The following is a 57,671-nucleotide window of genomic DNA, read 5'->3' on the forward strand; positions in this document are numbered from 1 at the left end:
TGGTCGCGAGCGTCGTGGTCATGCGCCGTCCCTCTTCTCCGTGTTCCCGGACTTCTCCGTGTTCGCGGACTTCTCCGCTTTCCTGGACTTCTCCGCGTTGCCGAACCGCTCCCCGAAGAGCGCGTCCACCACGTCGGCCGCGGCCCGCCCCTGGTCGTACGCGCCGAACCGCGCGGCGAACGCCTGCCGGGCCCGGGCCCATGCCCCGTCGGCCTGCTTCAGCGTGGCGAGCACGCGCAGCAGTTCCTCCTCCGTCTCGACGACGGGTCCGCCCGCGTCGTCCCGCAGCGCGAAGTAGCTGCCCCGCTCGGCCGCGTACGCGTCGAGGTCAGGGGCGAAGTGCACCAACGGCCGGTCCAGGAGCGCGAAGTCGAACATGATCGACGAGTAGTCGGTCACCAGGACGTCGGCGAGGCAGAGCAGTTCGCTCACGTCGTGGTGGGCCGACACGTCGACGACGGTGCCGGGCGGGCACACCGGGAGGCTCGCCGCCTCCATGTAGTGGGCGCGCACGAGGAGGACGTGGGTGTCCCCGAAGCGGTCCGCGAACTTCCGTACGTCAAGGGGCAGTCGGACCGCCTTGTTGTTCTTGGGCAGACCGCGGAACGTCGGCGCGTAGAGCACCACCGTCTTGTGGTCGGGGATGCCGAGGTCCGCGGCCACGGCCGGTCGCGGGAAGCGGCCCGACGCCTCGTCCCTGGCGCGCGCGGCGACCAGGCGGTCGTTGCGCGGGTAGCCGCAGCGCAGCAGCCGCTCATCGGGGATGTTGTAGGCGCGGGCCAGGGTGTCCACGTCGTGCTCGGAGCGGACCAGGAAGTGGTCGAAGCGGTCGACGGCCCGCTGGAGCCACTCGCGCTGCGGGGCGTTCTGCGTCTTCAGGCGCGCCTCGTCGAAGCCCATGCGCTTGTACGCGGAGCCGTGCCAGGTCTGCAGATACGTGGTGTGGCGGGGCTTGGGCAGTGCGTGCGGGAAGCCCTGGTTGTCGATCCAGAACTCGGCGCGGCCGAGCGCCCACAGATAGCGCCAGGACCAACGGCGCACCAGGCGGGCCGAGTTGGGGAATCCGTCGGGCGAGGCGGCGTACGACCAGGTGCAGCGCAGCCGAAGGCCACGGTCGACGATCTCCTGGTGGACGGCGCGCGGGCTGTCGCCGTAGCACCTGCCCATGTGGCTCTCGAAGACCACCGAGCCCTTGCTGACGGGCAGCCGCCGCAGCACGCGGCGGTAGACGCGCAGCTTGTACGGCTGGGCGCTGAGCCTGTCCCACCTCTTGCGCAGGGCCCGCAGCCGGAGCCTCAGCTTGCGTGCGGGGCGGAAGTGCGTGGCGTAGTGCAGGGCCGCGCGCAGGGTGCCCGCGACGCGGTGGCGGGGCGCGAGGCGCAGCTCCAGTCTGTTCGCGCCGGTGACGGTGAAGCCTTGGCTCGTCCCCACGGTCTCCGGCTCGGCGACCAGCTCCGTGGTCAACTTCTGGTCGCCCGCGGTGAGTTCGAGCCGTGGCTCCCAGGTGCGGTCGCGGATGCCGAGATCCCGCAGCCCGGCGGTGAGGCCCACCGTGGCCCGCCAGACGACCGCGCCGCCGTCGTAGTGCGCCTCCTCCACGGGTACGCGGAAGCCGCGCCGCCCCGTGCCGCGCGCCCGCACGTCGAGCCAGGCGGTGAGCGGCGGCCGGTCGGGCACCAGCCCGCCGGGGAGCACGACCCGCCCTTCGAGGACCGCCCTGCCGCCGTCGACGGCGCACTTGGTGAGGCGATTGAGGAGCCGTACGTCACTCAACTGCCGGTGCTGATGGCCGAGTTCGCTGACGTCGAGCACTTCTCGTACGCGCGGGTCGTCGAGCCCGTCCGCGCGCCAGTAGACCGTGCCCTCCCGCTCGGTCAGCTCCGAGACGACGGTCCCCGGCCGCCCCAGCGCGTACGCGGCGGCGAGGACGCCGTCCGTGTCGCCCTCCGCGAGCAGCCGCACGCACACCCGCTCCACGGGTTCGAGCGCGTCCAGGGCGCGCGCGTCCACGCGGCCCGCCAGGTGCGGGGCGAGCCCGGCCGTGGCCCGGCGCCGTTCCTCGGCGGTGAGCTGCGGGAACGTACGGGCGCAGGGCAGCACGTGGTCCGTGAGGAAGGCACGCTCGCGCCGGTCGCACAGGTCGAGGCGGCCCAGGCTCACGAGGAGCCCGGCGACGCGGTCGTTGGCCTCGGCGAGGGCGGGGCTCTCGCGGGCGGGGGCGGGCGCCGCGCGGCGGGTGGTGATCAGGTTCGGCACGAGGGCGATGCCGCGGACCCCGAGGGCCGCTTCGACGCCGAAGAGGACCTCGCTGTGGTCGAGGTCCTCCGCGTACCGCAGACGTACGCCGTCGAGGACCTCGCGGCGGACGCAGAACCCGGTGACCAGGGAGTCCCTGGCGGCGAGTTCGGGGGCGTCGGAGAGGTTCTCGACTTGCCTTGTCCGCGCGTGCAGTTGAGCCTGCCAGCCCGGGCCCCGCTCCTTCCTTCCGCTGCCCGTGAGCCGCGTCCAGCGCCCCGCCACCAGGTCGGCCCCGGAGGTGCGCGCGGCGTCGAAGAGGTTCCGGCAGGCGTGCCGCTCCAGGAGTTCGCCCTCGCCGAGCACGATGACGTACCGGCCGCGCGCCGCGTCGAGCCCGAGGTTCCGCGACGCGGCCACGGACAGCGTGCTCCCGGCCCGGACCAGGCGCACCCGGTGCGGCTGGTCGGCGGCGAGCTCCCGCGCGGCGTCGCGGGCGGGGCCGTCCTCCCCGGGGTCGACGACGACCGCCTCCACGTTGGCCATCGTCTGGTCGAGCACGGACCGCACCGACTGCCGCAGAGCCTCGGCGTCCGTGCCCGCGACCACGACACAGCTGACGTCGTGCAAGTCCGGCGTGCTCATGCGCGGCCCCCTTCGAGCATGGCGTCCGCGACACCGGCGGCCGCGTTCCCGTCGTCCAGGTCGCAGAAGACCTCGCGGAATCTGTCGTACGCGTCGGCGTACGCGGCGGTGGCGGCCGCCGGGTCGCGCAGCGCCTCGATGACCTCGTCGCCGGTGGCAAGGAGCGGGCCGGGCGCCTGGGCCTCGAAGTCGAAGTAGAAGCCGCGCAGGGTGTCGCGGTAGTGGTCGAGGTCGTAGGTGTGGAAGAGCATCGGGCGCCCGGTCTGCGCGAAGTCGAACATCAGGGACGAGTAGTCCGTGACCAGGACGTCGCTGATCAGGAGCAGTTCGCTGACGTCGGGGTGGCGTGTGACGTCGCGGACGAAGTCCGAGCTGGGGACGGTGCCGCCGACGAGGTAGTGCCTGCGGACCAGGAGCACCTGGTCGTCGCCGATGGCGCGCCGCGCGGCGTCGAGGTCCAGCTGGAGGTCGAGGCCGTAGCGGCCGCCCTGCTTGGGCTGGTTCTCGCGCCAGGTGGGCGCGTACAGGACGACACGCTTGCCCTCGGGGATGCCGAGCCGCTCGCGCACGGATGCGGCGACCTTCGCCCGGTCGGCGGCGTGCAGCAGGTCGTTGCGCGGATAGCCGCGCTCCAGGACTTCGCCGGTGTAGCCGAAGGCGCCGCGCAGCAGGGGCGTCGAGAAGCGGTTCGGGGAGACCAGGACGCTCCACTGGTCGGCGCGTCCCGGCAGCGTCGCCATGTAGGCGCGGTCTCCGGACGCGTGGCCCGCGAGGTCGCGGCCGATGCGCTTGAGCGGGGTGCCGTGCCAGGTCTGGACGACGTACTGTCCTTCGGCGCGCTCGAACCACGCGGGCAGCTGGGTGTTGGTGACGACGTAGCGGCAGCGGGCCAGGGCCTCGTACCACTCGGCGCTCCACAGGGCGAGGGGCGTGGCGCTCTCGGGCAGCGCCACCTGCTGGTCGCGCACCACCCACAGATGCTCCAACTCGACGCCTCTGCCGACCAGTTCCTCGTGCACGGCGCGCGGCGAGTCCGAGTACTGCCGTCCGTCGAAGCTGCAGTACAGGACGGCGTCGCGCAGGGGCTCGCCGCGCCGCGCCGCGTACACCTCGCGCAGCCGGCGCTGGCGCGGGCCGCCCCGGTCGGTCATGGGCACCGCGGAGCCCGAGCGCAGGTGGAGGCCGTCGTGGGCATGGCGCTTGAGGCTGATGTCACGGCCGGATCTGGTGCGTACGAGCGGGAGTCCGCGGTCCTTGCCCGGCGCCACGCACACGGGGGTGTACTGCTCGGGGTCGCTCTGGCCGGGCTCGCGCAGGAAGAGGTTCCAGCGCCCTTCGGCGAGCGGCAGGGTGCCGCCGGGGCCCGGCAGGGCCTCGGGGCGCAGCTCGGCGGCGAACCGTCCGTCCTCGATCCGTACCGGCACCACGGCCTCGTCGCCGTGGCCCGCGTGCACGAGGACCAGCTCCCCGGCGCGGGCTGCGGCGTCGGGGTGGCTGCCCTCGATGCGCAGCTCGTCGTCCCAGGTCACGCTGGAGACGAGCGGCCGCACGGTCTGGTCGCGCAGCTCCAGGTTCCCCGACGCGTTGGCGAGGACGAGGAGTTCACGCCCCGGCAGCAGTCCGTACCGCCCCGGCGGCACATCGGGGCAGGCGGCCAGCGGTGTGCGGTCGCCGCCCTCGCGGACCAGGGCGACGCCCCACGGGTCGGCCTTGCGCGGTGCGCCGGTGCGCTCGTCCTCTCCGGCATGGAAGAAGGCCAGCGGCACATCGGCGCTGAAGTCGCGGCCGTTGACCAGGGCGGGGACGTAGTGCGCCTCCTTGGTGTGCCAGTTCTCGACCCGCAGGGCGTCGACGGCCTGCGACTCGCCCGGCGCCAGCCTGCCGTGCAGCCGGACGACGCCACCGCACCCCTCGTGCGCGACGAGCCGCCCCGCCACCCGCTCCGTGCGCAGCCGCAGCCGCCCCTTGCTGAGCGTGACGGCCACCCGCAGGAACTCCTCCAGATACCGCACGGGAAGCCGCGGCGCGCCGGTCATCCGCACCGGCCCGGTGCGCGGCAGGAGCCCGCTGACCACGCCCATCTCGACGTTCCAGGTGGTGCTGCGCCGCTTGGTGACGGTCCTGCGGGGGTCGATGACCGTCTCGAACCCCGACCGGTCGTAGCTGTGCAGGCCCTGCTTGGAGCGGTACGTCGCCTCGCGTGCCCGCACGGTGCGCAGCTTCAGCGGAAGGACCCGCCGCCGCCCGGCCCGCAGCCAGGCGACCCTGGCGCGCGCCCCGAGCCGCCCGGCGGGCAGGTTGGGGATGTAGGCGTAGCCCTTGAGCCGGAGCCTGCCCTGCTCGTCCCAGGCGGCGTGGGTGAGCTGCGCGGTCAGCGGCAGGTCGGAACGTTTCAGGGCGACGGTCTCGCGCGGCAGGCCGCCGATCCCGGGGAAGTCGGCCCGGCGCCTGCGCAGGCCGCGGACCCGGAAGGCCTCGGGGTGGGACTTCTCGTACGCCATGAAGGCGATCAGGTCGGTGACACGGCGCTGGCGGACGAGCTGCCAGCGCACACGGAGCGCGAGCGGCAGTGCGGCGACGACCGCGGGGTCGACGGTGTCGAGGAAGGTGTTGGCCTGCTCCATGAAGACGTCGTGGTACGCGGCGTCGCCGTGCGGCAGGGCCTCCATGAACAGCCACAGGTCCCCGGAGAACACCGTCGTGTCATAGCGCCGCTTGGCATCGGCGAAGACCTCGGCCTGCGGTGTGCCCGCCGCCCTTTCCGCCTGCTCGGCGAGGAACCCGCTGGCCGAGAGGACGGCGGCCGTGCGGTCGCGCACGGCGCGGGGCTTGGCGCGGCGGCTGGTGATGGAGCCGTCGCGGTCGCGCCAGAGGTAGACGGGATCCTTCAGTACGTCGACGGACGCGGCCAGGAAGTGGGCGGGGATCGTGACGGGGGTGTCCTCGAAGAGCACGCCCTCCGGGAAGGCGAAGGCGTGCCGGTCCCAGAAGTCCCTGCGGAAGACCTTGTTGCAGGCGATGCGGTCGCCGAGCAGCTCCCAGTCGCGCGTGACGTGCGTGGCGCTGCGGTTCTTCTCCATCATCTTGCGGAACATCGGCGACTGTTCGCTCCTGCCGGCGGAGCGCAGCCGGTGGACGTTGCCGGTGACGAAGTCGGAGCCGGACTCCTCGAGGGCCGCGAGCATCCGCTCGTACGCGTCACGCGGGACGACGTCGTCGCTGTCGACGAACGTCAGGTACGTCCCCCGTGCCTGACGCACTCCCGCGTTGCGGGCCGCCCCGAGCCCCGCGTTCTCCTGCTCGACCAGCCGGAATCTCGCGTCATCGGCGGCGAACTCGCGGGCGATGCGCGGGCTCCCGTCGGTGGAACCGTCGTTCACCATGACGACTTCGAGGTCCGGCATGGTCTGCTCGGCCAGTGACCGGAGGCAAGGGCCGAGAAACTCCTCGACGTTGTAGACGGGGACGACGACGGCAAGTCGGGGTGTCATGCGCTGCGCACATTCCTTCCGGAGAACTGACGGGCACGGCTGCGCGTCCTGCTGGGGGCCACTTGGTTAACAACCGCCGCCCTTCCGGGTCACCCGCGCAGAGCCATTCGAGTGATCACGCGGGCGGGCCCTGTGTCCGGCGGCTCGAAGCCGCCGGACACAGGGCCCGCTCACCTGCCCGCTGTCTTCAGTTGGTTGGCTCGGCTGCCCGCCGAGCGGTCAGGGCTTGACCGCGATGCGGCCCTCGTCCATGCGCAGGAGCAGCAGGCGCTCGCCGGTCTTCTCCAGGAACTCGTCGACCGCCTGGCGCGATCCCTGCCAGTAGCCGTAGTCGTCGATGAGCAGGACGCCGCCGCCGACCAACCGCGAGTAGAGCTCCTGGAGTTCGTGCTTGGTCGAGGCGTACCAGTCGGTGTCGAGGCGCAGGATGGAGATCTGCTCGGGCGCCTCGCGCGGGACGGTCTCCTCGACCATTCCCTGGACGTAGTGCACGCGCTCCTTGGGGTAGGGCACCTTCTCGAAGCCCGACTTGACGTCGTCGAGGGAGGCGACCGCCCAGATCGGACGGTCCTTGCCCTGCAGCTTGAGCAGCTCCTCGGCGGACTTGCCGTCCCGGCGCAGGTCCTCTTCGGTGGGCGGGGTCATGCCCTCGTAGGTGTCGAAGAGGTACAGGTCGCGCTCGGTGTCACCGGCGGAGATCAGCGCCTTGGCGCAGGCCTGCATCGAACCGCCGCGCCACACGCCGCACTCGACGATGTCGCCGGGGATGCCGTGCCGTACGACGTGCCGGGTCGCCAGGATGAAGGCGTTCAGCCGTTCGGGAGAGGTCATCGTGTACGGCTTCACCGCACGGATGATCTCCTTTGCCTCGTCGTCGTAGTCGGCGGGGAGGTTCAGGGCCTTCGGCTTGGGCTTCGGCTTCGATGCCGGGGCGGGCTTCGGCGCGGGGGCCGCCGCCGCGCGCTGGGCCGGCAGCGGTTTGCGCGTCAGCTGATATCCGGTCAGTTGCTTCAATGCGCCATTCACAGCGCGTCGCCATGCCATGGAAGCGGACAGTACGCGCAACTCATCCGTGATGTCACATTTCGTCAACATAGGTTCATTTGGCGTCACTTGGTGCCTCGACGGGCCGCTCGTCCACCGAGCGCGGCGCCACCACCTTCGGCCTGCCGCACAGCGCGCGGCCCTCGACGGGCTCGGGCAGCGGGACGCCGTCGACCCCGCCGACCTTGTTCGCCCACCACGTGGTCGTGGAGCGCACCAGGGCCATGGTGAGACGCGGGTAGTTCTCGGGCCGCTGGAACACCCCGACGGAGTCGCCCCAGTAGGCGTGCTTGGCGTCGATCTGGCCATACGCGTGGCGGATGCCCTTCATGGGCGGGAAGTCCGTGTAGGCCTCGCGGAGTTCGAGCCGGGTGTAGGCGGCCAGGGCGCGGAACCCGTCGGGGTAGTAGCGCCAGCAGTCCTGCGCGTCGTGCACGTGGCCGCGCGAGGGCGCCGTCACGAAGGCGATGCCCTGCGGCTTCAGGACGCGGGCGATCTCCAGCATCGTCGCCCAGAAGAACGGGATGTGCTCGAAGGCCTGGCCGGAGATGACGAAGTCGGCGCTGCGGGACTTCACGGGGATGCGGTAGGGCTTCTTCATCACCGCGTCGACGTTGCGTCCGTCGAGCACGTCGACGCCCACGTACTCCGTGTCGCGCCCTTCGAGCAGGGCCTTGTGGGTGCGGGTCTGCCCGTCGGAGACCCGGGCGCCGAGATCGACCACCCGGTGGCGCCTACCCGTGGGCATGTACTGCTCGACGCAGAGTTCCATCTGTTCGTACGCGGACTGGTGCACGATCTCCTCCAAAACATCCAGCACAGGCTCTTCTACGCGTTGCTCGCGTTCAACGTGTATCGACACAAAGGGTCACGCGCTCAACTCGCCTCCGAGGACGCGCTTTTACCGCTCCACCTGCGCGGAGTGCGCCGCGCGCACCACTTCCTCGCCGGTTCCTCGACGTACGTGAACAGCGCCCAGGACAGGACGACCACGGTGACCGCGACGCCCAGGAGCGTGAACACCGCGGAGTTGCCGGGCTGCGGGCGGCCCCAGGTGTCGAGGATCAGCCGGTTGAGGGTCTGGTGCAGCAGATAGAAGGCGTACGACCAGAGCCCGAGCAGCACCATCGGGCGCGAGCAGAGCCAGCCCCGGTGTCCGGTCAGCTCGCGCTGGACGTAGGCGACGATGAACAGGACGGAGAAGAGGGCGGCGAACGGCCGCAGGGTCCAGGCGAGTTGGTCGGCGATGTACGGGCCGAACCAGGCGGTGCGGTGGAAGTAGAGGACGGCGTACGCGGCGAGGCAGGCAAGGACCGCCGCCGGACCGATGCGGAAGCGGTGGCCCCGGCGCAGGGCGAGCGCGCAGACCATCCCGACGCCGAACTCGGGGAGCCGGCTCACCGGGTTGCGCATGATCCACTCGGTGGCGAAGGGCGAGAGGTGGGTGGCCGTCCACCACTTGAGCAGCCACATGGCGACGAGTCCGGCGGCGGCGAGCAGGGCCAGGGTGCGGGTGCGCAGACGCAGGGCGCCACGGATGGCGAACGGGAAGAGGAGATAGAAGAAGGCCTCGACGCTGAGCGTCCAGGCGACGCCGTTGCCGGGGAACATCGGGACGACACCGGGGAACCACGTCTGCACGAGCAGCAGCGAGGCGACGAAGCTGAAGGCGTCCGTCGGCACACCGGCCCAGAGGTAGAAGACCCAGATGCAGGGCAGGGTCGCGACCAGGTGGGCGGGCCAGATGCGGCCGAACCTGCGCCAGTAGAAGAGGCGGGCGAGCGTGCCGGGGCGGTGCCCCCAGGTGAGCAGGAACCCGGAGAGCACGAAGAAGAACCCCACGCCGTTCGCGCCGAGCGTCGAGTACGGGAAGAGCAGCGGCGCGTGGGCGACGCCGCCCTGCGCGCTGAGACCGGTGAAGTGGTGCACGAACACCGCGAAGGCGGCGAGGAAGCGCATCCCGGTGAGGGAGTCGACGCGGGGCGCGGTGTCGGCGGCGGTGGGGAGCTCGGGGCGGGTGCGCGTCTGGCGCGGCAGAGCCGTCGTCATGCCGGGGACCCCTCTCCCGCGCGCAGCGCGGGGCCGCAGCCCGCCGGGCGCATCTCGGCGACCATGACGTCCAGGACCGGTCGCACCCGCTCGCGCAGTGCGGTGATCCGGGCCGGGTTGCGTACGGCGTCGGCCCGGACGAAGTCGCCGCCTTCGCCCTCGCGGTAGAGCGGGACGTAACCGGCGGCTGCCAGGCGGGGGACGGTCAGGCCCGTCTTGCGCGTCCAGGCGGCGTGCACGTGGAGCAGTTCGGGGCGCACGTCGTTCAGTACGTAGTCGCGCAGCCTTGCCGTGTCGGCGGCCGCGTACGCCTCGGCCACGCGGCGGTCGGTCAGACCCGCGACGTCCACGACGCGCAGCCGCGAGGTGAGCAGGGTGCCACCCAGGTCGGGCAGGGCGACGGTGGCGTCGCGCAGACCCAGATATGCGGCGTACGCGTTGAAGGTGTGGCCGTAGCGCTCGGCCACGAAGCACATGGACAGGGTCGGGCGCTGGACGAACCTGCCGTTCTGCGCGGCCTGTCCGGTGACCGAGAGCAGCAGGGCGCCCGCGAGGGCGCAGCCGATGAGCACGCGTGCGCGGAGGCGTTCGGCCTGCCAGACGGTGACGGCGGCCAGGGCGAGTGCCGTCGCGGCGAGCACCCACACCGGGGTGGCGAAGCGGTACAGGGCCATCCAGTCCCGGCCGAGCACGCCGTACGCGAACAGGGTCAGGGCGAGGGGGACGAGCAGCGCCGCCAGGGCTCTGCGGGCCGGTCCCGGGCGGGCGAGTCCGGGGCGGGCCAGCGCGATGCCGACGCAGGCCGCGCCGATCAGGGCGAGCGCCCAGCCTCCGTAGCTCAACAGCTCGCCCGCCGAGGACAGTTGGGCGAGGCCCGGTGGCTTCTGGGCCTTGGCCACCGCGGTGTTCGGGACCCAGAGCCCGAAGGTCGCCCTGCGCCACAGCAGGAACGCCGCGTACGGCAGCGCGAACGTGCCGCAGCTCAGCGCCGCCGCCCGCGCTGCCCGCGCGAGGCCGTCCCGGCGCAGGAAGAGCAGCGCGGTCACCGGGTAGGCCGCCGCGAGGACCGCGCCGTCCGGCCGGGTCAGCGCGGCGAGCAGGGCGACGGCTCCCGCGCTCGCGGCGACGGCGGGCCGCAGCAGGGCGCCGCGCACGGCTCCCCGGACGAGCAGCGCTCCGGTCGCGGCGGCGGTCAGCGCGTACAGCGGGTTCTCCAGGCCCGAGAAGGACCACGCCACGTACGACAGGTTTCCGGCGAGGACGACGCCGGTCAGCAGGGTCACCGCCCAGGCCCGCCCCGGCAGCACGGCGCGGGCCGCCGCGGCCACGCAGGCGAGCACGCCCGCCGTGCAGAGCAGCGCGAGGGCCTTGGGGTAGAGCACCAGGTCGCTGACGCCGAGGAGTGCGCCGTGGTCGAAGAGGCCGAGCCTGCGGCCGATGAGGAGCAGGGCGAGCCAGGAGGGGTTGGAGTATCCCTCGACGGGGTCGGCGCCCGGCTGCTGCACGGGGCCGAGGCCCTCGTCGATGCTGCGGGCGTAGGCGAAGGTGATGGCGGCGTCGTCGACGATCCACTGGCCCAGCGTGCTCGCGCGCCAGGCGATCAGGACGGTCGCGAGGGCCACGGCCGCCGGGTCGGCCCAGCGGCGGCACAGGGCCGCGACGCCCGGGGTAGGGGCCGAAGAGGGGGCTTCGGCCGGTGGTGCGGATGATTCCTTACGGCGCTGGAACTGCGCGAGAGAAATGATCATTAAGGGGGCTAACCGCCCCATACCGCCCGAGGTCACGCTCCCGTCCGCCAGGCGGGTGACCCGTGCGCGGCCACACCCCCCGGCGGAGCGAACAACAGGCCGCGCGGGAACGAACAACAGGCAAAGTGGCCCAATGCACCACATTGGGTTCACGCCATGACCCCGGCCCTGCCGCCCGCCGCCCGGCGGCTCATCGCCACCGTCAGGTCCACCCGCTTCCGCGCGGAACGCGCCGCCGCGGGCCGGGTCGGCGGCGGGGCGCAGACGCTCCTGGCGCCCGTGCATCTGTCGATCCGGGACAGCCGGACACTCAACGTCGCATGCGCCGTCATCGCCGACGAGCAGGTCGAGCGGGCCCACCTGCTCGTCTCGCGCGGGCACCGCCGGTTCCGGATCCCGCTCGCCTTCGAGCAGCACGCCCACGGCGGCCTGCTCCTGTCCGGGACCGCCACCTTGCGCGACGCGCGCGATGTGCCCGACGTACGCGACGAGCCGGACACCCCTGGCCATCCGCGCCTCGGCGAAGGCGTCTGGCGGCTCACGGTCGTCACCGCCGACGCCCGCGGACGCGTCCTGCGGCGCGGCATCGGCATCGAGGCGGACACCGAACCGCCGCCCACGCCCACCCTCCACCACGCCCCCGACCCCCGCACCGGCACGCTCATCCGCGTCGTCCGGTGCCGCAGCGGGCGCGCGGTGCTCCAGGTGACGCGGTCCCGGCCCCGCGCCGAGCTCACCCGGTTCGTGCCCGGCGGCGACGGCATCACCGTGCACGGGCGGCTCGTCATGACGGGTGCGCGGCGGCGGTGGCGGGCCAAGGCCGTGCGGCGGCGTGACGGGGTCACCGTGCCCGTCGGGGCGGTGTGGGAGGGCCCCGAGTTCAGCTTCCGGCTGCCCCTCGGCGAGATGGCGGGAGCGAGCCCCGGCCAGTGGGTGTGGGACTTCCACGTGGAGTCGGACAGCCGTGCCGCCACACTCCCCCTGGGCCGCTGGCTCTCCGACGTGCGCGACCCCTCGGCCGCCTACCCCACCCCCTTCCGCGTCTTCGCCCTGCCGAGCGGCGCCCTGGTCCGGGCCCACGCCCACTTCACCAAGTCCGGTGGCTTCGCGCTGACGTGCTGGGACATCTCGAAGGAGACCTCATGAAGATCACGTACCTCCTCGGCTGGGGCGACGAGATGGGCGGCACCGAGCTGGCCACCTACACCCAGGCGCAGCACCTCGCGGACCGGCACGACGTCGAGGTCATCTCCGTCTTCCGGACCCGGCCCGAACCCTTCTTCCCCGAGGCCCGCAGCCTCCCCGTCCGCTATCTCGTCGACCGCACCGCCTCGCCCGAGCGTCCGGTGCGCGCCTCGCGCCTGGACGAGGCCGCCTGCCGCACCCTCGCCGCCCTGCCCAGCGAACTGATCAAGCCCGCCTGGGAGTCCGCCTTCGACCGGCTCTCCGACGTCGAGATGGCCGCCGCCCTGACCACCCTGGACACCGACGTCCTGGTCACCACGACGCCCGCCCTGATGGCCGCCGCCGTCGGGCTCGTCCCGGCCAGGGTCGTCACCGTGCACCAGGAGCACCGCCCCACGCAGCGCCGCGGCCCCTCCGGCGAGCCCCTGCTCCTGCACGCGCCGCGCCTGGACGCCCTGGTCACCCTCACCGAGCGCACCCGCGACTGGATCGCGGAGTCCCTCGGCGCCACCGCCCCCGAGCTCGCGGTCATCCCGAACGCCGTGCCCGACGGCTTCCGGCCGCGCGCCGACGGCGAGAGCAAGGTCATCGTCATGGCCGCGCGCCTCACCGGCGAGAAGCGCGTCGACCACGCAGTGCGGGCCTTCGCCGAGGTCGCCGACGCCTATCCCGACTGGACCCTGCGCGTCTTCGGCGGCGGTCACCGCGAGCAGCATCTGCGCCGTCTGGTCGACGGCTTCGGGCTCCAGGACCGCGTCGAACTCCTCGGCCCCTGCCAGGACATGGCCGCCGAGTGGGCCAAGGCGGGGCTCACCCTGATGACCGCGGGGCACAACGAGGCGTTCCCGCTCGTGCTGCTCGAAGCGCTCGCCGCGGGTGTGCCCGTCGTCGCGTACGACGTCCTGACCGGGCCCGCCGAGATCGTCAGGCACCGCGTCGACGGACTGCTCGTACCGCCCGGCGAGATCCACGAACTGGCCGCCGCCATGAGCGAGTTGATGGGCGACCCCGAGACGCGGCGCGGCTACGCGCACGCCGCCCGCGAAGGCGTCTACGCCCGCTTCTCCTCCACCGACGTCACCGCCCGCTGGCAGGAGCTGTACTCCCGTCTCCTGGCCCGGCGCGACGCCCCCGAACGGCTCGACGGCCGCGCGGACCGGGTGGCGCTCGGCGTCGCGTCCGGCGGCAGCGGCTTCCGCCCGACCACGCCGTACACGCTGAACGCCGAGCCCGCCGCCGATGAGCGCGCCCGCGAGGACGAGATCGCCGCCGCCGACACCAGCGGCCTCGTCATCCGCTCGGTGGGCCGGCTCGCCGAGCGCCGTGACGACGTCCTCGCGCCCGACATGACCGACTGGAACCTCGAACTCACCGCCACCGCACTGGAGTCGGAGGACATCCCCTACGTCCTGGTCCGCACGTCCGGCACCACGCACACCCTCGCCGTGGCCGACGACGAGCGCGACGGTGCACTCAAGGCGCTCGCCGAGTCCCTGCACGGGCAGCCCGTCTACGCGGAGCTGATCAACCCGCGGGACGCCGCCCCCGGGGTCGTGCTCGCCGAGCGGCTCGACGGCATCGGCGAGGTCGCGGGCGTCAAGGTCTTCAAGCCGGTGACCACGACGACGCTCTCCCTGCGGCACGGCGTCGGACAGTCCTGCACGGTGGCGTTCTGGCCGCGGACCGCAGACGACGGGGCCGGCGGGAGCGACGCCCGGCGCGCGCCCTTCGGCACCACCCTCGCCGGATCCGAGCTGCCCTCCCTCTCCCCCACGGCGACCCTCCGCATCGCCGACCGCACGTACCCGACACTCGACGTCTTCGCCCAACTCCTCGTCGGCGACGTGGACTTCCCCGTCGACGCGGTCTACACCTGGGTCGACGACGCCGACCCCGAGTGGCGCGCCCGCCGCGCGGCGGCCCTCGGCGGCCCCGACGACGACACGTCGCCCGACCACGGCGCCGTCCGCTTCCGCAACCGCGACGAGCTGCGCTACTCGATGCGCTCGCTCGCGATGTACGCGCCCTGGATCCGGCACATCTACCTCGTCACGGCGGGCCAGACCCCCTCCTGGCTCAACGCCGCCCACCCCGACGTCACGGTGATCGACCACCGCGATCTCTTCGCCGACCCGGACTCCGCGCTCCCGACCTTCAACTCCCACTCCATCGAGAGCCAACTGCACCGCATCGAGGGCCTGTCGGAGCACTTCCTCTACCTCAACGACGACATGTTCCTCGGCCGCCCCACCACCCCGGACACGTTCTTCCACAGCTCGGGCATCTCGCGCTTCTTCTGGTCGTCGGCGTCCGTGCCCGCGCTGCCCGTCTCACCGGACGACGAGGGCTATCTGGCCGCGGCGAAGAACAACCGGGCCCTGCTGGAGCGGGAGTTCGGCAGGACCACGACGCACAGCTTCTTCCACGCGCCCTACGCCCTGCACCGCAGCGTCCTCGCGGAGCTCACCGAGCGGTTCCCCGAAGAGCTCGAGGCCACCGCCCGCAGCCGCTTCCGCTCGAACAGCGACCTCGCCCTGGTGTCGTCCCTGCACCACCACTACGCGTACCTCACGGGGCGTGCCGTGCCGGCGGGCATCGCGTACGACTTCGTGGACATCGGAAGGCGCGAGGACCACGCGCGCCTGGGCCAGCTGCTCCAGGGCCGCAACAAGACGGCGTTCTGCATCGGCGAGTCCCCCGACAGCGATCTCGCCGACGAGGAGATGGCCCTGGCCATCCGCTCGTTCCTGGCGGCGTACTTCCCGGTCCGCTCCCCCTACGAGCGGGGCTGACCGGCTACGACCGGGACTGACCGTCCAGGAAGAGCCGCCGCACCACCCGCTCGGCGGCGCCCCCGTCGTCGTACGGACAGAACCGCGCCCGGAAGGCCTTGCGTAGATCCGCCGCTTCGGGCGCGTCCCACTCCCCGCAGCGGAAGAGCCCGGCGAGCTCGTCCTCGGTGGTGGCCACGGCCCCCGGCGTCTCACCCGGGCGCCCGGAGAGCAGGTCGAAGTAGGTGCCGCGCGCCATGCGGTAGGCCTGCCAGTCGGGGGCGTACGTCACGATCGGGCGGTCCAGGCAGGCGTAGTCGAACATCAGCGACGAGTAGTCCGTGACGAGGGCGTCGGCGGCCAGGCAGAGGTCCTCCACGCGCGCGTGGCCGGTGACGTCGACGAGCTGCGGGTGGGCGCGCAGGCCCGCGTCGGCGCCGTAGAAGTAGTGGGCGCGCACGAGCACGACGTACGAAGGGCCCAGTGCGCTCACGAAGCGCTCCAGGTCCACGCGGGGCAGGAAACCCTTCTGGTAGTCGCGGTGGGTGGGCGCGTAGAGCAGGACCGTCCGGCCGTCCGCGACGCCCAACTCCTCGCGGATCCTGCGGACTTCGGCTTGGCTCGCCGTGAAATAGACGTCGTTGCGCGGGTAGCCCGCCTCCAGGGCCTGGTAGGCCGTCGAGGGGTAGACCCGCTCCCAGACCTCCGTGGAGTGCGGGTTCGCGGAGAGGCTGAGGTCCCACTGGTCGGTGTGGTCGAGGACCTTCTGGAAGCTGATGCCGTGCGTGCCCGCGGGGTAGCGGCGCTGGTCGAGGCCCATCTTCTTGAGCGGGGTCCCGTGGTGGGTCTGGAGGTAGACCTGGCCGGGGCGCTTGGTGAAGCCGCCGGGGAAGCTGGAGTTGTTGATCAGGTACGTCGCCCTGGCCATCGCCTGCCAGTAGCGCCGCGAGCCCTCGACGACGTACTCGACTCCGGCCGGTACGCGGTGCTTGTGCCGGGAGGAGACCACCCACACGCCCCGGATGTGCGGGGCGAGTTCGCGGGCCTTGGCGTGGATGGCGGCCGGGTTGCAGGAGATCCCGCGGTTCCAGTAGGCGCCGTAGACCGCGAGGTGGGGGTCGAGGGGGCGGCGCAGGTCGGCGCGGTAGGCGACGCGCATGGCGCGGGCGCGCAGCTTCTTCTTCTGCTCCTTGAGCCTGCGGGTGACGCCCGTTCTGCGAGTCCGGCTCTTGCGCTGCGCCTCATAGGAGGCGTACGAGGCGGTGGCGAGGGCCTTCGCCCCGGGAGTGGGCGCCGGGCCCGCCGGTCCGTAGGTCCGGTAGAGGCGTGCCGCCCCGCGGAAGAAGTCGCGCCGGTCGCGCGGCGCGATGCGCCCGGCGTCGTCGAGCACCGCGAGCAGATGTGCGGCCGCGTGCGGGACGAGCCGGGCGCGGTCGGCCGGGTCCGCGCCGGCGAGCAGCTCCTCGTACCGCCCGATGACCGCGAAGTGCTCCCGGCCCGGCGACGTGGCGAAGCTGCCGCCGCGCCGCTCGCGCCAGCGGACGCAGGCCTTGTCGAGGACGGCGGTGCGCGCGCCGGGCGTCAGGGTCGCGCGCCGCACCGGCACCACGTCCTCGTAGGGGCCGTCGCTGAACGCGAGGCGGCGCTCCTGCCAGAAGCCGCGCCTGAAGACGCGGTTCCAGGCGGCGACGGTGACGGCCAGCTGGTCCCCCGCCAGGTCGTCGCCGCCCGCGCGCACGCTCTCCCACCAGTCGACGCGGTCGTGGCCGAAGACGAGGACGTCCGGGTCGTCCGCCGCGTCGAGGGCCTGCGCGATCGACTCCAGGGCGCCCGGCAGGAGCAGGTCGTCGCCGTCGAGGAAGAGGAGGTAGGTCCCGGTGGCGCGGTCCGCGCCGATGTTGCGGGCGGGACCCGCACCCGAGTGCGCGGGGACGCGGACGAGTTGCACGCGCGGGTCGCGCTCCGCACACTCCGCGGCGATCGCGGCGGACGCGTCCGGTGACGCGTCGTCCACGACGATCAGCTCCAGATCGGCGCGGCTCTGGTCGAGCACGGAGTCCAGGCATTCCCTCAGGTAGCCCTGGACGCGATGGGCGGGGACGACAACCGAGAAGCGCGACATGAACACCGACCGTAGCCAGCCGGGCACGCCCTGTCGAAGACCGCGCCTCACTCATTGGGATGAAGCGAGGCAAAGAAATTGACCGGAAGGGGCAAAAGGGATGAATAAGCCCGTACTCCCATGATTCTCCCCACTCCCATGACTGGGAGCGTATGAAAGGCCGGTCGCCGTGCAGCCCCGTCTCAGCGTCGTCGTGCCCATCTACAACGTCGAAGAGTTTCTGGAGGAGTGCCTGGAGTCGATCGCCGGGCAGACCATGGCCGACCTGGAGGCCGTGCTCGTCGACGACGGCTCGACGGACGGCAGCCCGCGGATCGCACGTGAGTTCGCGGCGAAGGATCCGAGGTTCGTCTATGTGCGCCAGCCGAACGCGGGGCTCAGCGCGGCCCGCAACACCGGGGTCCGGCACGCGACCCCGACCGCCGAGTACCTGACCTTCGTCGACAGCGACGACGTCGTGCCGCACGACGCGTACGCGCGGATGACCGCGAGCCTCGACTCGACCGGATCCGACTTCGCGAGCGGCAACGTCTGGCGCCTGAACGAGCGCGGACGCCAGCAGGCCTGGCAGTACAAGTGGCTCACCGAGCCGCGCTCGCGCACTCACATCAGCCGCGACCTGGAGCTGCTCGCCGACCGCGTCGCCTGGAACAAGGTCTTCCGGCGCGCCTTCTGGGACCGGCACGGCTTCACCTTCCCCGAGGGCAAGCTCTACGAGGACACGCCCGTCATGATCCCGGCGCACTTCCTCGCGGGCTCCGTGGACGTGCTCAGCGACCACGTCTACTACTGGCGGGTGCGCGAGGGCTCGATCACCCGGCGCCGCACCGACGTGAAGGGCGTGCGCGACCGGATCTCGGCGTGCGCGCACGTCAGCGCGTTCCTCGCCGAGCACGCGCCCGAGATGCGGGGGACGTACGACACGTCCTGCCTGCGCGACGACTTCGTGTACTTCCTGGAGGGCCTGCCGATGGGCGGGCCCGAGTACCGCGCGACCTTCATGAAGGGCGCCGCCGCGTTCCTGCGGCGCGCGGATCCGGGGGTCGTCGCCGGGCTTCCGGTGTCCCTGCGCGTGAAATGGCATCTCGTGCGCGAGGGGCGCACCGCCGACCTGATCGACCTGCTCACCTTCGAGCAGCGCAACAAGAACGCCTTCCACGTCCGCGGGGTGGTGCGGCGCAGTGCCACCTACCCGCGGAGCTCGGGCGGTCACATCCGCGTCCCGCAGGAGCTGGCGCGGCTCGGGCGGGGCGAGCTGCCCGTCATCTCCCGTGTGCGGGAGGCCAGTTGGGGCGCGGACGGGCTGCTGCGGATCAGCGGATACGCGTACGTGCGCAACCTGGAGGCGACGCGGCCCGGCCACTCCATCAAGGCGGCCATCCTCAAGTCCGCCCACAGCCGGGCCCAGTTGAGGAAGATCCCCACCCGGACCGTCGCCGCGCCGCAGGCCACCGAGAACTCCCAGCAGCAGCTGCACTGTTACGACCTCTCCGGGTTCGAGCTGACCATCGACCCCGAGCAGCTGAAGACCGGCGGCCGGTGGCGGCCGGGCAACTGGCTGCTCGGCGTGGTCGTCGCGGGCCACGGTTCGGTGCGGCGGGCCGCGGTCCGCCCCCTGGACGGATCGTCCACCCAGTCCGTCGTACGCGAACTGGGCGACGGGCTCCGCCTGGTCCTCGGCTACAGCAAGGGCCGCCTGGTGCTGAAGATCCAGGACTACGTGGCGCGGGTCGACGCCCATCACCGGGACGGCGACGAGATGGTCCTCGGCGGCCATCTGCCGAGCCACCTGCGCCCGACCGCCCTGCGTCTGACGCACAAGCACTCGTCGGCGGAGTTCGACTACCCCGTGGCGCTGCCCGGCGACGACCGCTTCGACGTGCGCGTGCGCCTCGCGGACCTGGAGGGCATCGCGCCGACACCGCACCTGGCCCCCAAGGAGGTCGAGCCCCCGCACGGCGACCGCTGGCAGGCCAACCTGGTCCTGCCGGACGGCAAGCTGAAGTCCCTCGCGGCGGTCCTCGACCTGCCGCCGGGCCGCTACGCATCGCGCGAGGGCGGCCGCGAGCTGTGCGCGTCGGCGAACGACCAGGGCCAGCTCGTCATCGAACTGACCCGGCAGCCGATCGCCGACCGGGTGGCGTGGAGCGCGGACGGCACGCTGACGATCGAGGGCACGGTGTCCGACGCGAGCTGGGACGCGGCGGAACTGGTGCTCCGGCACAGCGGCAGGGACGAGGAACTGACGGTGCCGGTGGAGCGCACCGCAGGGCGCTTCCGGGGGGTGGTGGCGCCCGGGGGCGGGGTGCTGCGGGAGGGCCGGTGGTACGCGTTCCTGCGGGAGACCGGGGACGCGGGGCACGGCGAGTCACGCGCGGGTACGGCGCCGGGGCGAGGCGGGACGGTCCGCGGGGACGCGGGCGCGGACAAGAGCACTGCGGGGCAGGCCACCGCGGCAGCCGAAGTCCCGACGGACGGACACACCGCCCCAGCGCACGAGAGCCCGAGCGGGACCGCGACCGCACAGAGCCGTGCGACACCGCACAGAGAGACGGCCGCAGGCGCGGACAAGAGCACTGCGGGGCAGATCACCGCGACAGCCGAAGGCACGCAGAGCCATGCGGCACCGCGCGGGGACGTGGCCGGGGACGTGGCCGTGCGGGGCAGGACTCGGCAGCCGGACGCGGGCGTCGGCGCGGCGACTCCCGGTGGTCCGCGAGGCGGGGGCGGCTCCCATGCCGCCTATGCCGCCCACGGCGAGGACGGCATGCCCGTGCGGCTGCTCGCCTCCGTCTCCGCCGCCTTTCCGCTCCACCGGACCGTGGAGGGGCGGGAGTTCACCGTCGACCGGCGGTTCGGGGACCGGCTGCTGCTCGAAGCGGGGTCCGTGCTCGCCCGCGGTGAGCGAGGGGCCTACCGGCGGCACCGGCTGCGCACCGCGCACTATCCGAGCCGGCGCACGCAGCCGCTTCGCGACGCGGTGCTCTACTTCGACGGGGACTCGCCGCGCGCGGTCCACGAGGAGCTGGTGCGGCGCGGCGCGGACGTCGAGCACCTGTGGGTGACGCAGGACCAGCAGACGAAGGTGCCCGACGGGGCGAAGGGCGTGGAGGAGCACAGCGCCGCCTGGTACGAGGCGCTAGCCCGCTGCCGGCGCATCGTCACCGCGGGCCATCTGCCCGACTTCTTCGAGCGGCGGGACGGGCAGACCGTCGTACAGACCTGGAACGGGGCACCCCTCAAGCGCATCGGCACCGACCTCACCGACACCCTCTACGCCGACCACGGCCACCTCGACGTCCTGCCCAAGCTCTCCCGCCAGTGGGACGTGCTCGTGTCGCCGAACCGTTTCTCGACGCCTCACCTGGGGCGCGCCCTCGCCTACGAGGGTGAGGTGATGGAAGCGGGCTCGCCCCGCAACGACGTCCTCTTCTCCGAGGACCGCGGCAAGGTCGCCGAACGCGTCCGCCGCGAGCTGGGCATCGACCCCGGCAAGCGGGTCATCCTGTACGCGCCGACCTACCGGGACCACCTCGCCTACTCCCCCGGCCGCTTCCGCTACGAACCCGCGCTCGACCTCGCCGCGGCGCGGGACGTCCTCGGCGACGACCACGTCCTGCTCGTGCGCAAGCATCCGCTGACGGCGGGCCGCCTGCCCGGGGCCGGCGCGCCGTTCGTACGCGATGTGTCGTCCCACCCCCGCACGGCCGAACTCCTGCTGATCTCGGACGTGTTGGTGACGGATTACTCCTCCCTGATGTTCGACTTCGCGCACACGGGGCGTCCGATGCTCTTCCACGCCTACGACCTGGAGCACTACCGCGACACGGTCCGCGGCTTCTACCTCGACTTCGAGACCAGCGCGCCGGGCCCGCTGCTCGCCTCCACCGGCGAGGTCGTCGAGGCGCTGCGCGACCTGGACTCCATCACGGCCCGGCACGCGGAGGCGTACGCGGCGTTCCGCGAGGCCTACTGCGACCTGGACGACGGGCGGGCGTCGGCCCGCGTCGCGGAGAGGCTCATGCGATGAGCATGGCGACGCGGGGAGCGGGCCTCCTCACGCGCCGCCGGGTCCACGGCGCGACGGCCCTGCACAGGCGCAGGCGGTGGCGGCCGAGCCCGTACGTCGTGTTCGGCGGTCTGTTCTGGATCGTCATGTCGCTCGCCTTCTGGCGGGTGCCGATGTGCTGCGACTTCGGGCAGCACGCGGCGGTCGTGGAGCGGCTCAAGGACAACCTGCTGCACCCGCGCCACCCGATGGCGGACCTGCCGGGCGCGGGCAGCCCGTACTACTCGCCGTACGCGGTGGCGCAGGGCGTCTTCGCGCGGGCGTCGGGCCTCGCGGGCTGGGAGGTCGTGAAGCTGGCGGGGCCGCTGAACCTGCTCGTGCTGCTCACGGGCCTCGGCCGGTTCGTGAAGGTCCTGACGCCCCGTCAATGGGCGCCGGTCCTCGCCCTGTTCGCGATGGTGGTGCTCTGGGGCACGCGGATGGCGTGGTGGAGCGGCTACCTCGGTCTGATGTCGATGACGGGGAACCTCGCCTACCCGTCGACGTTCGCGATCGGCCTGGCGTTCTGGGCGTGGGCCTGGGCGGGTTCGCTCGCGCGGTCGCCTCGCGGCGCCGGGGCGTACGCGGGTCTCGGCGTGCTGTGCGGGGTGATCCTGCTCGTCCATCCCATCTCGTCCGTGGCGGCGGTGATCGGAGTGGTGGCGTTCGCGGCCTCGGCCGAGCGCCCCTTGCCCGCGCTGTGGAAGTGGGCGGTGACCGCCGTGACGGCGGCGGTGATCGCGGCGAGCTGGCCCTACTACTCGGTCTTCTCCCTCGTCGGCGACGAGAGCGTCGACTGGATCCACCGGCAGCTCTACACCGAGATGCCGCAGAGGTTCTGGCTCGCGCTGCTCGGCCTGCCCGCCCTCGCACTGAGGTTCCGCGGGAACCGCCGCGATCCGCTGGTCCTGATGTTCGCCCTGGACTGCGCGGTCGTGGCCTACGGCTGGCTCAGCGGCCACTACACGTACGGCCGCATCCTGGGCCTGACCCTCGTCCCCCTCCAGTTCGCCCTCGCGATCGAGCTCGCGGCGCCCCGCCCCTGGCGCCGGTGGCGCATGGCTCTTGGGGGCGTGGCGGCCACCGGAGCGGCCATCGGCTTCTTCACGCTCCAGGCGGGCGCGGTCGTGCCGCGCGCCCTTGACCCGGTGGGCTTCGACCAGCCGCCGCGCTGGCCCGGCTACGGCTGGGCGGTGAGCCAGATGCGCAAGGGCGACGTCGTCCTGACCAACGGCTACTACCCCACCCGGTCCGTCCCCGCGTACGGCGCCAACCTCGTCGCCCCCGCCTGGCCGGACGCCTCCCTGGCCGAGGACACGCGCAACCGCCGCCTCCAGGAGGTGCGCGACTACCTCTCCCCCGATTCGACCCGCGCCGAACGCACGCGGATCGTGCGCCGCCACCACGTGCGCTGGCTGCTGCTCTCGCCCAACCAGAAGGTGCCGAAGGAGGCGGTCGTGGTGGCGTGGGGACCGCGGACGGGCGAGGTGCTCGCGCGGGTGAGCGGCGGGAATGCGAAGGCGAGCGGCGGGCACACGAACCGACGGGAGACCGGGAACACGAACCAGTAAAAGACCCCCTAATCGGATAATTACTGGCAACCTCTAAAATTTCCCCCGTGGACCTCTCTCTGCCTCTCTCGCCCCCGCCGCCTCAGGTCTGTGTCGTCGTGATCGGCTACAACGACGCGGCGCACGTCGCGGACGCGGTGCGCTCGGCGCTCGCCCAGGGCCCCGCAGTCCGCGAGGTGATCGCCGTCGACGACGGCTCGACGGACGGCAGCGGTGAGCTGCTCGCCGCGCTCGCGCAGGAGGACCCGCGGGTCAAACCCATCCGCCGCGCCGCCAACAGCGGCGGCTGCGGCACTCCCCGCAACGACGGGATCGAGGCCACGACCTCCGCGTACGTGATGTTCCTCGACAGCGACGACGTGCTGCCGCCCGGCGCGGTGGACGCCCTCCTCAAGGCGGCCGCGCGGCACGACGCCGAGGTGGTCACGGGCCTGTGCGTACGCCGCGAGCTGCCCTCCGGACGCGAGACCCCCTGGCAGCCCATGCTCTACAAGAAGCCCCGCCTCATCGCCCGCCCCGAGCTGCGCACCCGCCTGGTCCACGACACCCTCTGCGTCAACAAGCTCTACCGCACCGACTTCCTGCGCCGGCACGCCCTGCGCTTCCCCGAGGGCCGCTTCACGTACGAGGACTTCGTCTTCACGGCCCGCGTCCTGGCGGCGGGCCCGCGCATCGCGCTGATCACGGACCCCGTCTACGTGTGGAACGTGCGCCGCACGGCGGCCAAGCTGTCGATCTCCCTGGACCGCTCGGGCATCGCCAACTGGCAGGCCCGCATGGAGGCCCACCGCCAGTCGGTCGAGATCCTCCGTGCGGCGCCGAGCGCGAGCGGGACGGCGGGCAAGCGGCTCGCACGCGCGGCGCGGGCCAAGTTCATCGACCACAGCCTGCGGATGTACGCACGTGAGCTCACCACGCGGAGCCCGGAGTACCGGCAGGAGTGGTGGACGGCCACGCGCGCGTACCTCGCGACCTTCGACACGGCCGACCTGGACGCGGCGCCCGCGCCGGGCCGGGTCATCGCCCGCGTGATCCAGGCGTCCCCCGAGCCGCGCGACCTGCCCCGCCTCCAGGAGGTCGCGGCCCGCCCCGCGCGCCTCTCGCCTCCCTACCCGCTGTCGCCGGACGGCGTCACACCCGTCTGGTCCCCGGACCTCCCCCAGGTGACCCTGGAACACCTCCTCGTACGCCCCATCCGCCTCCTCCCGCTCGCGGTGGACGCCGAGCTGCGCCCCCGCGCGCACCGCAGCCGCCTGACACTGCGCCTGCACGAGCTGTACGGACGGGTGGCGGACGCGGGCCCGACGACGGTCGACGTGGAACTCGCGCCGAGGGGCGGCGAGGGTCCGTCGCTGCGCCGCACGGCGGCGTTCAAGCCTGCGGACACCGAGGGCGGTGCCACCTGGCTGACCGAGGTCGTCCTCGACCTGGGCTCGCTCGGCGGCGGCGTATGGGACCTGCGGCTGCGCCTCCACTTCGACGACGGGACGGCGCGCGAGACGACGGCGCGTGCGGTCGCGGGCCCGGGACTGCTGCGGCGTACGGCACTGCCGTCGCGCCGGGGGCTGCTGCTCGCCCAGCCGTACGCGACGCAGGCGGGGAACCTGGCGGTGCGGCTCGCGCCGGGGATGCGGGGCGTGGCGGGGGTGGCGCGCAGGCGGCTCGCGCGGTGGGTGGGCGGCGGCGGGCGCTGACGCCGCCCGTACGTGCGGCTCTGCGACACTTCACGTCCGAACGCCGACGACGCGCGCGGCGCCGGACGACACGACAGACGTCTCGACACGACACGACACGTCTCGACACGACACGGAAGGCTCACTGACGATGACCTGGCTGATCACCGGCGGCGCCGGCTACATCGGGGCTCACGTGGTCCGCGCCATGACGGAGGCGGGCGAGCGGGCTGTCGTCTACGACGACCTGTCCACGGGCATCGCCGAGCGCGTCCCCGACGGCGTGCCACTGGTGACCGGCTCGACGCTGGACGCGGACCTGCTGTCCAGCACGCTGACGGAGCACGCCGTCACGGGGGTCGTGCACCTGGCGGCGAAGAAGCAGGTGGGCGAGTCGGTCGAGCAGCCGCTGCGGTACTACCACGAGAACGTGGAGGGCCTTCGGGTCCTGCTCTCGGCGGTGACGGATGCGGGGGTCGGTGCCTTCGTCCTCTCGTCGTCGGCGGCGGTGTACGGCATGCCCGACGTGGACCTGGTGACGGAGGAGACCCCCTGCCTCCCGATGAGTCCGTACGGCGAGACGAAACTGGCGGGCGAGTGGCTGGTCCGCGCGACGGGCCGGGCGCACGGCCTGTCGACGGCGTCGCTGCGGTACTTCAACGTGGCGGGCGCGGCGAGCCCCGAGCTGGCCGACACGGGCGTCTACAACCTGGTCCCGATGGTCTTCGAGAAGCTCACGGAAGGGCAGGCCCCGCGCGTCTTCGGCGCGGACTACCCGACCCCGGACGGCACGTGCGTACGCGACTACATCCACGTGACCGATCTCGCGGAGGCCCATGTGGCGACGGCCCGCAGGCTGGCCACGGCGCCGCGCGGCACCGACCTGACGCTCAACATCGGCCGCGGCGAGGGTGTTTCGGTCCTGGAGATGGCCCACCTGATCAACGAGGTCACGGGGTACGACCTGCCGCCCACGGTGGCCCCGCGCCGCCCCGGCGACCCGGCCCGGGTGGTGGCCTCGGCGGACCGCGTCGCCGCCGAGCTCGGCTGGTCGGCCAAGCGGGACGTGCGCGAGATGGTGGCTTCGGCGTGGGCCGGGTGGGTGCGGCTGCATCCGGAGGCGGGGCGGAAGTAGAGCGCGGGCAAGGCCTCGGGCGAAGGGCCCGGCGCGGTCAACGGCCGGAAGCCGCCGCGGGGTTGAGCCCGAGCGAGCGGATCAGTTGGGCGATCTCCTCGCGGTAGAGCTTGCCCGGGGAGACCGTCTGGCTGAGCAGATGGCCGTAGATCTCCAGCGAGACCAGGCCGTGCAGATGCCCCCAGATGCGCAGCGCGACGGCCACGGCGGCGGGCGGGAGGCCCGGGAACTCCTCGCGCACCTCGCCCGCCAGCTTCGGGTCGAAGTCGGACCACTGGAAGTCACCGCCCGCGTGCAGCGGTTCGGCCTCCGTCCAGGCGTCGGCGGCCAGGCGCGTGAGCCCGGCGCAGACCCGGTGCTCGGCATCCGGCGCGGCACCCTCCGCGGGCGGACGGTAGCCGGACACCGGAGCCCCGTAAATGAGCCTGAAACCACCGGAGTCGGCGAGCGCCCAGTCCCGGAAGGCGCAGGCCCAGGCGAGGATGCGACCGGCCGGATCCTCGCCCGGCACGGCGCCCCACGCGGAATCCACCGCGTCGGCGAGTGAGGCGTACACGTCGCCGATGAGCGCGGTGATGAGGTCGTCCCGGGTGGCGAAGTACCCGTAGATGGCGTTGGCCGTCATGCCCATCTCGCGGGCGATGGCGCGCAGGGCGATGGCGTCGGGCCCGCCGGACGCCATGAGCCCGAGGGCGACTTCTTTGATCTCGGCGGTGGTCTCGGCCCGAAGGCGCGCCCGACGCCCGCGCGTACCGGTTCCGCCGCCGCTCTCCACTGCCTCGCCTGCCGTCACGCCCTCGCCTGCTGTCACGCGACGACTCTACAGCGTCACGTCACTGCTTGCCGTATCAAAACTTCACACCGTATAGTCACGCCTCGTTCGCGGAATTCAACGCGCGACAGAACACGTGGCAGGACAAGGGGAGAGTCATGCACATAGGGGTAGTAGGAGCCACTGGAAATATCGGTCGGCGCGTGGTCGCCGAGGCGCTGGCCCGCGACCACAAGGTCACGGCGTTCACCCGCGACGCGTCCCTCATCAGCGAAAAGAGGGAGGGCATCACCTGGCGGACGCTCGACGCCCTGGACGCCGGGAGCGTGGCGAACGCGGTGGCGGTCCGGGGCCTCGACGTAATGATCAGTGCTTTCCAGCCGGGAAATGCGGCGAAGGATTTCAACGACACGGTACGCCGCTCGATCGCCGACCCCACGGTTTACGTAACCGTGGCCAAGGCCCTCCTGAAGGCGCTGGAGAGCCGCCCCAGGGTCCGGCTCATCGTGGTCGGCGGCGCGGGCAGCCTGGAGACCGAGCCGGGGCGCGTCCGCGCCGACTCGGACGAGGACCTGCACGGGACGCTCGACTCACTGGGCCTGCCGAGGGAGTACGCAGCGGCGGTACGCGGCCACCGCGAAGCCCTCGACACCCTGCGCACGTCCAACCGCCTGTGGACCTACTTCAGCCCCGCCGAGGACATCGCCCCGGGCGAACGCACGGGCCGCTTCCGGGTGGGCGGCGACCAGCCGGTCCTGGACGCGACGGGCCGCAGCCGCATCTCGATGGAGGACGCGGCGGTGGCACTGCTGGACGAGGCGGAGCTCCCGCGGTTCGTGCAGCGGCGGTTCACCGTGGGGTACTGACAGCGGGTCCTGAGCCGCTGAGGCCTTGGTGGAGCCAGCTACACCCCCGCTCCGGGACCGCGCTCTCTCGTTCCCGTCGGCCCCGCTGCCTAGCGTTTTTGGTGGCAGCGGCGGTCGGGCGAAAGGGAGCACTCAGCGATGTTCAGGCGGCAAGGTTCCGCGGCGGGAACCCTGGAGGGCGGTCCGTCGGGCGGGGCCGACGCGCTCTCCCTCGACGGGGTGACCCGGACCTATCGGCGCGGCGGCCCCGCCGCGCTCGAACCCCTCCGACTCACGCTCCCCCGCGGCCGGTTCCTCGCCGTGATGGGCCCCTCCGGGTCCGGCAAGTCCACCCTGCTGCAATGCGCCGCCGGACTCGACCGGCCCAGCGCGGGGACCGTACGCATCGGGGGCGTGGACCTCGGCTCCCTCAAGGAAGCCGCCCTCACCCGGCTGCGACGTGAACGCGTCGGGTTCGTGTTCCAGGCGCACAACCTCGTGCCCTCGCTCAGCGTCGCCGAGAACGTCGCCCTGCCGCTGCTCCTCGGTGGCGAGCCCGACGAAGGACGCGTCTCGCTCGGCCTCGCCGAGGTCGGGCTCGGCGGTCGGGGCGACGACCGCCCCACCGAACTCTCCGGCGGGCAGCAGCAACGCGTGGCCATCGCCCGCGCCCTCGTCACCCGCCCGGAAGTCGTCTTCGCCGACGAGCCCACCGGCGCCCTGGACCCCGTCACCGCGCACGGCGTGCTCGCGCTGCTGCGTCAGGCCGTCGACCAGGACGGTCACACCGTGGTGATGGTGACCCACGACCCGGCGGCCGCCGCCTGGGCCGACGAAGCGCTCTTCCTGGCCGACGGCCACGTCGTCACCCGGCTCCTCCAGCCGGACAGCGCCCAAGTGCACGCCATCATGCGGAACTTGGGACGGCCGACAGCATGAGCACGCACCCGATGAGCACACACCGGACGAATACGCACCGGACGAATACGCCCCCGAACGTCACCCGGCTCCTCGCCTCGCGCGCCGCCCGCATGCACCGCAAGGCCTGGGCCGCGGTCTTCGCCGCGCTCGCCCTCACCTCGCTCCTCCTCGGCGCCTTCGGCCTGGCGCTCGCGTCGGCCGGACTCGGGCACGCGCGCGTGGAGCGCTACGCCGGGGCCGACCTCGTCGTCGCCGGCGACCAGAGCACCCGCTTCACGGCCAAGCCGTGGGGCAGCGACCCCGAGACGGCGACGGCAGGACTCACCGAACGCGTGCGGGTCCCGCGGGCGGCGCTGAAGGCCGTGCGCGAGGTCCCCGGGGTCCGCGCGGCGATCGCCGACGAGGTCTTCCAGGTGGGCGTGCGGGGAGATGCGGCCACCGGGCGGCCTTGGAACGCCGCCCAGTTGGCGCCTCACGCCCTACGGGACGGGGGCGCCCCGCGACACGGACGCGAGGTCGTCGTGGGCGAGGGAACGGCCCGCGTCGGCGACCGGATCACGGTCCGGGCGTCCGGCATCGACGCGACGTACACGGTCGCCGGGATCGCCGAAGGCCCAGGTGCCGCCGTCTACTTCACCTCCCCCGAGGCCCGCCGTCTGGCCGGTCACCCCGGATCGGTGGCGGCCATCGGCGTCACGGCCGATCCCGGCACGAGCACGTCGGCCCTCCACGCGCGCGTGCGGCACGCCCTGGACACGGCGGGCCTCAAGAGCGTCGGACACCGGGCGGACGGGGACGGCGCCGGGCTCCGCGTCCTGACCGGGGACGGGCGCGGCGGCGCCGAGTTCCTCCACGTCGCTCCCGCCCGCGCGGGCATGCTCGCGCTGCTCGGCTCCGTGGCCGGCACCGTCGTACTGATCGCGCTGCTCGTCGTGTCGTCGACGATCGTGCAGGCGCTCCAGCAACGCTCCCGCGAGCTGGCCCTGTTGCGGGCGGTCGGCGCGACGCCGCGGCAGCTGCGGGGCGCGGTGGGCCGGGAGGTCGGCCGGGTCGCGACGGTGGCGGCGCTGGCCGGAGCGGTCGCGGCGATCCCCGCCTTCTTCGGACTCCGCGCCCTGCTCGACGCGCGCGACGCCCTGCCGCCAGGCCTTGAACTCCCCTTCCCTCCCTGGCTTTTGCCGACCCCTCTCCTCACCGCGGGCCTGACGCTGCTCGCCGCCCGCCTGGCAGCGCTGATCGCGTGCGCGAGGACGGCGAAGGTGCGCCCCGCCGAGGCGTTGCGCGAGGCGGCGCCGGGCAGGGGGCGCCAGATCACCGGCCTCGTGCTGCTGTTCCTGGGCGTGAGTTCGGCGGGCACCGCCACGCTCCAGCACGGGGAGGCCGCGGCGGCGGCTGCCGGTGCGGCGGCGGTGGTCCTGGTCATCGGCTGCGCGCTGCTCGGCCCGTGGATCGCCGAGGGCGCGATGCGGGTGCTCGCGCCGCCGATGCGGCGCTTCGGCGGCGCGGCGGGTCACCTCGCGGCGGCCAACTGCACTGCTTCGGCACGCCGATTGGGAGCGGCCATCACACCGATCATCCTGGTGACGGCGTTCGTCCTGGTCCAGCTCTCCGCGGGCGCGACGATGACGCATGCCGCGGGGGCGCAGTCGCGGGGTGCGGCGCGGGCCGACTTCGCGGTGACGGCGGAGGGCGGCCTGCCCGAGGGCACGCTGGAACGCATCCGGAAGGTGCCCGGCGTGCGGTCCGTGACCGCCATCACACAGAGCACGGTGGTCCTGGCCCGCCGGGAGACGGGCTCGCCCCGCCTGGACCGCCTCCCGGTACTCGGCGTCACCTCCGGCGGCCTCGCGCGGACCCTGGACCCCGGCGTGCGGCAGGGCGACATCGGCGAACTGCGCCCCGGCACGGTGGCGGTGGGCCGGGACCAGGCCCGCTCCCTGGACGCGCGTCCCGGTTCGGCGGTGACGGTGCGGTTCGGGGACGGGGTGGAGTCACGCTTGACGGTGGTGGCGACGTACGACCGCGAACTGGCGCTCGGCGCCTTCCTCTTCTCCCGGGAACAACTGCTCCGTCACACGTCGTCGCCGGGGGCGGACCGGATCCTGGTCGCCGCGACCGGCACCGCCGCGGGCGCCCTGCGGGCGGCTGCCCCTGGGGCGAAGGTGATTGCGGACCCCGCGCCCGAGCGGCTCGAACCGGAGGACCGGGCGCTGGGTGAGGTGGTGACCGTGGCGGCGGTCGGCGCGATCGGTGGCTTCACCGTCATCGCGGTCCTGAGCACGCTGTGCCTCATCACCGTCGGACGGCGCCCCGAGCTGTCCCTGCTCCGCCTCGCCGGGGCGGGCCGGGGCCAACTGCGCCGCATGCTGCGACTGGAGGCGGCGGCTACCGCGCTGACCGGGCTCGCGGTCGGCACGGCGGTGGCCGCGGTCCCGCTGCTCGCCTTCGGGGCGGCGATGACGCGTTCCTTGCCGTACGTTGCGGCTGCGCAGGTGGCGTCGATCGCTCTGGTGGTCGCCGCGACGACGGCCGCGGGGACGCTGCCGCCGGCCTGGCGGGCACTGCGGGGCCGCTACCCCTCGCAGGGGCGCTGACCGCACCGCGGCGCGGCGGCCTGCATCCGCCCCTGCACGAACAAGCCTTTTGCCGCCCACCCGCCCGTGACCCCGCAGTCGGGAGCGCTCGCGAGGGGACGGGCCGGTATGTCCGCCCGGAGCACGGTTCGCGGCGCTCCGGCACCGAAGCAACAACACGGCCACCGGACGATAGCGAGGACGGACATACCGGCCCGGCCCCGCCCCCAAGACGGACCAACCCCGCACCCCCGCCCAAGCCCCCGCAGGGATCCCTCACACTTGACCCCATGAAGATCATGCTCTGGCTCGTGCTCGCCGTCGCCCTCGTCGTCAACATCTCGTCCAGCTTCGTCATCGACGACAACACAAGGCAGGCCATGGTCAGTGTGGCCACCGGCGTCATAGCCCTAGCCTGCGGCGTGACCCTCTTCGTCAAGCGGGAGAAGCGGACCTGAACCGAAGGCCTTCAGCCCCTGTTCAGATAAGCCAGCACAGCAAGCACCCGCCGATGCCCACTGTCACTCGGCGGCAGCCCCAGCTTCAGGAACACGTTCCCGATGTGCTTGCTCACCGCCCGGTCCGACACCACAAGCGCCGACGCGATCGTCCCGTTGTCCCGCCCCTCCGCCATCAGCTGGAGCACCTCCCGCTCCCGAGGCGTCAGCGAGTCCAGCGGGTCGTCGCGCCGCCGGGTCAGCAGCTCCGTGACCACCTCCGGGTCCAGTGCTGTCCCGCCCCCCGCCACCCGCTCCAGCGCGTCCAGGAACTCGTCGACCCGCCCCACCCGGTCCTTCAAGAGGTACCCGACGCCGCTCGCACCCCCGCCCAGCAGCTCGGCGGCGTACGTCTCCTCGACGTACTGCGAGAGCACGAGCACCGGAAGCCCGGGAATCTCCACCCGCGCCGCGAGCGCGGCCCGCAGCCCCTCGTCCCGGAACCCCGGCGGCATCCGCACGTCCAGGACGGCGACGTCCGGCCGGTGTTCCAGAAGCGCCGGAAGCACCTCCGGCCCACTCGCGGCCACCGCCACCACCTCATGCCCGGCGGAGGACAGCAACAGCACCATCCCCTCCCGCAGCAAGGCATTGTCCTCGGCGATCACCACGCGCACGGCAGCTCCACTTCGATCACGGTCGGCCCCCCGACGGGGCTCGCCACTTCCACGGTGCCGTCGAGCGCGGCGACCCGGCGCCGCATCCCCAGCAGCCCACTGCCCCCGCTGCCGCCCGCGTCATCGGCCCCGCCCCGCCCCTCGTCACGCACCGAGATCCTCAACACCCCGCCCACCCGCGAAAGTTCCACGGAGGCCCGCTCCGCCCCGCTGTGCTTGGCGGCGTTCGTCAGCGCCTCAGCCACGACGAAGTACGCGGCGGCCTCCACCGCGGCCGGGGCCCGCACCGCATCCCCCGACAGATCCTCGACACCCTCCGCACGCACCGCCACATCGAGCCCGCTGCTCGCGGCAAGCGCCCGCACCGCCCCCACCAGGCCCCGGTCCGTCAGGATCGGCGGATGGATGCCGCGCACGACGTGCCGCAGCTCGCTCAGCGCCTCCTCCGCCTGGTCCTGCGCATCGGCGAGCAGCTTCCGCGCCGCTTCGGGATCCTTGTCGAAGGCACGCCTCGCGAGCCCCACCCGCATCGACATCGAGACGAGCCGCGCCTGCGTCCCGTCGTGCAGGTCCCGTTCGATGCGCCGCAGTTCGGCGCCGTGCGCGGCGACCGCTCCGGCCCGCGTGACGGTCAGCTCCTCGACCCGCTCGGTGAGCCGCGCGGCCCGCTCCGCCTCCGGCGACGCCTTGAGCAGCGCCCCCGACCAGGCGGCCTCCAGATCGGCGATGCGCGCCACCAGCGGCAGCACCACGGCACGGCGGCCGAGCAGCCCGCACCACACACCGTCGACCAGCATTCCGACGATGAACACCGGAAGGGCGATGTACAGCAACAGCCATCCGTAGAAGAAGTGCAGGCCCAGCCACCGCAGATCGCGGTACGTCGCCGGATCCGTCACCCCCGCGCGCACCCGCCGGCTGAGCGTGCCGGTCAGCGGCACGTACGCCTCGGGGATCTCCTTGCCCGTCCACACGGCGACGCGCCGCCGCTTGAAGCCCGCCATCCGGCGCAGCATCAGAACCGTCTCGGGCAGGATGCCCGCGCCCACGACGATGAGCGTGGTGACGAGGGTGAGCAGGATGACCCCGATGAAGAGGTACGACGCCAGGGAGAGCAGCGCCGCGGCGCCCAGCTGCTCCAGGGCCCGCTCCGTACGCCGCAGTGTCTCCCGCATGGTCAGAGGCTATGCGACCCCACTCGCACACGCGGGCGAGACCGCTCCCCTGCGCACGGTGTAGCGCGCTACACCCCCGGTCCGGGAGAGCACACCATCGTCACGCAGCCTCTGCCCCGGCAGAGTTGATCTCGCAGCGGGACAGACCCCGCCGCCCCGCTCCCCGCATCCGACGTGAAAGGCCCCGCCATGAAGGCCCTGCTCTGGCTCGTCCTCGCGATCGCCCTGGTCGCCAACGTCTCCACCAGCTTCGCCTTCGACGGGGTGCAGCAGGTCCTGATCAGCGTCTGCACCGGCGTCGCCACGCTCGGTTCGGGCGTGGCCCTGTTCCTGATGCGGGAGAAGCACGCCTAGCCCGACCCCCAGCCGACCCCGGCCGCACTCACAACGCCCGAAGCGCCGCCGCAGTAGCCGTCGCGAGGCTGCCCAGATACCCCTTGGGCAGCTCGGCCCGCACCACCACGGACCGCCAGTAGAGCGGCCCCGACACCAGGTCGAGGGCGAGGTCCTCGTCGATCCCCTCCCGCACCTCGCCCCGCGCCACGGCGGCCCGCACGATGCCGTTCGCCACCCCGTGCTGCCCCTCCCGCAAGGCCTTCTGCATGGCCTCAGCGATCTCCGGGTTGCGTGCCGCCTCCGCCTGCAGATCGGGGATCACCTGCGAGGCCACAGGGTGCCGCAGGGCGCGCGACGTCACCTCGTACAGCAGCCGCAGATCGCCCTCCAGGGAGCCGCTGTCCGGCATCGGCAGACCCTGGACCGCTATCGCCGACACCAGGTCGAGCACCAGATGCAGCTTGGAGCGCCAGCGGCGGTACACGGCGGTCTTGCCGACGCCCGCGCGGCGCGCGATGCCCTCGATGGACATGCGCGCGTACCCGACCGCCGCGAGCTCCTCGAAGACGGCGGCCCTGATCGCCTCGGTCACATCCTCACGGAGCACCGCGGCCCCCGCGGGCGCCCTGCGGCGCGGCTGTTCATCTCCTGGCCTGCTCGTCGTCATGCGGACAGCATAGAACGTGACGACGATACGGTTGCGTTCCGACGTCGCATCGTCCTACTCTCGACGTTGCGACGATACGGGTCCGTCCCGACGTACGCGCCCCATGGCTCCCGAGTGAAAGCAGCGGACGTGAGTCAGGTCCTCGACGCTCCATCCCGCCCCGCGGACGCGGTCGGTGCACCCGGCCCCGCCGTCGACGCCGCCGAGCTCGCCGCCCGGCACGGCCTGACCGTCAGCGGCGCCCGCCCCACACTCCCCGCGTACGTCCGCCAGCTCTGGCAGCGGCGCCACTTCATCACCGCCTTCGCGACCGCCAAGCTCACCGCCCAGTACAGCCAGGCGAAGCTGGGCCAGGTCTGGCAGGTGATGACGCCGCTCCTGAACGCGGCGGTGTACTACTTCATCTTCGGCGTGCTGATGAACACCAAGCACGCCGTCCCGGACTACGTCCCGTTCCTGGTCACCGGCGTCTTCATCTTCACGTTCACGCAGAGCTCGGTGATGGCGGGCACCCGCGCCATCGCCGGCAACCTCGGCCTGGTGCGCGCCCTGCACTTCCCGCGGGCCGCGCTGCCGGTCTCCTTCAGCCTCCAGCAGCTCCAGCAGCTCCTGTTCTCCATGGGCGCGCTGGTCGTGATCCTGCTCTGCTTCGGCGTCCCGCCGAGCCTGTCCTGGTTCCTGGTGATCCCGGTCCTGGTCCTGCAGTTCACGTTCAACACGGGCCTGGCCCTGGTGATGGCCCGCCTGGGCAGCAAGACGCCGGACATCGCCCAGCTGATGCCGTTCGTGCTGCGCACGTGGATGTACGTGTCCGGCGTGATGTGGAGCATCGACGCGGTCCTCAAGGACCAGCACCTGCCGCACGCGCTCCAGGTCCTCCTGGAGTGCAATCCGGCCGCCATCTACATCGACCTGATGCGGTTCGCGCTCATCGACAGCTTCCACGCGGACCAGCTCCCGCACCACGTCTGGGCGTGGGCCGTCGGCTGGGCACTGCTCGCCGGGGTCGGCGGGTTCATCTACTTCTGGAAGGCAGAGGAGACGTACGGCCGTGGCTGAGAAGACAGCAACCCCCACAACGACAGATCTCCCCACCGACACCCGCACCCCCGCACCGACTCCCGCACCCGCCCCGGCCCCGGCCCCGGCCCCGGCCCCCACAGTCATCGTCGACCAGGTCGACATCGTCTACCGGGTGCACGGCGCCGGATCCCCCTCCGGCCGGGGCAGCGCGACCGCCGCCCTGGGCCGCATCCTCAAGCGGGGCAAGGGCCGCGAGGAGTCCGGCGTACGCAAGGTGCACGCCGTCAGAGGTGTCTCCTTCACCGCCCGCAAGGGCGAGGCCATCGGCCTGATCGGCACAAACGGCTCGGGCAAGTCGACCCTCCTGAAGGCGGTCGCGGGGCTCCTGCCCGTCGAGAACGGCCGCATCTTCACCGACGGCCAGCCCTCGCTGCTCGGCGTGAACGCGGCCCTGATGAACGACCTCACCGGCGAGCGCAACGTCCGCCTCGGCGGCCTGGCGATGGGCATGACCCGCGAGCAGATCCAGGAGCGCTACCAGGACATCGTCGACTTCTCGGGGATCAACGAAAAGGGCGACTTCATCACGCTCCCCATGCGGACGTACTCCTCCGGCATGGCGGCCCGCCTGCGCTTCTCCATCGGCTCCGCCAAGGACCACGACGTCCTGCTCATCGACGAGGCCCTGGCGACCGGCGACCGCTCCTTCCAGAAGCGCTCGGAGGCCCGCATCCGCGAGCTGCGCAAGCGCGCGGGCACGGTCTTCCTGGTCAGCCACAACAACAAGTCGATCCGCGACACCTGCGAGCGCGTGCTCTGGCTGGAGCACGGCGAACTGCGCCTGGACGGCCCGACAGAGGACGTCCTGAAGGAGTACGAGCGGTTCACGGGCGGCAAGAAGTAGCCCCCGGGAGGGTCGTCCCGGGGGCCGCCCCGGGTCCTACCGCTCCAGGAACAGGAACAACTCCTCCCAGCGCCGCACGACTTCATCCGTCGTGTAGCGCTGGATGTTCACCCTGGCCAGCTCCCCCATCCGGTCCCGCAGCTCCTTGTCGGACATCAACGTGTCCAGCCTGCGCGCCAGTTCACCCGTGTTCCCGAGCCGCGCGAGCAGCCCGTCCACACCGTCCTGCACGATCTCGTGCACGCCCGGCGCACAGTCGAAGGCCGCGCACGGAACAGCCGTGGCCATCGCCTCCATCAGCGCGAGCGGGAAGCCCTCGCCGCGCGACGACTGCACGAACACCGACCCGCCCCGCAGCGCGCCCGGCACATCGCTCGTCCGCCCCATCCACTCCACGGAGCCGTCGAGGCCCAGGGACGTGCACTGCTTCTTGAGGATCTCCTCGTCCTCGCCGGAGCCGTAGATCCGCAGCGTCCAGTCCGGGTGCAGCGGCGCGACCTCCGCCCAGGTGTCGAGGAGCATGTCGATGCCCTTCTGGTCGTGCAGCCTGCCGATGCTGGTGACGACCTTCTCCGTGCGCTGTGAGGGCACATCGGGCATGAAGGGCAGCGGGTTCGGCATGAAGGACGCGTTGTCCAGGCCCTGCCTGATCCACAGGTCGGCGTCCTCGCGGGTGAGCGCGAGCATCCGGTCGACGTCCTTGTAGTGCTTGCGCACACGGTTGCCGCGTGAGGACGCCCGCGAGTAGGCGTACGACTCATGGCTCATGCCGATGACCGTCATGCCGCTGGTGTCGGCGAGTTCGACCCACTCCATCGCCCACACCTGCGTGACGATGACGACGGCTCCGGGCCCGGCCTGCGCGAAGAGCGCGGTCATCTTGGCGGCCTGCTCGTGCATGCCCGCCTCGCGCCGCGCGCGCAGCCGGTGCTCGGCCACGTTGAGCCGCCCCTTGATGCCGCGCACCGGGCCGACGCGCGGCGGATGCTCGTCGTACAGCGTCGTGGTGGGGTACGGCAGGTCCGTGCCGACGTCCTGCGGTACGCCGGGTTCGGTGATGCCGATGACGTGCACGCGGTGGCCGCGCTCGACGAAGAGGCGGGCCATCTGATGGGACCAACTGGTGATCCCGCCCAGCTCGTTGACGCTGTTGGAGACGTAGAATATGTCCCGGTTCACTTGCCGCTCCAGTGCGAGAAGAACTGATCGACGACGCTCTTGGCGGCATCGCCCCGGTCGTACTCACCGAACTCGGCCACGAACCGCGCCCGCGCGTCCCCGTACTCAAGTGCCTGCTCGTCGAGCGCCTTCAGCGCCCCGAACAGCTCGTCCTCGGTGTCGACCACCGGTCCGGGAGCCCGTTCCCTCAGGTCGAAGTAGGTGCCTCGCCCTTCGTGCACGTACTCCTCGTAGTCGTACGTGAAGAACAGCATCGGCCGGTCGAGAAGGGCGTAGTCGAACATCACGGACGAGTAGTCGGTGATCATCGCGTCGGCGAGCTGATAGAGCGGTGTGACGTCGTGGTGTGCGGACACGTCGATGACGCGGCCCCGCACGGACGGCGGAAGCACCACGTGGTTGAGGTAGTGCGAGCGCACAAGCAGGACGTACCGGTCGCCGAGCTCCTCGGCGAACCGCTCCACGTCGAAGGGCAGTTCAAAGCGCCCGTGCCGTCCGCCGTGCCGCCGGAAGGTCGGCGCGTAGAGCAGCACCTGCTTGTCCTCGGGGATGCCCAACTCCACTGCCAGCGGCCCGCGTTCGCGCACGCCGCTCGCGTCCTCGAGCTTCTTCGACCGCACCAGCGCGTCGTTGCGCGGATAGCCGACCCGCAGCAGCACCTTCTCCTTCAGGCGCAGGGCCTTGGCGAGGGTCCGCACGTCGTGCTCGGAGCGGATCAGGAAGCGGTCGAAGCGGTCGAGCACCCGCTGCTGCTCGTCCTGCCGCGGCTTGCTGCGCAGCTTCCACGCGGGCTCGTCGAAGCCCATGCGCTTGAGCGCGGAGCCGTGCCAGGTCTGGATGTACGTCGTCCCGGGACGCTTGGTGAGCTTGAGCGGGTAGCTCTGGTTGTCGACCCAGAACTCGGCCTGCGCCAGGGCCCGCAGGTACGGCAGCGACCAGCGCCGCACCAGCGTCGCGTCCTCGGGGAAGCCCTTCGGGTTCCCGGTGTAGGACCACACGGCGTCGAAGTCGAGCCCCTGGCGCCGCATCTCCTCGTAGATCGCCCGGGGGCTGTCGCTGTACTGCTTGCCGAGGTGGCTCTCGAAGACGACCGTGCCCTTCTTCACCGGAAGGCGGCTGAACACCTCGTCGTACACGCGCAGTTTGCTCTGCCCGGACGTGAGGTCCCCCCGCAGCTTCTTCGCCCTGCGGAAGCCGGACTTGGCGAGCCGCCCCGGGACGCCCTGCGTGCCGCGCGCCACCAGGTCCTGGATCCGGCCGCCCGCCGCGTCCCGCGTGACAAGGCGGAAGGCGAGGTGCCCGCGCTGCGAGACCTCCGGCTCCAGGTGGTCGGCGACCAGGCGGGTCAGCCTCGGCCGCACCGGGAGCATCCCCTCGGCGAGCCCCGGGTCGCCCGCGGTGAGCCGCGTCCTGGTGCGCACGCCGTCGGCGGTGAGGTGCAGGCGCACGTCCCACACCGCGTCGACGACGCCGAGCGGACGAAGCCGCTTCGCGAGGTCGGCCGAGGCCTCCCAGGTGATGACCTCGCCCTCGTACCGCACGGCGGAGACCGGGAAGCGGAAGGACTGCAGGCTGCGGCGGCGCGCGCTGAACTCAAGCTCCGCGGTGAGCGCGGCGCCTGGAGCGACGGTGCCGAGCGGGTTGGTGATGCGGCCCGCCATGCGCACCGTCCCCGCCGACTCCTCGTACCGCGTCAGGACGTTGCGCAGGAACATCTGGTCGAAGCGCTTGCTGTGATAGCCGAGCGCGGTGACGTCGAGGACCTGGCGGCCGAACGGGTCGTCGAGATGCTCGGCGCACCAGTACACGTGGCCGTCCCGCTCGGCCAGCGGCGAGGAGATCTTGTCGCGGTTGGTGAGGGTGTCGACGGCGGGCAGCAGGTTCTCCCAGTCGCCCTGCTCCAGGAGGTAGCCGCAGATGGCCTGAATGGGCTGCACCTCGGCGTACGCGGCGCGGTCGAGCCCGGCGAGATAGCCGCGGGCGAGGCCTGCGAACTCCTGCCGGTAGGAGTCGTCACGGAAGGGCAGGTCGCGCAGGTGGAGCACCAGGTCGTGCTTGAGGAACTTGATGTCCTTGGCAAGACGCAGCTCGTCGAGGCCGCGCTCCGCGAGCAGCGCGTCGATCCGGCGGTGGATCTCCAGGCGGTGCTCGAAGTTGGTCATCTCGTGGCGCCGGTTGGTCACGGACTTCGCCTCGGCGCGCTCGTGGACGTGCCAGAAGTAGACCTGGTTCGGTATGAGGGTGATGCGCTCGGCGGCGAGGTAGGCCTCGGCGATGAACATCAGGTCCTCGTAGAACATCCCCTTGGGGAAGCGGAGGGCGTTCTCGACGAGGAAGTCGCGGCGGTAGAGCTTGTTCGTGGAGAGCGTGTCCCAGACGAACAGGTCGGGCAGCTCGGTGACGGACTCCAGGGTGCGGGTCGTGGCGTAGAGCCAGGGGTACCACTGGTCGCGCTTCTTGTTGCGGGTGTCCATGGACAGCCGTACGCAGAGCCCGGAGACGATGTCGGAGCCGTCGCGCTCTGCGGCTTCGAGGAGGTTGCGGCAGGCGTTGCGCTCCAGGACGTCGTCGCTGTCGAGGAACATCACGTGGCGGCCGACGGTGTGGCCGATTCCGACGTTGCGGGGCTCACCGCCCGCGCCGCTGTTCTCCGGGAGCCGGTAGGCCCGCACCCGCTCGGGGTGCTCGGCGGCCAGCTCCTGCGCCGTCTCGTACGAGCCGTCCGTGCTGCAGTCGTCGACGATGACGACCTCGACGCCGCGCAGCGTCTGGTCGAGCACCGACTGGACGGCGGTCGGCAGCCGCTCGGCGTCGTTGTAGACGATCACCACTACGGACACATCGGGTCGCGCCTCCGGCGTCCCCCGCTCACCTGTCGCTCCCATGCGTCCCTCCAGTCAAATACCGGCTCATCCTACTAATTATCGCTAATGCCCGATTAGCGCCCTTCAGGGGGGTGTGAATGGCTCAAGGAAGCACCGCGATAGCGTCGCGCGCGAGCCACCGCGCAAACCACAAAGAGGGGGCGCCCCGAGCCATCAGGCTCGGGGCGCCCCCTCTTCTTGCTCTGGGCCAGGGGCCTACGAGTGCGTGCGCAGCAGCGTCCTCATGGTCCGCATGGCGACCGACAGGTTCGCCAGGTCGAACGCGTCCGAGCTCTGGATCTCGTCCAGCGTCGTCCGCGACCGGCTCAGGATCGCCGCGTTCTTCTCCTCCCAGGCCTTGAAGCGCTGCTCGGGAGTGTCCTCGCCGTTCCCGGCGGCGAGCACGTCGGCCGTCAGGGCGGCGTGCGCCGCGTACAGGTCCTCGCGGATCGACGCACGCGCCATCGACTGCCAGCGGTCGGCCCGCGGCAGCTCGATGATGCGGTCCATGAGCTGGGTGATCCGCAGCCGGTCCGCGAGGTCGTAGTAGACCTCGGCGACGGCCATCGGCTCCTTGCCCATGCGGTCGGCGATCGCCACGATGTCCAGCGACGGGAAGGCCGACGAGAACCCGGCGACGCGCTGGGCGAGTTCGTCGGGGACGCCCGCGCCCGTCAGCTCGTCCCGGATGCTCTGGTACCACTCCTGGTCGGAGCCGCGCAGCAGCTTGGGCAGCTCGGTCCAGACCTCGGCGACTCCCTCGCTGAAGAAGTCGATGGTCTCGGCGAGCTGGAGCGGCTGCGGCCGGTTGTTGAGCAGCCAGCGCGTGCCGCGCTCGACCAGACGGCGCGAGTGCAGCCGGATCCGCGTCTGGACGTCGGCCGCCACCACGTTGTCGAGCGCCTCGACCGCGTCCCAGACCTTGCTCAGACCGAAGATCTCGCGGGCCGCGAGCTGCGCCCGCACGATCTCCTCGAGCGAGGCGCCCGTCTCCTCGCGGAGGCGGTGCAGGAAGGTCGAACCACCGGTGTTCACCGTGTCGTTGACCAGGACCGTGGTGATGATCTCGCGGCGCAGCGCGTGCTCGTCGATCTGCTCGGGGAACTTCTCCTGCAGCGCCTGGGGGAAGTACGCGTGCAGCAGACGGCGCAGGTAGTCGTCGTCCGGGAGCGTGGTCTGGATCAGCTCGTCGGCCGCCGTGATCTTCGTGTACGCGAGGAGCACGGCGAGCTCGGGCTGGCTGAGCCCGCGGCCGGAGTTCAGGAGCTCACGGATCTGCCGGTCGGTCGGCAGGAACTCCAGGCCCCGGTCCAGGTGACCGTCACGGCCCAGGCGGCGCATGAAGCGCTGGTGGGCGTGGAGGAGGGACGGGGACTGGGCGACCGCGTTCGACAGGGCGGTGTTCTGCGCGTAGTTGTTGCGCAGGACCAGGGTCCCGACCTCGTCCGTCATCGCGGCGAGGAACTTGTTGCGCTGCTTGACGGTCATGTCGCCGTTCGCGACGACCGCGTTCAGCAGGATCTTGATGTTCACCTCGTGGTCGGAGGTGTCCACGCCCGCGCTGTTGTCGATGGCGTCGGTGTTGATGTGCCCGCCGGCGCGCGCGAACTCGATGCGGCCCAGCTGGGTCAGACCGAGGTTGCCGCCCTCGCCGACGACCTTGACGCGCAGGTCGGCGCCGTTGACGCGGATCGCGTCGTTCGCCTTGTCGCCGACGTCGCTGTTCGACTCGGCCGACGACTTCACGTACGTACCGATGCCGCCGTTCCACAGCAGGTCGACGGGGGCCTGGAGGATCGCCTTCATCAGGTCGGCCGGGGTCATCTTGGCGACGCCCGTCTCGATGCCCAGTGCCTCGCGGATGTGGGCGTTCAGCTGGATCGCCTTGGCGCTGCGCGGGAAGATCCCGCCGCCCGCGGAGAGCAGCTCCTTGTCGTAGTCCGCCCAGGAGCTGCGCGGCAGCTCGAAGAGGCGGCGCCGCTCGGCGTACGAGGTGGCGGCGTCGGGCCTCGGGTCGATGACGATGTGCCGGTGGTCGAAGGCGGCCACCAGGCGGATGTGTTCACTCAGGAGCATTCCGTTGCCGAACACGTCACCGGACATGTCGCCCACGCCGACGACCGTGAAGTCCTCGGTCTGGGTGTCGGTGCCCAGCTCCCGGAAGTGCCGCTTGACGGACTCCCAGGCGCCGCGGGCGGTGATGCCCATGCCCTTGTGGTCGTAACCGGCGGAGCCGCCGGAGGCGAAGGCGTCACCGAGCCAGAAGTTGTAGGACTGGGCGACCTCGTTCGCGATGTCCGAGAAGGTCGCGGTGCCCTTGTCGGCGGCGACCACGAGGTACGTGTCGTCCTCGTCGTGCCGCACGACGTCGGCCGGCGGCACGACGTCGCCCGTGACGAGGTTGTCGGTGATGTCGAGCAGCGCCGAGATGAACGTCTTGTAGCAGGCCACGCCCTCGGCCAGCCACGCGTCGCGGTCCACGGACGGGTCGGGCAGCTGCTTGGCGACGAAGCCGCCCTTGGCGCCGACGGGCACGATGACGGTGTTCTTCACCATCTGCGCCTTGACCAGGCCGAGGATCTCGGTGCGGAAGTCCTCACGCCGGTCGGACCAGCGAAGACCACCGCGGGCGACCTTGCCGAAGCGCAGGTGCACGCCCTCCACGCGCGGCGAGTACACCCAGATCTCGTACGCCGGACGCGGCGCCGGAAGGTCCGGGATGGCCTGCGGGTCGAACTTCATGGAGACGTAGTTGTGCGGCTTGCCGCCCTCCGCCTCCTGGAAGAAGTTCGTGCGCAGCGTCGCCTTGATGACGGTGAGGAAGGACCGCAGGATGCGGTCCTCGTCCAGGCTGGCCACCTGGTCGAGCGCGCCGTCCAGCTCCTCCAGGAGCCCGTCGGTCAGCTCGGTCCCGGCGCGCTGGCGGTCCGGGGACATCCGCGCCTCGAAGAGCGAGACGAGGAGGCGGGTGGTGTGGACGTTGTTGCGGAGGGTGTCCTCCATGTAGTCCTGGCTGAACGTGGAGCCCGCCTGGCGCAGGTACTTGGCGTAGGCGCGGAGCACCATCGCCTGACGCCAGTTGAGCCCGGCCCGCAGGACGAGCGAGTTGAACCCGTCGACCTCGGCCTCGCCCGTCCAGGCGGCGGAGAAGGCCTCCTGGAAGCGCTCGCGGCCGTCGTCGCCGAGATAGTCACCGTTGCCGTTCTGCGACTTGGGCAGACGGAGGCCGAAGTCGTAGATCCACGCGTTCGTGCGGTCCGTGCAGCGCAGCTCGTAGGGGCGCTCATCGGTGACCTCGACGCCCAGGCGCTGGAGGACCGGCAGGACGGCGGAGAGCGAGACCTGGACGCCGGAGCGGTAGATCTTGAAGCGGCGCTCGCCGGGGGCGGCACCCACCGGCTCGTACAGGCTGAGCGCGAAGTCCTCGCGCCCGTGCTTGAGCTGCTCCAGGTGCTGGAGGTCGGCGACGGCGGCGCGCGGCGTGTGGTCGGCCTTGTAGCCCTCGGGGAAGGCGCCCGAGTAGCGGCGGAGCAGCTCGGCGGCGCGCTCCTCGCCGCACTCGGCGGTCAGCGCCTCTCCGAAGCCGTCGGCCCAGGAGCGTGCGGCCTCGACGAGCCGCGCCTCGATGCGGTCGGTGTCGGCGTCGGTGAGCTGCGGAAGCCCGCCGCCCGGCGCGACACGGACCACGAAGTGCAGCCGGGAGAGGATCGACTCGGTGTTCCAGGCGGTGAAGTCGACGCTGTCGCCGCCGAGCTCCTCCTTGAGGATGTCGATGATCCGCAGGCGCACGCCGGTGGTGTAGCGGTCACGCGGCAGGTAGACCAGGGCCGAGTAGTAACGGCCGTACTCGTCCTTGCGCAGGTACAGCCGCAGCCTGCGCCGCTCCTGGAGGTAGAGCACGGACGTGACGATGGCGCGCAGCTCGTCGGGCGGGGTCTGGAAGAGCTCGTCGCGGGGGTACGTCTCCAGGATCTGGAGCAGGTCGCGGCCGTCGTGGCTGTTGGGCGAGAAGCCCGCGCCCTTGAGGACCTCCTGGACCTTGCGGCGGATGACCGGCACGCGGCGCACGGACTCGGTGTACGCGGCGGACGAGAAGAGCCCGAGGAAGCGCCGCTCGCCGATGACGTTGCCCTCGGCGTCGAACCGCTTCACGCCGACGTAGTCGAGGTAGCTGGGCCGGTGCACGGTGGCGCGGCTGTTGGCCTTGGTGAGCACCAGGAGCTTGTGCTCGCGGGCCTTCGCGCGCGCGTCCGCGGGCAGCCTGCTGAAGGAGGGACTGACCGGATGGTCCTCCTCCCCGTCGTGCTGCGGGTCGGCGCGCAGGATGCCGAGGCCGGTGCCGGGCACCGCGGCGAGCGAGTCGTCGTCGTTGAGGTCGTACTCACGGAAGCCGAGGAAGGTGAAGTGGTTGTCGGCGAGCCAGCGAAGGAGCTCGCGGGCCTCGTCGACCTCCTGGTCGCGCAGGTCGTCGGCGGTCGGCTCGGAGGGCAGCTCATCGGCGATGCGCAGCGCGGCATCGCGCATCTTCTCCCAGTCCTCGACGGTCTCGCGTACGTCGGAGAGGACCCGGAGCAGATCGGCGCTGATCTGCTTGAGGTCCGCGCGGTCGGTCTCGCGGTCCATCTCGACGTGGATCCAGGACTCGGTGACCGCGTCGTGCGGGCGCTCCGTGCCGGGGTCGGTGAGGACCTCGAGGAGCTTGCCGGTCAGGTCCCGTCGTACGACGACCTGGGGGTGGATGACGACATGGATGCCGCGCCCCTGCCGCGAGAGCTCATTGGTGACCGAGTCGACCAGGAAGGGCATGTCGTCGGTGACCACCTCGACGACGGAGTGGCTGCACGTCCAGCCGTTCTCCTCGACGGTCGGGGTGTGCACTCTGACGTTGGCCGTGCCCTGCGGGCGGTTCTCGGCCAGCCGGTAGTGGGAGAAGGCTGCTCCGAAGACGTCGACCGGGTCACGGTCGGCAAGGTCCTCCGGGGCGGTGTGCAGGTAGTAGCGCTGGAGGAACGCGAGGGCCGTGTCCTGGTCGGGCGTGGCCTCGTCGCCCTTCGACCCGGTGGGTGCCCCATTCGGTAGGCGCCCCCCAACCGGGCTGTTCTCAGCTACCCGGGCCGCCCTTGTGAGCAGCTCGGCTTTGGCTTCGTCCAGCTTGGTCTGCATTGTCCTCTGACTCCTGTCGCGCGCCGTTGCGTGACGTAGGGAAGTGATCCGACGTAACGCCGCGACGCGGGGTCTCCGGTCGAAGTCGACGTTATGCCGCGGTGAGAGATGAGCGGGCGGTTATCCGCCATTTTCAGCGGTTTCGCTGACCGATGGCCGGGATGATCTGGCTGGCCGCACCGCGAAGAAGCGTCAGCGACGCCCCGGGCACGGATGTCCTCCGTGTTCCCCGGGCGCAGGGCGGGGGCGTACACGCCCCCGCGGGATATCGCGCTGATCACGGGTCAAGGCTATCGCCCTCCACCCGGGAGTCGTCATGAGCCGTATGTGTACAAAAGCAGGGGTGGAACTTTGACACTCTGCACAGAGACTTTCGCGCCATCTGTCGGCGCCGACCCCTCCCCGCAAACCGGTGGGCCCTCTTGGCAAACCGGACGGGCCGATGCACGTTGAGCGGGACGGACGGACAGCGCGCGACGGACGGACCCGGTCCGCCCACGATTGGGGAGCGAGCACCGATGGCAGCCAAGATCCTGATAGTGACCGGCGACGCGGCCGAGTCCCTGGAGGTCCTGTACCCCTACCAGCGGCTGCGCGAGGAGGGGTACGACGTCCACATCGCCGCCCCCGCCCGCAAGAAGCTGCAGTTCGTGGTGCACGACTTCGAGCCTGGCTTCGACACGTACACGGAGAAGCCGGGCTACACCTGGCCCGCGGACCTCGCCTTCTCCGAAGTCGATCCCGGCCAGTACGCCGCTCTGGTGATTCCGGGCGGCCGGGCCCCCGAGTATCTGCGCAACGACCCGGAGCTCCGCAAGATCCTCAAGTCCTTCTTCGACTCGGACAAGCCGGTCGCCCAGATCTGCCACGGCCCGCTCCTGACGGCGGCGATCGGCGGCCTGAGCGGCCGCAGCGTCACGGCGTACCCGGCCCTGGAGCTGGACATGCAGACGGCGGGAGCGACGTTCCGCGACGCGGAGGTCGTGGTCGACGGCACGCTGGTCTCGGCCCGCGCCTGGCCGGACCACTCGGGCTGGATGCGGGAGTTCCTGACGGTGCTGCGGGCGAAGGCGCCCGTGACGTAGAGACCCGTGACGTAGAGACAGGACGCGCGGAAGAGTCGGTACGTATACCGATCAAGCAGGGGCCCCGGGAAATGCGTATACGGCTCCCGGCCGGTACCGATGCAGTGCACACGCACGAGCCGTCAGGCTGTCCCTTGTGCCGCTTTCCGGCCACACAGACGTGCCTGCCCTCGTCGGCGAGGGCAGGCACGGTGCGTTGTACGGCGGGGCGATCGGATGCGGGGAAACGTACGGCGGGGCGATCGGATGCGGGGAAACGGGTGGGCGGGCGGGAAAGATCCGCCGCGAAGCGGCGGCACAAGAACAACGGCGGCGCCATCAACTCCCCAAGGCCCCGGGGCCCGCAACCGCAGCGATCTCCGTCCGAGAGGAAACCCCCAGCTTCGCCAGAATGTGCTCCACGTGCGCATCAGCGGTCCGCTTCGAGATGACAAGCCGTTCAGCGATCTCCCGGTTGGACATGCCCTGCGCCACCAACGCCGCCACTTCCCGCTCACGCCGGGTCAGCACATCGAGCCCGGCACCCCCCGCACCCCGCGGCCCCGGCACCGCGGCGGGCCGGTCCACATCGGCCTGAGCGGCGGCCACCGCCTCCCGCATGGACAGCCGCTCGCCCTCCCCGTACCACCGGGCGAAGGCCTGCTCGCCGAGCGCCTCCGCGACCTGCTCGCGCACCTGGGCGTGCAGCCCCCGCAGCGTCGGGAACATCCCGAACGTGTCCCCGGTGCGGCTCCGCGCCGCCTCCACGTACCCGAGGAGCCAGGCGGCCCTGATCCACCGCTCCTCCTGGGCCGCCGCCCAGGAGAGCCCGGCGCAGCACAGCCTCGCGGCCAGCGCCTCGCCGATCCGTCCGACGGAGTCCAGCGCCTGCCGCAGCGTCTGCGCGCTCTCCTTGCCTCGCCCCGCCACCCAGAGGGAGACGCCCTTCACCATGAGGGCCGCGCCGCGCAGATGCCGCTCACCCTCGAAGGGCGCGAGGTGCGCCAACGCCTCGTCGCACAGTTCGAGGGCGAGCGCGGGGTCCCCGAGCGCCGCCCTGACGGCCGCCTCCTCGTGGCAGAACAGCGCCGACCGCGCCGGGTCGCCGACCTCGACGAGCCGCGCCCTGGCCCGCCCCATCTCGGCCAGGGCCCCGGCGAGGTCACCGGAGCCGGAGCCCGCCGCCAGAATGACCCGGGTACCCGCCAGTTCGGCCTCGGCCATCGCGGCGACGCCCGCGTCCCCGACGCGCCGCGCGACACCGACCGCTTCGGTGAGCCGCTCAAGCGCGGCCACGGGATTGCCGAGCCACAGGCAGAACTCACCGGTCCTGTGCAGCCCCGCGGCCCGCTCAGGGCTGTCACCGGGCGCCGCGCGCAGCCCCTTGTCGATCCAGCGCTCCCCCTCGGACATGGCGCCCACCGCCCGCCAGTGCGGCCAGAGCCGGGTGGCCAGCAGCAGCCCCTCGCGCTCAAGGCCCGGCGTCCCGTACGCGTACTCCAGCGCGGCCCGCACATCGTCCTCGGCATCCCGCGCCGCCGCGTGCAACGCCACCTGCTCCGCGCTCAGGAAACGCTCATCGAAGCGCCGCCCCAGCTCTCCGTAGTACGTGAAGTGCCGCTGCCTTGCCTCGTCCGTGTCCGTCCCGAGCCGCTCGGCCCCGTACTCCCTGATGGTGTCGAGCAGCCGGTAGGTGTCCCCGGCCCCCCGCTGCACCACCGACTTGTCCACGAGCCCGATCAGATGCTCGATGACCTCGCAGGCAGGCAACTCCTCACCGCCCGCGCAGACTTGCTCGGCAGCCGCGAGGTCGAAGGTCCCCGCGAACACCGAGAGCCTGGCCCACACCACGCGCTCGGGCTCCGTGCACAGCTCGTGGGACCAGTCGATCGCCGTGCGCAGCGTCTGGTGCCGCGTGAGCGCGGTGCGCCGACCGCCGGTGAGCACCCGGAACCGGGCGTCGAGCCGCGCGGCGAGCTGCTCCAGCGGCACCGCGCGCAACCGCACGGCGGCGAGCTCCAGCGCGAGCGGAATGCCGTCGAGCCGACGCACCAGGGCGCTCAGCAGCTCCCGGTTGCCCTCGTTCACGCCGAACCCCGGCACCACGGCACCGGCCCGCTGCACGAACAGCTCCACGGCCTCGGCCCCGCCGAGCGGCTGCAAGGGCCAGCAGCTCTCGCCCGGCACGTCGAGCGGCTGTCTGCTGGTGGCGAGGACACTGGTGCCCGGCGCCTCCCTGAGCAGCACATCGGCGAGCATCGCGCAGGCGTCCACCAGGTGCTCACACGTATCGAGAACGATCAGCGCCCGCCGCTGCTGCAGAAAATCGACCACGGCGTCGAGCGGCTGCACCCCGGTCTGCTCGGGCAGTCCGAGCACGGTGGCGAGGGTCCCCGGCAGCAGCTCCGGATCCCGCAGCGCGGACAGCTCGGCGAGCCAGACCCCGTCGGGAAACCGCTCGGCGGCCCCCGCGGCCACCCGCAAGGCCACCCGGGTCTTGCCGACGCCGCCGGGCCCCACGACGGTCACCAGACGGGACTGCCCGAACGCCCGCCCCAAGGCGGCGACATCCTCGCCCCGCCCCACGAAGCTGGTGGTCTCAGCGGGTAACCGACCACTCCTGCGCTGCCCGAAGCCGAATCCCATGTCGCCCCCGCTACGCCCGCGTCGAAACCATCCCACCCAGCGTACGCACCCGACCGCACAGGGTAAGCCGCTTCACCTAAGCAGCCAGCCGCTCGGCCACCTCCACGGCCTCGGCAAGACTGTCGACCACGGGAACCTGCACCCCCACCGCCTCCAGACTGGCCCTGCTGTGCGACCCCCCGGTGTAGAGCACGGCCTGCGCACCCACGTGCGCCGCCGCGACCGCGTCGTCGACGGCGTCCCCGATGACCACGACACGCTCGGCGGCGGCGACTCCCTCAAGAGCCGCAAGGTGCCGCACCATCCGCTCGGCCTTGCCCGCGTGCGAGGCGTCCATGCGCCCGTCGATGCGCACGAAGTGCTCCTCGATCCCGTGCCGCCGCACGATCGGCACGAGGTGCTCGTGCGGCGCGAGCGACAGCAACGACTGCGTACGCCCGGCTGCCCGCCGCTCGGCCAGCAGCTCAGCGGCACCGTCGGCAAGGCCGCAGGCCTCGGCCCGAGCCCAGTAGTGCTTGTGGAAAACGGCGTCCATGACTTCCCACTCGGCGTCCGTGGGCAGCCGCCCCATCAGCCGCTCGTAGAAGAGCGGGACAGGCACGCAGTACAGGTCGCGATACCGCTCGAGCGTGATCGGATCCAGCCCGATCTCCGCGAACGAAGCGTTCGTCGACTCGATCACCGCATGAATGTCATGCAGGAGTGTCCCGTTCCAGTCCCACACGATGTGCGCCCCGCGCTGCTGCTTCCCCATACGGAAACGCTACCCGCCCCCACCGACAACCCACTCCCCCGGCAACACAGCCCCGCAAAAACAGGCCCGCCGCTCCGCGACGGACACTCCCCGCCCACCCGATTACCCCGCAGCATCCAGTAGGCCGAACACCCAAGCAAGAAGGCACCCGCAGCCGGGAGCGCTCGCGAGGGGACGTGCCGGTATGTCCGCCCGGAGCACGGTTCCCGGCACTCCAGCACCGAGGCAACAACACGGCCACCGGACGATAGCGAGGACGGACATACCGGCACGGCCCCGCACCCACAGACAGACCGGCCCCGCAGCCCGCACGCCCCCGCAGTCGGCAGCGCTCGCGAGGGGACGTGCCGGTATGCCCGCCCGGAGCACGGTTCGCAGGACTCCCCCACCGAAGGAACTGCACGGCCACCGGACGACAGCGAGGACGGACATACCGGCACGGCCCCGCACCCACAGACAGACCGGCCCCGCAGCACGAGTGCACCCGCAGACGGCGCCGCACCCACAGACAGGCAGACCGACCCGCAGCCCGCCCAAGCCCCGCAGGGAACCCTCAGCCGATCAACCCAGGAATCTCCTGCGTCGCGAACCACAGCAGCTCATGATCCTCGACCCCGTCCACAGTGAACCGCGCGTCATCGTCCCCCTGATCCGCAGCCCCCAGCACCCCCACCGCCGCAGCGACATCCCCCTCCGCGTCCTCCGCGTCCACATGCACGGCGGCAACCTTCTTGAACCCCAGCACCCCGGCGACCCGAACCTCACCAAGAGCCGCGTCCGGCCCCAGCTCCGGCTCCAGCCCCGCATCCGGCACATCCACGGCCACCACAACCCGCCGCCGAGCCACCCCCGAGTCACCGGCGATCAACCGCAGCGAAGCAAGCGCGGCCCGGTTCAGGGCCGCGTACTCCAGCTCCTCGATGTCATCGGAGACGTACCACTCACGCAGAGCAGGCGTCACGGCATAGGCGGTCAGCGGCGCCGGCCCCAGCTCGCCCGCCTTGTACGCCTCGGCGAGACGGCTCAGGGTCAGGGGAACGTAGACGCGCATGACGGCCCGCTTTCACAGTCGGAATCACAGATTCTGAAGGCACCTGAAGACACCTCAAGGCACCTGAACAGGCCCCCAGAATACGTGCGGGCGTCCCCCTTCGAGCTGCGCCCCACACCCACCCCCCACGTCACCCGCGACCCCCGCCCTTCACCCGGCCCACCCCAACGCCCCCAAGGAACAACGCACCCCCGACCACCCAGATAGGTGACTCCTCCGCCCCTCACCCCCGGACCCCGCAGCCCCTTGCGACCCCCGCCTCCGCCCCCGTACAAGATCTCCGACGGAAGTTACTCCCCGGTATCCCAGGATCAAGCACCCCGGAGCCGGGACAGCGAAGCCGGAGGCACCACGGCATGCAGAAGGTGATGACCAGGCCCCGCCCCCGCCCGGCGACGACCACACGCCCACCGGGCCGCACGGACCCCCGCCGCCCCTCGGCGGCACCACGTACCCCCACACGCCCCCTCAGGACCCCACCCCAACCCCCACCGCACCCCACGGAGCTCTTCACCGAGCGCCTGCTCCTGGTGCTCAGCGGCCAGAAGCCGGTCCACTGGGCGGCCCGCCACATCGCCCACACCGCGTTCGACGACCTGACCCGCCTCGCCGAACTCACGCCCTTCAACGTGAACAACCGACGCCCCACGATCCACCGGATCGGCCACTACGAACCCCGCCCGGGGGTCTACGAGGTCTTCGCGAGGATCGGCACGGGCCCCGCCCTCAGGGCCCTGGCGTTCCGCCTGCACCTGGGCGACGACCAGAGGTGGCGCTGCACGGCGGTAGAGGTGGGCGCTCCGCGCCCATGACAGCCCCGGGACAGCCCCGGGACAGCCCGAGAGAGCCCGAGAAGCCCGGGGAGAGCCCAGGAGAGCCCGGGACAAGCGAGAGGGCCGGGACACCTCACGGCGCCCGGCCCTCCACAGCACTACCTGACGCAAAGCGTCACGCCACTACTTCTTGCGGCGCCGCCCACCCTTCTGAGCCTTACGCCGCTCGGCACGCGTCATGCCGTCCGACTCGGACCGCACACCCGCGTCCTCGGTCTCGAAGTCCCCCTCGTCGACCCCGCCCTCGGCGTTCGGCGCCTGGAAGTGGAGACGGTCGGGGCGCTGCGGGGCGTCGAGCCCCTTGGCGCGGATCTCGGGACGGCCACCGCCGGCCGGAACCGCGTCCTTCTTGTCCAGCGACGTGGCGCCCTCGGCCGCGTCCGACACCGGAACCTCCTCGACCTGCTGCTCGACCTGGACCTCCAGGTTGAACAGGTAGCCGACGGACTCTTCCTTGATGCCGTCCATCATGGCGTTGAACATGTCGAAGCCCTCGCGCTGGTACTCGACCAGCGGGTCCTTCTGCGCCATGGCGCGGAGGCCGATGCCCTCCTGGAGATAGTCCATCTCGTAGAGGTGCTCACGCCACTTGCGGTCGAGCACCGAGAGAACGACGCGCCGCTCGAGCTCACGCATGATCTCGGAGCCGAGCTGCTCCTCACGCGTCTCGTACTGCTGGTGGATGTCGTCCTTGATGGACTCGGAGATGAACTCGGCGGTCAGACCCGCGCGGTCACCCGCGTCCTCCTCCAGCTCATCGATGGTGACCTTCACCGGGTAGAGCTGCTTGAAGGCGCCCCACAGCCGGTCCAGGTCCCACTCCTCGGCGAAGCCCTCGGCGGTCTCCGCCGAGATGTACGCGTCGATCGTGTCGTCCATGAAGTGCGTGACCTGCTCCTGGAGGTTCTCGCCCTCCAGGACGCGGCGACGCTCGCCGTAGATGACCTCGCGCTGGCGGTTGAGGACCTCGTCGTACTTCAGGACGTTCTTGCGCGTCTCGAAGTTCTGCTGCTCGACCTGGGACTGGGCGGACGCGATCGCGCGCGTCACCATCTTGTTCTCGATCGGCACGTCGTCCGGGACGTTCGCCATGGCCATCACGCGCTCGACCATCTGCGCCTTGAAGAGGCGCATCAGGTCGTCGCCGAGCGAGAGGTAGAAGCGGGACTCGCCGGGGTCGCCCTGACGGCCGGAACGACCGCGCAGCTGGTTGTCGATGCGGCGCGACTCGTGGCGCTCGGTGCCGAGGACGTAGAGCCCACCCAGGCTCTTGACCTCCTCGAACTCCGCCTTCACGGACCGCTCGGCCTTCTCCAGGGCGGCGGGCAGCGCGGCGGCCCACTCCTCGACGTGCTCGACGGGGTCGAGGCCGCGCTGGCGCAGCTCCGCCTCGGCGAGGTCGTCGGGGTTGCCGCCGAGCTTGATGTCCGTGCCTCGTCCGGCCATGTTCGTGGCGACGGTGACGGCGCCCTTGCGGCCGGCCTGGGCGATGATCGGCGCCTCACGGTCGTGCTGCTTCGCGTTGAGCACCTCGTGCTGGACGCCACGCTTGGAGAGCTGCTGGGAGAGGTACTCCGACTTCTCCACGGAGGTCGTGCCGACCAGGATCGGCTGGCCCTGCTCGTGCTTCTCGGCGATGTCGTCGACGACGGCGGCGAACTTCGCGACCTCGGTGCGGTAGATCAGGTCCGACTGGTCGGCGCGGACCATGGGCCGGTTCGTCGGGATCGGCACGACGCCCAGCTTGTAGATCTGGTGGAACTCGGCGGCCTCGGTCATGGCCGTACCGGTCATGCCGCAGAGGCCGGGGGTTTCCTTGCCGTCGTGGTCGTGGCGCTTGTAGAGCCGGAAGAAGTTCTGAAGGGTGATCGTGGCCAAGGTCTGGTTCTCGTCCTTGATGTCCACCCCTTCCTTCGCCTCGATCGCCTGGTGCATGCCCTCGTTGTAGCGGCGGCCGGCGAGGATACGGCCGGTGTGCTCGTCGACGATCATGACTTCGCCGTCGATGACGACGTAGTCCTTGTCCTTCTTGAAGAGTTCCTTGGCCTTGATGGCGTTGTTCAGGTAACCCACGAGCGGGGTGTTCACCGACTCGTACAGGTTGTCGATGCCCAGCCAGTCCTCGACCTTGGCGACGCCGGACTCGTGGATGGCGACGGTGCGCTTCTTCTCGTCGACCTCGTAGTCGCCGGTCTCCTCGATGCCCTTCAGCTGGTTGCCGGGCTCGCCCTTGGTGAGGCGGGTGACCAACTTGGCGAAGTCGCCGTACCACTTGGTGGCCTGGTCGGCGGGGCCGGAGATGATCAGCGGCGTACGGGCCTCGTCCACGAGGATCGAGTCGACCTCGTCGACGATCGCGAAGTTGTGGCCGCGCTGGACCAGTTCGTCCTTCGCCCACGCCATGTTGTCGCGCAGGTAGTCGAATCCGAACTCGTTGTTCGTGCCGTACGTGATGTCGCTCGCGTACTGCTCGCGGCGCTGGGCCGGCGTCATGTTGGCGATGATGCAGCCGACGGACAGACCCAGGAACTTGTGGACGCGGCCCATCATCTCGGAGTCGCGCTCGGCCAGGTAGTCGTTGACCGTGATCAGGTGCACGCCCTTGCCCGACAGGGCGTTGAGGTACGCGGGGAGGGTGCCGACGAGCGTCTTGCCCTCACCGGTCTTCATCTCGGCCACATAGCCGAGGTGCAGCGCGGCGCCGCCCATCATCTGGACGTCGTAGTGCCGCTGGCCGAGGACGCGCTTGGCGGCCTCACGCACCGTGGCAAAGGCTTCGGGGAGGAGGTCGTCAAGGGTCTCGCCGTCGGCGTAACGCTCCTTGTACTCCTCGGTCAGCGCGCGCAGCTCGGCGTCGGAGAGGCTGACGAAGTCCTCTTCGATGGAGTTGACCTGGTCCGCGATGCGGTGCAGCTTGCGCAGGATCTTGCCTTCGCCTGCACGCATGATCTTCGAGAGGACGGACACGGGGGTTGGTCTCCTTGCCGGTCGGGCCTGGCATGGTCGGTTTACTCATAGGGCAACGGCCATCGTAAGCGAGGAGCGGGCCGCGCCGGGAGGTCTGCCGATACGTCAACGGACGGGGGGCCTGGAAGGTGCCGGGTTGTGCCGATCAGCGCTCGGCGAAATGCGGGGGAAACGTCAGCCAAAAGCACTGGCCTCGGGTCCCTCGCCCCCGCAGAATCACCGGATGGAGCCCGTCACCCTCACCACCGAACGCCTGAGCCTGCGCACCTTCACGCCCGCCGACACCGACGAGACGTACGCGGCCTGCCAGGACCCCGACATCCAGCGCTGGACCACGATCCCCTCGCCGTACGCGCGCTCGGACGCGGAGGGCTTCATCACGCGCATGGTGCCGGACGGCTGGCGGTACGACACGGAGTACACCTTTGCCGTACGCCCCCGGGGCGGCGGCCCGCTGATCGCCGCCGCCAGCCTGCACCACCCGCGCTCGGGCGCCTGGGAGGTCGGCTTCTGGACGGCGAAGGAGCACCGGGGCAGCGGCTACATGACGGAGATCGTCCTCGCCCTGGCCAGGTGGGCCTTCACCGATCTGGGCTGCACCCGCCTGGAGTGGCGCGCCGAGGTCGGCAACACGGGATCGCGCGCGGTGGTGGAGAGGACGGGCTTCACCGTCGAGGGCACCCTCCGCGGCGCCCTCCTGAACAAGTCCACGCTCCGCGACTGCTGGGTGGGCGCCCTGCTCCCGAGCGACCTCGGCCTGTCGTCGAGCCAGCCGTATCTGCCGGCCAGGGATGCCCTGGACTGACGCCCGGGACTGAGGCCCGGGATGCCCGGGGCTGAGGCACGACCCGGCCACCGACGCGTTCTGGCAGGCCGCAGGCGTTGTCAGTGCCGCCGCCTATCGTTTCCGGCATGACGAGCCTGCCGAGCCCCGCCACCGCCCTCTCCGCCGACGAGGCCCGCCGCATCGCGCTCCGCGCCCAGGGCTTCATGGGCGCCCCGGACCGCAGGTCCGGTGTGCGGGGCGTGCTGCGCCATCTCGGCGCGGTCCAGCTGGACACGATCTCGGTCCTGGCCCGCTCCCACGAGCTCATTCCGTACGCCCGTCTCGGCGCGGTCGGCCGCGACAGGATCGAGGCGGCGTACTGGGACGGGGCATCGGCGGGCGCGGGCCCGGCGAGGGCACACGCCTTCGAGTACTGGTCGCACGCCGCGTGCATCCTGCCCATCGAGGAGTGGCCGCACTTCGCCTTCCGCCGCCGCGCCTACCGCACCCGCCCGCACTGGCACCACGACCTGCCGGACGGTGCGTACGACACGGTCATCAAGCAGCTCACCGCCGAAGGCCCGCTCACGGCGACGGAGTTGGGCGGCGCGAAGAACAAGGGCGAGTGGTGGGACTGGTCGGACGCGAAGGTCGCCGTCGAGCGCGCGCTGATGTACGGCGAGGTGGTCTGCACCGAGCGCCGCAGCTGGAAGCGGGTGTACGACCTCGCGGAGCGCGCCATCCCGGACACGCTGCTCCATGACGACCTGGACGACGCGGAGTGCCTGCGCCGCCTGGTCCGTCTTGCCGGACAGTCGCTGGGCGTCGGCACGCGCGCGGACATCGCGGACTACCACCGCCTCAAGGGCGAGCAGTTCGACGCGGTGGTCGCGGACTCGGGTCTGGTCCCGGTGACGGTGGAGGGCTGGGACAAGCCCGCCTGGGCCGACCCGGCGGCCCTGGAGACGGCCCCGCGCGGCCGCCACCGCACGACGCTCCTCTCGCCCTTCGACTCCCTGATCTGGGAGCGGGCCCGCACGGAGCGGATCTTCGGCTTCACCCACCGCCTCGAGGCGTACGTCCCCAAGCCGAAGCGGATCCACGGGTACTTCGCGATGCCGGTCCTTGCCGGGGGCCACCTGGTCGGCCGCGTGGACCCCGCCCGCGAGGGCAGCACGCTGGTCGCCAAGCAGGTGTCGCTTGACAGCCCCAAGTCCGTGCCCGCGGTGGCTCAGGCGCTGCGTGAGGCGGCGTCCTGGGTGAACTGCGACTCCGTACGGGTGGAGCGGGTGAACCGTCCCGAGCTGACCGCCGAGCTGGTCCGCGCCCTCACCTGATCTCGAGGATCTTCTCCCGCATCGCGTAGACGACCGCTTCCATCCTGGAGTGCAGCTGGAGCTTCTCCAGGATGTTGCGGACGTGGTTCTTCACGGTGTTCTCGGAGATGAACAGCTCTTTCGCGATGTCGCGGTTGTTCATGCCCGTCGCGACCAGCTTCAGGACTTCCAGTTCGCGTTCGGTAAGCCGCGGCGCGGGCACCAGCCTGCGCTCGTCGGTGCGCTGGATCATCGACTTGAACTCGGTGAGCAGTTTCGACGCCATGGACGGGCTGATCTGCGACTGCCCGTCGGCGACCGCGCGAATCGCCGTGGCCACCTCGTCCGTGGAGATCTCCTTGAGGAGATATCCCGTGGCGCCCGCCTTGATCGCGTCGTAGAGGTCGGCCTCCTCGTCGCTGATCGTCAGCATGATGATCTTGGCGCTCGGCGCGACCTCCTTGATCGAGGTGCACGCCTCGATGCCGCCGCGCTTGGGCATGCGTACGTCCATCAGGATGATGTCCGGCAGCAGGTCAGCGGCCTTGTCCACCGCCTCGGCGCCGTCGCCCGCCTCACCGACGACCTGGATGTCCTCCTCTGCGGCGAGGACGATCTCCAGGCCCCGGCGGAAGAGCGCGTGGTCGTCCACCACAAGGACCCTGATGGGCTCCTTGCGCGGTGCGCCCGCGTCCGTGCCGATGCCGATGCCCTGGTCGGCATCCTGGTGCCGCATCGGTCCGAAGCTGTCCGCCATCGTTCCTCCCCCTGAAGGCCATGGCCCGTTGTGCGTTGGCTGCCGCCAACCCGAGGCAACAGCACACCGGTTGGCCGGCTCCGCCCATGATTTCATGCCCGGACGGCCGCGCGGTGCGCGCAGGGGTCGCATGATGATGCCCCTGGGGGCGCACACACGCTCCAGGGGCACCATCTCAGCCCTCGGCCGACCGTGGTCAGCCGCCGAGCGCACCGCCCCCGCCGGCGGACTCGGCCCGCGCGACCATGGGGTCGGTGTTCAGTC

At 71.6% G+C, this 57,671-nt stretch carries 38 protein-coding genes (2 of these 38 cut by a window edge); 17 read left to right on the forward strand and 21 right to left on the reverse strand.

Annotated features, from left to right (window positions below; genetic code table 11):
* From ABZ833_RS17880 to ABZ833_RS17910, 7 genes are all read right to left on the reverse strand, one after another.
* A protein-coding gene (locus ABZ833_RS17880; RefSeq protein WP_361047354.1) for a glycosyltransferase crosses the window boundary here: on the reverse strand, positions 1-22 show its 5' portion. The gene continues 1,163 nt to the left of window position 1, outside the view; only the first 22 of its 1,185 coding nucleotides appear in the window; it begins with the start codon at positions 20-22; the stop codon falls past the left edge of the window.
* Complete coding sequence (locus ABZ833_RS17885; RefSeq protein WP_361047356.1) at positions 19-2,880, reverse strand: CDP-glycerol glycerophosphotransferase family protein; 2,862 nt, start codon at positions 2,878-2,880, stop codon at positions 19-21. The genes ABZ833_RS17880 and ABZ833_RS17885 overlap by 4 nt, the downstream gene beginning before the upstream one ends.
* Positions 2,877-6,371 carry a CDP-glycerol glycerophosphotransferase family protein gene (locus ABZ833_RS17890; protein WP_361047359.1) on the reverse strand — a complete coding sequence of 1,165 codons (3,495 nt, stop codon included), beginning with the start codon at positions 6,369-6,371 and terminating at the stop codon, positions 2,877-2,879. Before ABZ833_RS17890 ends, ABZ833_RS17885 begins: the two co-directional genes overlap by 4 nt.
* A 219-nt stretch (positions 6,372-6,590) precedes the next feature.
* Complete coding sequence (locus ABZ833_RS17895) at positions 6,591-7,448, reverse strand: TylF/MycF/NovP-related O-methyltransferase (RefSeq protein WP_361047546.1); 858 nt, start codon at positions 7,446-7,448, stop codon at positions 6,591-6,593.
* A 22-nt stretch (positions 7,449-7,470) separates the two neighbouring features.
* Positions 7,471-8,211, reverse strand: coding sequence for a methyltransferase domain-containing protein (locus ABZ833_RS17900; RefSeq protein ID WP_361047548.1), 741 nt, complete (start codon positions 8,209-8,211; stop codon positions 7,471-7,473).
* An 80-nt stretch (positions 8,212-8,291) separates the two neighbouring features.
* Positions 8,292-9,464, reverse strand: coding sequence for an acyltransferase (locus ABZ833_RS17905; protein ID WP_361047361.1), 1,173 nt, complete (start codon positions 9,462-9,464; stop codon positions 8,292-8,294).
* Positions 9,461-11,212, reverse strand: a complete 1,752-nt coding sequence (locus tag ABZ833_RS17910) for a hypothetical protein (protein WP_361047364.1) — start codon at positions 11,210-11,212, stop codon at positions 9,461-9,463. Before ABZ833_RS17910 ends, ABZ833_RS17905 begins: the two co-directional genes overlap by 4 nt.
* A gap of 156 nt (positions 11,213-11,368) precedes the next feature.
* Between ABZ833_RS17910 and ABZ833_RS17915 the strand changes: the two genes are divergently transcribed.
* Both ABZ833_RS17915 and ABZ833_RS17920 read left to right on the forward strand, forming a co-directional pair.
* On the forward strand, positions 11,369-12,358 hold the full coding sequence (locus ABZ833_RS17915; RefSeq protein WP_361047366.1) for a hypothetical protein: 990 nt from the start codon (positions 11,369-11,371) through the stop codon (positions 12,356-12,358).
* Positions 12,355-15,189 (forward strand): stealth conserved region 3 domain-containing protein, encoded by a 2,835-nt coding sequence (locus ABZ833_RS17920; RefSeq protein WP_361047369.1) that lies wholly within the window; start codon positions 12,355-12,357, stop codon positions 15,187-15,189. Before ABZ833_RS17915 ends, ABZ833_RS17920 begins: the two co-directional genes overlap by 4 nt.
* Before the next feature lie 4 nt (positions 15,190-15,193).
* On the opposite strand, the gene ABZ833_RS17925 is transcribed toward ABZ833_RS17920, so the two are convergent.
* Positions 15,194-17,290, reverse strand: a complete 2,097-nt coding sequence (locus ABZ833_RS17925; protein ID WP_361047372.1) for a CDP-glycerol:glycerophosphate glycerophosphotransferase — start codon at positions 17,288-17,290, stop codon at positions 15,194-15,196.
* 169 nt (positions 17,291-17,459) lie between these two features.
* On the opposite strand from ABZ833_RS17925, the gene ABZ833_RS17930 reads away from it, so the two are divergent.
* From ABZ833_RS17930 to galE, 4 genes are all read left to right on the forward strand, one after another.
* Positions 17,460-21,320 (forward strand): CDP-glycerol glycerophosphotransferase family protein, encoded by a 3,861-nt coding sequence (locus ABZ833_RS17930; RefSeq protein WP_361047374.1) that lies wholly within the window; start codon positions 17,460-17,462, stop codon positions 21,318-21,320.
* Between the two features lie 2 nt (positions 21,321-21,322).
* Positions 21,323-22,909, forward strand: coding sequence for a hypothetical protein (locus ABZ833_RS17935; RefSeq protein ID WP_361047550.1), 1,587 nt, complete (start codon positions 21,323-21,325; stop codon positions 22,907-22,909).
* A 47-nt stretch (positions 22,910-22,956) separates the two neighbouring features.
* Positions 22,957-24,603, forward strand: coding sequence for a glycosyltransferase family 2 protein (locus ABZ833_RS17940; protein WP_361047376.1), 1,647 nt, complete (start codon positions 22,957-22,959; stop codon positions 24,601-24,603).
* 130 nt (positions 24,604-24,733) lie between these two features.
* Positions 24,734-25,717 (forward strand): UDP-glucose 4-epimerase GalE, encoded by a 984-nt coding sequence (galE, locus tag ABZ833_RS17945; RefSeq protein WP_361047379.1) that lies wholly within the window; start codon positions 24,734-24,736, stop codon positions 25,715-25,717.
* A 37-nt stretch (positions 25,718-25,754) separates the two neighbouring features.
* On the opposite strand, the gene ABZ833_RS17950 is transcribed toward galE, so the two are convergent.
* Positions 25,755-26,528 carry a TetR/AcrR family transcriptional regulator gene (locus ABZ833_RS17950; RefSeq protein ID WP_361047381.1) on the reverse strand — a complete coding sequence of 258 codons (774 nt, stop codon included), beginning with the start codon at positions 26,526-26,528 and terminating at the stop codon, positions 25,755-25,757.
* Between the two features lie 119 nt (positions 26,529-26,647).
* On the opposite strand from ABZ833_RS17950, the gene ABZ833_RS17955 reads away from it, so the two are divergent.
* The 4 genes from ABZ833_RS17955 (at position 26,648) to ABZ833_RS17970 (ending at position 31,286) form a co-directional block, all read left to right on the forward strand.
* A complete protein-coding gene (locus ABZ833_RS17955; RefSeq protein WP_361047384.1) occupies positions 26,648-27,355 on the forward strand; it encodes an NAD(P)H-binding protein in 708 nt (235 codons plus the stop codon).
* 138 nt (positions 27,356-27,493) lie between these two features.
* The gene (locus ABZ833_RS17960) at positions 27,494-28,273 is read left to right on the forward strand and encodes an ABC transporter ATP-binding protein (protein ID WP_361047387.1); all 780 of its coding nucleotides are present in this window, start codon (positions 27,494-27,496) and stop codon (positions 28,271-28,273) included.
* An 11-nt stretch (positions 28,274-28,284) separates the two neighbouring features.
* Positions 28,285-30,849, forward strand: coding sequence for an ABC transporter permease (locus ABZ833_RS17965; protein ID WP_361047390.1), 2,565 nt, complete (start codon positions 28,285-28,287; stop codon positions 30,847-30,849).
* 269 nt (positions 30,850-31,118) lie between these two features.
* A complete protein-coding gene (locus ABZ833_RS17970; protein WP_361047392.1) occupies positions 31,119-31,286 on the forward strand; it encodes a hypothetical protein in 168 nt (55 codons plus the stop codon).
* An 11-nt stretch (positions 31,287-31,297) separates the two neighbouring features.
* On the opposite strand, the gene ABZ833_RS17975 is transcribed toward ABZ833_RS17970, so the two are convergent.
* Positions 31,298-31,942 carry a response regulator transcription factor gene (locus ABZ833_RS17975; RefSeq protein ID WP_361047395.1) on the reverse strand — a complete coding sequence of 215 codons (645 nt, stop codon included), beginning with the start codon at positions 31,940-31,942 and terminating at the stop codon, positions 31,298-31,300.
* Positions 31,930-33,117, reverse strand: coding sequence for a histidine kinase (locus ABZ833_RS17980; RefSeq protein WP_361047397.1), 1,188 nt, complete (start codon positions 33,115-33,117; stop codon positions 31,930-31,932). Before ABZ833_RS17980 ends, ABZ833_RS17975 begins: the two co-directional genes overlap by 13 nt.
* Positions 33,118-33,306: 189 nt before the next feature.
* Between ABZ833_RS17980 and ABZ833_RS17985 the strand changes: the two genes are divergently transcribed.
* Entirely contained in the window at positions 33,307-33,471 is a 165-nt protein-coding gene (locus ABZ833_RS17985; protein ID WP_361047399.1) for a hypothetical protein, read from the forward strand.
* A gap of 28 nt (positions 33,472-33,499) precedes the next feature.
* Here the strand turns inward: ABZ833_RS17985 and ABZ833_RS17990 are convergent, their stop codons facing one another.
* Complete coding sequence (locus ABZ833_RS17990) at positions 33,500-34,120, reverse strand: TetR/AcrR family transcriptional regulator (RefSeq protein ID WP_361047401.1); 621 nt, start codon at positions 34,118-34,120, stop codon at positions 33,500-33,502.
* A gap of 225 nt (positions 34,121-34,345) precedes the next feature.
* Here ABZ833_RS17990 and ABZ833_RS17995 point away from each other — a divergent pair, with 225 nt between their 5' ends.
* Positions 34,346-35,179 carry an ABC transporter permease gene (locus ABZ833_RS17995; RefSeq protein WP_361047552.1) on the forward strand — a complete coding sequence of 278 codons (834 nt, stop codon included), beginning with the start codon at positions 34,346-34,348 and terminating at the stop codon, positions 35,177-35,179.
* A gap of 106 nt (positions 35,180-35,285) precedes the next feature.
* The gene (locus ABZ833_RS18000; RefSeq protein WP_361047555.1) at positions 35,286-36,047 is read left to right on the forward strand and encodes an ABC transporter ATP-binding protein; all 762 of its coding nucleotides are present in this window, start codon (positions 35,286-35,288) and stop codon (positions 36,045-36,047) included.
* A 36-nt stretch (positions 36,048-36,083) separates the two neighbouring features.
* Here the strand turns inward: ABZ833_RS18000 and ABZ833_RS18005 are convergent, their stop codons facing one another.
* The 3 genes from ABZ833_RS18005 to ABZ833_RS18015 all read right to left on the reverse strand — a co-directional run bounded on the left by ABZ833_RS18005 (position 36,084) and on the right by ABZ833_RS18015 (position 45,253).
* Positions 36,084-37,226 carry a glycosyltransferase gene (locus ABZ833_RS18005; protein ID WP_361047404.1) on the reverse strand — a complete coding sequence of 381 codons (1,143 nt, stop codon included), beginning with the start codon at positions 37,224-37,226 and terminating at the stop codon, positions 36,084-36,086.
* Positions 37,223-40,111 (reverse strand): bifunctional glycosyltransferase family 2 protein/CDP-glycerol:glycerophosphate glycerophosphotransferase, encoded by a 2,889-nt coding sequence (locus ABZ833_RS18010; protein WP_361047407.1) that lies wholly within the window; start codon positions 40,109-40,111, stop codon positions 37,223-37,225. Before ABZ833_RS18010 ends, ABZ833_RS18005 begins: the two co-directional genes overlap by 4 nt.
* 195 nt (positions 40,112-40,306) lie before the next feature.
* Positions 40,307-45,253 carry an NAD-glutamate dehydrogenase gene (locus ABZ833_RS18015; protein ID WP_361047410.1) on the reverse strand — a complete coding sequence of 1,649 codons (4,947 nt, stop codon included), beginning with the start codon at positions 45,251-45,253 and terminating at the stop codon, positions 40,307-40,309.
* Between the two features lie 518 nt (positions 45,254-45,771).
* Here ABZ833_RS18015 and ABZ833_RS18020 point away from each other — a divergent pair.
* On the forward strand, positions 45,772-46,338 hold the full coding sequence (locus ABZ833_RS18020; RefSeq protein ID WP_361047412.1) for a DJ-1/PfpI family protein: 567 nt from the start codon (positions 45,772-45,774) through the stop codon (positions 46,336-46,338).
* A 318-nt stretch (positions 46,339-46,656) separates the two neighbouring features.
* Here the strand turns inward: ABZ833_RS18020 and ABZ833_RS18025 are convergent, their stop codons facing one another.
* From ABZ833_RS18025 to ABZ833_RS18035, 3 genes are all read right to left on the reverse strand, one after another.
* Positions 46,657-48,963: a LuxR C-terminal-related transcriptional regulator gene (locus tag ABZ833_RS18025; protein WP_361047415.1), complete on the reverse strand. Its 2,307-nt coding sequence runs from the start codon at positions 48,961-48,963 to the stop codon at positions 46,657-46,659.
* A 76-nt stretch (positions 48,964-49,039) separates the two neighbouring features.
* Complete coding sequence (locus ABZ833_RS18030; RefSeq protein WP_361047418.1) at positions 49,040-49,717, reverse strand: HAD family hydrolase; 678 nt, start codon at positions 49,715-49,717, stop codon at positions 49,040-49,042.
* Positions 49,718-50,270: 553 nt separating this feature from the next.
* Complete coding sequence (locus ABZ833_RS18035) at positions 50,271-50,768, reverse strand: hypothetical protein (protein ID WP_361047420.1); 498 nt, start codon at positions 50,766-50,768, stop codon at positions 50,271-50,273.
* A gap of 368 nt (positions 50,769-51,136) precedes the next feature.
* Between ABZ833_RS18035 and ABZ833_RS18040 the strand changes: the two genes are divergently transcribed.
* On the forward strand, positions 51,137-51,580 hold the full coding sequence (locus ABZ833_RS18040; RefSeq protein WP_361047423.1) for an Rv3235 family protein: 444 nt from the start codon (positions 51,137-51,139) through the stop codon (positions 51,578-51,580).
* A gap of 144 nt (positions 51,581-51,724) precedes the next feature.
* On the opposite strand, the gene secA is transcribed toward ABZ833_RS18040, so the two are convergent.
* Positions 51,725-54,568 (reverse strand): preprotein translocase subunit SecA, encoded by a 2,844-nt coding sequence (gene secA / locus ABZ833_RS18045; RefSeq protein WP_361047425.1) that lies wholly within the window; start codon positions 54,566-54,568, stop codon positions 51,725-51,727.
* A 223-nt stretch (positions 54,569-54,791) separates the two neighbouring features.
* On the opposite strand from secA, the gene ABZ833_RS18050 reads away from it, so the two are divergent.
* Together ABZ833_RS18050 and ABZ833_RS18055 are read left to right on the forward strand one after the other, a co-directional pair.
* Entirely contained in the window at positions 54,792-55,373 is a 582-nt protein-coding gene (locus ABZ833_RS18050) for a GNAT family N-acetyltransferase (RefSeq protein ID WP_361047427.1), read from the forward strand.
* A gap of 107 nt (positions 55,374-55,480) precedes the next feature.
* A complete protein-coding gene (locus tag ABZ833_RS18055) occupies positions 55,481-56,671 on the forward strand; it encodes a crosslink repair DNA glycosylase YcaQ family protein (protein ID WP_361047430.1) in 1,191 nt (396 codons plus the stop codon).
* Here the strand turns inward: ABZ833_RS18055 and ABZ833_RS18060 are convergent.
* Positions 56,664-57,407 (reverse strand): response regulator transcription factor, encoded by a 744-nt coding sequence (locus tag ABZ833_RS18060; RefSeq protein WP_361047432.1) that lies wholly within the window; start codon positions 57,405-57,407, stop codon positions 56,664-56,666. The two genes, ABZ833_RS18055 and ABZ833_RS18060, sit on opposite strands and share 8 nt — an antisense overlap.
* A 196-nt stretch (positions 57,408-57,603) precedes the next feature.
* Positions 57,604-57,671, reverse strand: the end of a protein-coding gene (gene raiA, locus ABZ833_RS18065) for a ribosome-associated translation inhibitor RaiA (RefSeq protein ID WP_361047434.1). The gene runs 682 nt beyond the window's last position; only the last 68 of its 750 coding nucleotides appear in the window; its start codon lies beyond the right edge, outside the window; its stop codon occupies positions 57,604-57,606.

Source organism: Streptomyces sp. NPDC047525 (assembly GCF_040643025.1).
Lineage (GTDB): Bacteria > Actinomycetota > Actinomycetes > Streptomycetales > Streptomycetaceae > Streptomyces > Streptomyces durmitorensis.

Excerpts from the sequence above, each read along its gene's own strand:
- ABZ833_RS17885 (WP_361047356.1), bottom strand. The coding sequence starts at position 2,880 with ATGAGCACGCCGGACTTGCACGACGTCAGCTGTGTCGTGGTCGCGGGC.
- ABZ833_RS17890 (WP_361047359.1), bottom strand. The coding sequence starts at position 6,371 with ATGACACCCCGACTTGCCGTCGTCGTCCCCGTCTACAACGTCGAGGAG.
- ABZ833_RS17905 (WP_361047361.1), bottom strand. The coding sequence starts at position 9,464 with ATGACGACGGCTCTGCCGCGCCAGACGCGCACCCGCCCCGAGCTCCCC.
- ABZ833_RS17910 (WP_361047364.1), bottom strand. The coding sequence starts at position 11,212 with ATGATCATTTCTCTCGCGCAGTTCCAGCGCCGTAAGGAATCATCCGCA.
- ABZ833_RS17915 (WP_361047366.1), top strand. The coding sequence starts at position 11,369 with ATGACCCCGGCCCTGCCGCCCGCCGCCCGGCGGCTCATCGCCACCGTC.
- ABZ833_RS17920 (WP_361047369.1), top strand. The coding sequence starts at position 12,355 with ATGAAGATCACGTACCTCCTCGGCTGGGGCGACGAGATGGGCGGCACC.
- ABZ833_RS17925 (WP_361047372.1), bottom strand. The coding sequence starts at position 17,290 with ATGTCGCGCTTCTCGGTTGTCGTCCCCGCCCATCGCGTCCAGGGCTAC.
- ABZ833_RS17935 (WP_361047550.1), top strand. The coding sequence starts at position 21,323 with ATGGCGACGCGGGGAGCGGGCCTCCTCACGCGCCGCCGGGTCCACGGC.
- galE (WP_361047379.1), top strand. The coding sequence starts at position 24,734 with ATGACCTGGCTGATCACCGGCGGCGCCGGCTACATCGGGGCTCACGTG.
- ABZ833_RS17955 (WP_361047384.1), top strand. The coding sequence starts at position 26,648 with ATGCACATAGGGGTAGTAGGAGCCACTGGAAATATCGGTCGGCGCGTG.
- ABZ833_RS17960 (WP_361047387.1), top strand. The coding sequence starts at position 27,494 with ATGTTCAGGCGGCAAGGTTCCGCGGCGGGAACCCTGGAGGGCGGTCCG.
- ABZ833_RS17965 (WP_361047390.1), top strand. The coding sequence starts at position 28,285 with ATGAGCACACACCGGACGAATACGCACCGGACGAATACGCCCCCGAAC.
- ABZ833_RS17970 (WP_361047392.1), top strand. The coding sequence starts at position 31,119 with ATGAAGATCATGCTCTGGCTCGTGCTCGCCGTCGCCCTCGTCGTCAAC.
- ABZ833_RS17980 (WP_361047397.1), bottom strand. The coding sequence starts at position 33,117 with ATGCGGGAGACACTGCGGCGTACGGAGCGGGCCCTGGAGCAGCTGGGC.
- ABZ833_RS17985 (WP_361047399.1), top strand. The coding sequence starts at position 33,307 with ATGAAGGCCCTGCTCTGGCTCGTCCTCGCGATCGCCCTGGTCGCCAAC.
- ABZ833_RS17990 (WP_361047401.1), bottom strand. The coding sequence starts at position 34,120 with ATGACGACGAGCAGGCCAGGAGATGAACAGCCGCGCCGCAGGGCGCCC.
- ABZ833_RS18010 (WP_361047407.1), bottom strand. The coding sequence starts at position 40,111 with ATGGGAGCGACAGGTGAGCGGGGGACGCCGGAGGCGCGACCCGATGTG.
- ABZ833_RS18015 (WP_361047410.1), bottom strand. The coding sequence starts at position 45,253 with ATGCAGACCAAGCTGGACGAAGCCAAAGCCGAGCTGCTCACAAGGGCG.
- ABZ833_RS18020 (WP_361047412.1), top strand. The coding sequence starts at position 45,772 with ATGGCAGCCAAGATCCTGATAGTGACCGGCGACGCGGCCGAGTCCCTG.
- ABZ833_RS18025 (WP_361047415.1), bottom strand. The coding sequence starts at position 48,963 with ATGGGATTCGGCTTCGGGCAGCGCAGGAGTGGTCGGTTACCCGCTGAG.
- ABZ833_RS18030 (WP_361047418.1), bottom strand. The coding sequence starts at position 49,717 with ATGGGGAAGCAGCAGCGCGGGGCGCACATCGTGTGGGACTGGAACGGG.
- ABZ833_RS18035 (WP_361047420.1), bottom strand. The coding sequence starts at position 50,768 with ATGCGCGTCTACGTTCCCCTGACCCTGAGCCGTCTCGCCGAGGCGTAC.
- ABZ833_RS18040 (WP_361047423.1), top strand. The coding sequence starts at position 51,137 with ATGACCAGGCCCCGCCCCCGCCCGGCGACGACCACACGCCCACCGGGC.
- ABZ833_RS18050 (WP_361047427.1), top strand. The coding sequence starts at position 54,792 with ATGGAGCCCGTCACCCTCACCACCGAACGCCTGAGCCTGCGCACCTTC.
- ABZ833_RS18055 (WP_361047430.1), top strand. The coding sequence starts at position 55,481 with ATGACGAGCCTGCCGAGCCCCGCCACCGCCCTCTCCGCCGACGAGGCC.
- ABZ833_RS18060 (WP_361047432.1), bottom strand. The coding sequence starts at position 57,407 with ATGGCGGACAGCTTCGGACCGATGCGGCACCAGGATGCCGACCAGGGC.